Annotated in this window: 55 protein-coding genes and 1 pseudogene (1 of these 56 cut by a window edge); 24 read left to right on the forward strand and 32 right to left on the reverse strand. The window is 63.3% G+C overall.

Annotated elements, in window-relative coordinates; translation table 11 throughout:
* Nucleotides 1-59 precede the first annotated feature (59 nt).
* The 4 genes from KHO23_RS15800 to KHO23_RS15815 all read left to right on the forward strand — a co-directional run bounded on the left by KHO23_RS15800 (nt 60) and on the right by KHO23_RS15815 (nt 2,999).
* Nucleotides 60-755, forward strand: a complete 696-nt coding sequence (locus tag KHO23_RS15800; protein ID WP_211612142.1) for an alpha/beta fold hydrolase — start codon at nt 60-62, stop codon at nt 753-755.
* Nucleotides 756-835: 80 nt separating this feature from the next.
* Nucleotides 836-1,690 carry an alpha/beta fold hydrolase gene (locus KHO23_RS15805; RefSeq protein WP_211612143.1) on the forward strand — a complete coding sequence of 285 codons (855 nt, stop codon included), beginning with the start codon at nt 836-838 and terminating at the stop codon, nt 1,688-1,690.
* A gap of 75 nt (nt 1,691-1,765) precedes the next feature.
* The gene (locus tag KHO23_RS15810) at nt 1,766-2,536 is read left to right on the forward strand and encodes an SDR family oxidoreductase (protein WP_211612144.1); all 771 of its coding nucleotides are present in this window, start codon (nt 1,766-1,768) and stop codon (nt 2,534-2,536) included.
* A gap of 79 nt (nt 2,537-2,615) precedes the next feature.
* The gene (locus KHO23_RS15815) at nt 2,616-2,999 is read left to right on the forward strand and encodes a hypothetical protein (protein ID WP_211612145.1); all 384 of its coding nucleotides are present in this window, start codon (nt 2,616-2,618) and stop codon (nt 2,997-2,999) included.
* Nucleotides 3,000-3,047: 48 nt separating this feature from the next.
* On the opposite strand, the gene KHO23_RS15820 is transcribed toward KHO23_RS15815, so the two are convergent.
* A complete protein-coding gene (locus tag KHO23_RS15820) occupies nt 3,048-3,983 on the reverse strand; it encodes a LysR family transcriptional regulator (RefSeq protein ID WP_211612146.1) in 936 nt (311 codons plus the stop codon).
* A 116-nt stretch (nt 3,984-4,099) separates the two neighbouring features.
* On the opposite strand from KHO23_RS15820, the gene KHO23_RS15825 reads away from it, so the two are divergent.
* Nucleotides 4,100-4,957: an oxidoreductase gene (locus tag KHO23_RS15825; protein WP_211612147.1), complete on the forward strand. Its 858-nt coding sequence runs from the start codon at nt 4,100-4,102 to the stop codon at nt 4,955-4,957.
* A 336-nt stretch (nt 4,958-5,293) separates the two neighbouring features.
* On the opposite strand, the gene KHO23_RS15830 is transcribed toward KHO23_RS15825, so the two are convergent.
* Nucleotides 5,294-5,953: an NADPH-dependent F420 reductase gene (locus KHO23_RS15830; RefSeq protein ID WP_211612148.1), complete on the reverse strand. Its 660-nt coding sequence runs from the start codon at nt 5,951-5,953 to the stop codon at nt 5,294-5,296.
* A gap of 133 nt (nt 5,954-6,086) precedes the next feature.
* Here KHO23_RS15830 and KHO23_RS15835 point away from each other — a divergent pair, with 133 nt between their 5' ends.
* From KHO23_RS15835 to KHO23_RS15855, 5 genes are all read left to right on the forward strand, one after another.
* Complete coding sequence (locus tag KHO23_RS15835; protein ID WP_211612149.1) at nt 6,087-6,983, forward strand: LysR family transcriptional regulator; 897 nt, start codon at nt 6,087-6,089, stop codon at nt 6,981-6,983.
* A gap of 295 nt (nt 6,984-7,278) precedes the next feature.
* Nucleotides 7,279-7,866: a DUF2760 domain-containing protein gene (locus tag KHO23_RS15840; RefSeq protein WP_211612150.1), complete on the forward strand. Its 588-nt coding sequence runs from the start codon at nt 7,279-7,281 to the stop codon at nt 7,864-7,866.
* Nucleotides 7,863-9,713 (forward strand): Hsp70 family protein, encoded by a 1,851-nt coding sequence (locus KHO23_RS15845; RefSeq protein ID WP_211612151.1) that lies wholly within the window; start codon nt 7,863-7,865, stop codon nt 9,711-9,713. The genes KHO23_RS15840 and KHO23_RS15845 overlap by 4 nt, the downstream gene beginning before the upstream one ends.
* A complete protein-coding gene (locus KHO23_RS15850; protein ID WP_211612152.1) occupies nt 9,710-12,589 on the forward strand; it encodes an Hsp70 family protein in 2,880 nt (959 codons plus the stop codon). The genes KHO23_RS15845 and KHO23_RS15850 overlap by 4 nt, the downstream gene beginning before the upstream one ends.
* 52 nt (nt 12,590-12,641) lie before the next feature.
* On the forward strand, nt 12,642-13,853 hold the full coding sequence (locus tag KHO23_RS15855) for an amidohydrolase family protein (protein ID WP_211612153.1): 1,212 nt from the start codon (nt 12,642-12,644) through the stop codon (nt 13,851-13,853).
* A 460-nt stretch (nt 13,854-14,313) separates the two neighbouring features.
* On the opposite strand, the gene KHO23_RS15865 is transcribed toward KHO23_RS15855, so the two are convergent.
* A complete protein-coding gene (locus KHO23_RS15865) occupies nt 14,314-15,543 on the reverse strand; it encodes a 2-aminoethylphosphonate--pyruvate transaminase (protein ID WP_211612154.1) in 1,230 nt (409 codons plus the stop codon).
* 119 nt (nt 15,544-15,662) lie between these two features.
* On the opposite strand from KHO23_RS15865, the gene KHO23_RS15870 reads away from it, so the two are divergent.
* Nucleotides 15,663-16,544, forward strand: a complete 882-nt coding sequence (locus KHO23_RS15870) for a LysR substrate-binding domain-containing protein (protein ID WP_211612155.1) — start codon at nt 15,663-15,665, stop codon at nt 16,542-16,544.
* A 151-nt stretch (nt 16,545-16,695) separates the two neighbouring features.
* Here KHO23_RS15870 and KHO23_RS15875 read toward each other — a convergent pair whose 3' ends face one another.
* The 3 genes and pseudogenes from KHO23_RS15875 to KHO23_RS15880 all read right to left on the reverse strand — a co-directional run bounded on the left by KHO23_RS15875 (nt 16,696) and on the right by KHO23_RS15880 (nt 18,749).
* Nucleotides 16,696-17,442, reverse strand: a complete 747-nt coding sequence (locus KHO23_RS15875; protein WP_211612156.1) for a glucose 1-dehydrogenase — start codon at nt 17,440-17,442, stop codon at nt 16,696-16,698.
* Between the two features lie 208 nt (nt 17,443-17,650).
* Nucleotides 17,651-17,839: pseudogene (locus KHO23_RS35085) on the reverse strand (hypothetical protein); the annotation flags it as partial.
* A 160-nt stretch (nt 17,840-17,999) separates the two neighbouring features.
* Nucleotides 18,000-18,749: a sulfite exporter TauE/SafE family protein gene (locus KHO23_RS15880; protein WP_211612218.1), complete on the reverse strand. Its 750-nt coding sequence runs from the start codon at nt 18,747-18,749 to the stop codon at nt 18,000-18,002.
* Between the two features lie 155 nt (nt 18,750-18,904).
* Here KHO23_RS15880 and KHO23_RS15885 point away from each other — a divergent pair, with 155 nt between their 5' ends.
* Both KHO23_RS15885 and KHO23_RS15890 read left to right on the forward strand, forming a co-directional pair.
* Nucleotides 18,905-19,795, forward strand: coding sequence for a LysR family transcriptional regulator (locus KHO23_RS15885; protein ID WP_211612157.1), 891 nt, complete (start codon nt 18,905-18,907; stop codon nt 19,793-19,795).
* A 167-nt stretch (nt 19,796-19,962) separates the two neighbouring features.
* Nucleotides 19,963-20,940 (forward strand): PDR/VanB family oxidoreductase, encoded by a 978-nt coding sequence (locus tag KHO23_RS15890; RefSeq protein WP_211612158.1) that lies wholly within the window; start codon nt 19,963-19,965, stop codon nt 20,938-20,940.
* A 77-nt stretch (nt 20,941-21,017) separates the two neighbouring features.
* Here the strand turns inward: KHO23_RS15890 and catC are convergent, their stop codons facing one another.
* From catC to catB2, 3 genes are all read right to left on the reverse strand, one after another.
* Nucleotides 21,018-21,308, reverse strand: coding sequence for a muconolactone Delta-isomerase (gene catC, locus KHO23_RS15895; RefSeq protein WP_211612159.1), 291 nt, complete (start codon nt 21,306-21,308; stop codon nt 21,018-21,020).
* 124 nt (nt 21,309-21,432) lie between these two features.
* Nucleotides 21,433-22,341, reverse strand: coding sequence for a catechol 1,2-dioxygenase (gene catA, locus KHO23_RS15900; protein ID WP_211612160.1), 909 nt, complete (start codon nt 22,339-22,341; stop codon nt 21,433-21,435).
* A 51-nt stretch (nt 22,342-22,392) separates the two neighbouring features.
* The gene (gene catB2 / locus KHO23_RS15905; RefSeq protein ID WP_211612161.1) at nt 22,393-23,550 is read right to left on the reverse strand and encodes a muconate cycloisomerase CatB2; all 1,158 of its coding nucleotides are present in this window, start codon (nt 23,548-23,550) and stop codon (nt 22,393-22,395) included.
* Between the two features lie 103 nt (nt 23,551-23,653).
* Here catB2 and KHO23_RS15910 point away from each other — a divergent pair, with 103 nt between their 5' ends.
* Entirely contained in the window at nt 23,654-24,541 is an 888-nt protein-coding gene (locus tag KHO23_RS15910) for a LysR family transcriptional regulator (RefSeq protein ID WP_211612162.1), read from the forward strand.
* A gap of 14 nt (nt 24,542-24,555) precedes the next feature.
* On the opposite strand, the gene KHO23_RS15915 is transcribed toward KHO23_RS15910, so the two are convergent.
* Nucleotides 24,556-25,476: a LysR family transcriptional regulator gene (locus KHO23_RS15915; protein WP_211612163.1), complete on the reverse strand. Its 921-nt coding sequence runs from the start codon at nt 25,474-25,476 to the stop codon at nt 24,556-24,558.
* Nucleotides 25,477-25,580: 104 nt separating this feature from the next.
* On the opposite strand from KHO23_RS15915, the gene KHO23_RS15920 reads away from it, so the two are divergent.
* Genes KHO23_RS15920 through KHO23_RS15930 form a run of 3 tightly spaced genes read left to right on the forward strand, consistent with a single transcriptional unit; the run spans nt 25,581 to nt 28,705 of the window.
* Nucleotides 25,581-26,864 carry an aromatic ring-hydroxylating oxygenase subunit alpha gene (locus KHO23_RS15920; RefSeq protein WP_211612164.1) on the forward strand — a complete coding sequence of 428 codons (1,284 nt, stop codon included), beginning with the start codon at nt 25,581-25,583 and terminating at the stop codon, nt 26,862-26,864.
* Complete coding sequence (locus tag KHO23_RS15925) at nt 26,861-27,361, forward strand: aromatic-ring-hydroxylating dioxygenase subunit beta (RefSeq protein WP_211612165.1); 501 nt, start codon at nt 26,861-26,863, stop codon at nt 27,359-27,361. Before KHO23_RS15920 ends, KHO23_RS15925 begins: the two co-directional genes overlap by 4 nt.
* Before the next feature lie 27 nt (nt 27,362-27,388).
* Nucleotides 27,389-28,705: an MFS transporter gene (locus KHO23_RS15930; RefSeq protein ID WP_211612166.1), complete on the forward strand. Its 1,317-nt coding sequence runs from the start codon at nt 27,389-27,391 to the stop codon at nt 28,703-28,705.
* 7 nt (nt 28,706-28,712) lie between these two features.
* Here the strand turns inward: KHO23_RS15930 and KHO23_RS15935 are convergent, their stop codons facing one another.
* Nucleotides 28,713-30,215, reverse strand: coding sequence for a PAS domain-containing sensor histidine kinase (locus KHO23_RS15935; protein ID WP_211612167.1), 1,503 nt, complete (start codon nt 30,213-30,215; stop codon nt 28,713-28,715).
* A 273-nt stretch (nt 30,216-30,488) separates the two neighbouring features.
* Between KHO23_RS15935 and KHO23_RS15940 the strand changes: the two genes are divergently transcribed.
* From KHO23_RS15940 to KHO23_RS15960, 5 genes are read left to right on the forward strand one after another with little or no spacing between them, the layout of a single operon-like run.
* Complete coding sequence (locus KHO23_RS15940) at nt 30,489-31,679, forward strand: acyl-CoA dehydrogenase family protein (protein WP_211612168.1); 1,191 nt, start codon at nt 30,489-30,491, stop codon at nt 31,677-31,679.
* Nucleotides 31,680-31,726: 47 nt separating this feature from the next.
* Complete coding sequence (locus tag KHO23_RS15945; protein ID WP_211612169.1) at nt 31,727-32,104, forward strand: hypothetical protein; 378 nt, start codon at nt 31,727-31,729, stop codon at nt 32,102-32,104.
* Between the two features lie 20 nt (nt 32,105-32,124).
* Nucleotides 32,125-32,640, forward strand: coding sequence for a nuclear transport factor 2 family protein (locus KHO23_RS15950; RefSeq protein ID WP_211612170.1), 516 nt, complete (start codon nt 32,125-32,127; stop codon nt 32,638-32,640).
* Nucleotides 32,637-33,764 carry an amidase gene (locus tag KHO23_RS15955; RefSeq protein WP_211612171.1) on the forward strand — a complete coding sequence of 376 codons (1,128 nt, stop codon included), beginning with the start codon at nt 32,637-32,639 and terminating at the stop codon, nt 33,762-33,764. Before KHO23_RS15950 ends, KHO23_RS15955 begins: the two co-directional genes overlap by 4 nt.
* 52 nt (nt 33,765-33,816) lie before the next feature.
* Complete coding sequence (locus tag KHO23_RS15960) at nt 33,817-34,560, forward strand: SDR family NAD(P)-dependent oxidoreductase (protein ID WP_211612172.1); 744 nt, start codon at nt 33,817-33,819, stop codon at nt 34,558-34,560.
* Nucleotides 34,561-34,593: 33 nt separating this feature from the next.
* Here the strand turns inward: KHO23_RS15960 and KHO23_RS15965 are convergent, their stop codons facing one another.
* A complete protein-coding gene (locus KHO23_RS15965; RefSeq protein ID WP_211612219.1) occupies nt 34,594-35,247 on the reverse strand; it encodes a response regulator transcription factor in 654 nt (217 codons plus the stop codon).
* A gap of 282 nt (nt 35,248-35,529) precedes the next feature.
* Between KHO23_RS15965 and hpaC the strand changes: the two genes are divergently transcribed.
* Nucleotides 35,530-36,069 carry a 4-hydroxyphenylacetate 3-monooxygenase, reductase component gene (gene hpaC / locus KHO23_RS15970; protein ID WP_211612173.1) on the forward strand — a complete coding sequence of 180 codons (540 nt, stop codon included), beginning with the start codon at nt 35,530-35,532 and terminating at the stop codon, nt 36,067-36,069.
* 43 nt (nt 36,070-36,112) lie between these two features.
* Here the strand turns inward: hpaC and hypB are convergent, their stop codons facing one another.
* The 19 genes from hypB to KHO23_RS16060 form a co-directional block, all read right to left on the reverse strand.
* Complete coding sequence (gene hypB / locus KHO23_RS15975; RefSeq protein WP_211612174.1) at nt 36,113-37,102, reverse strand: hydrogenase nickel incorporation protein HypB; 990 nt, start codon at nt 37,100-37,102, stop codon at nt 36,113-36,115.
* Nucleotides 37,102-37,431 (reverse strand): hydrogenase maturation nickel metallochaperone HypA, encoded by a 330-nt coding sequence (gene hypA, locus KHO23_RS15980; protein ID WP_211612175.1) that lies wholly within the window; start codon nt 37,429-37,431, stop codon nt 37,102-37,104. The genes hypB and hypA overlap by 1 nt, the downstream gene beginning before the upstream one ends.
* A gap of 18 nt (nt 37,432-37,449) precedes the next feature.
* The gene (gene hypE, locus KHO23_RS15985) at nt 37,450-38,523 is read right to left on the reverse strand and encodes a hydrogenase expression/formation protein HypE (RefSeq protein ID WP_211612176.1); all 1,074 of its coding nucleotides are present in this window, start codon (nt 38,521-38,523) and stop codon (nt 37,450-37,452) included.
* Entirely contained in the window at nt 38,520-39,794 is a 1,275-nt protein-coding gene (hypD, locus tag KHO23_RS15990) for a hydrogenase formation protein HypD (protein WP_211612177.1), read from the reverse strand. Before hypD ends, hypE begins: the two co-directional genes overlap by 4 nt.
* Nucleotides 39,791-40,507 carry a D-sedoheptulose-7-phosphate isomerase gene (locus KHO23_RS15995; RefSeq protein ID WP_211612178.1) on the reverse strand — a complete coding sequence of 239 codons (717 nt, stop codon included), beginning with the start codon at nt 40,505-40,507 and terminating at the stop codon, nt 39,791-39,793. The genes hypD and KHO23_RS15995 overlap by 4 nt, the downstream gene beginning before the upstream one ends.
* Before the next feature lie 30 nt (nt 40,508-40,537).
* On the reverse strand, nt 40,538-40,834 hold the full coding sequence (locus KHO23_RS16000) for a HypC/HybG/HupF family hydrogenase formation chaperone (protein ID WP_211612179.1): 297 nt from the start codon (nt 40,832-40,834) through the stop codon (nt 40,538-40,540).
* Nucleotides 40,835-40,923: 89 nt separating this feature from the next.
* Nucleotides 40,924-43,335, reverse strand: a complete 2,412-nt coding sequence (gene hypF, locus KHO23_RS16005; RefSeq protein WP_211612180.1) for a carbamoyltransferase HypF — start codon at nt 43,333-43,335, stop codon at nt 40,924-40,926.
* 24 nt (nt 43,336-43,359) lie between these two features.
* Complete coding sequence (locus KHO23_RS35670; protein ID WP_407946057.1) at nt 43,360-43,461, reverse strand: DUF6893 family small protein; 102 nt, start codon at nt 43,459-43,461, stop codon at nt 43,360-43,362.
* A gap of 21 nt (nt 43,462-43,482) precedes the next feature.
* Nucleotides 43,483-44,034: a hydrogenase maturation protease gene (locus KHO23_RS16010; protein WP_211612181.1), complete on the reverse strand. Its 552-nt coding sequence runs from the start codon at nt 44,032-44,034 to the stop codon at nt 43,483-43,485.
* On the reverse strand, nt 44,031-45,479 hold the full coding sequence (locus KHO23_RS16015) for a hypothetical protein (protein WP_211612182.1): 1,449 nt from the start codon (nt 45,477-45,479) through the stop codon (nt 44,031-44,033). Before KHO23_RS16015 ends, KHO23_RS16010 begins: the two co-directional genes overlap by 4 nt.
* Nucleotides 45,476-46,123: a DUF6084 family protein gene (locus tag KHO23_RS16020; RefSeq protein WP_211612183.1), complete on the reverse strand. Its 648-nt coding sequence runs from the start codon at nt 46,121-46,123 to the stop codon at nt 45,476-45,478. Before KHO23_RS16020 ends, KHO23_RS16015 begins: the two co-directional genes overlap by 4 nt.
* Complete coding sequence (locus KHO23_RS16025; protein WP_211612184.1) at nt 46,116-46,754, reverse strand: DUF5947 family protein; 639 nt, start codon at nt 46,752-46,754, stop codon at nt 46,116-46,118. The genes KHO23_RS16020 and KHO23_RS16025 overlap by 8 nt, the downstream gene beginning before the upstream one ends.
* Nucleotides 46,751-47,341, reverse strand: coding sequence for a NifU family protein (locus tag KHO23_RS16030; RefSeq protein ID WP_211612185.1), 591 nt, complete (start codon nt 47,339-47,341; stop codon nt 46,751-46,753). Before KHO23_RS16030 ends, KHO23_RS16025 begins: the two co-directional genes overlap by 4 nt.
* Nucleotides 47,338-49,152: a nickel-dependent hydrogenase large subunit gene (locus tag KHO23_RS16035; RefSeq protein ID WP_211612186.1), complete on the reverse strand. Its 1,815-nt coding sequence runs from the start codon at nt 49,150-49,152 to the stop codon at nt 47,338-47,340. The genes KHO23_RS16030 and KHO23_RS16035 overlap by 4 nt, the downstream gene beginning before the upstream one ends.
* Nucleotides 49,153-49,212: 60 nt before the next feature.
* Complete coding sequence (locus KHO23_RS16040; RefSeq protein WP_211612187.1) at nt 49,213-50,271, reverse strand: NADH-quinone oxidoreductase subunit B family protein; 1,059 nt, start codon at nt 50,269-50,271, stop codon at nt 49,213-49,215.
* Between the two features lie 346 nt (nt 50,272-50,617).
* Nucleotides 50,618-51,694: a HoxN/HupN/NixA family nickel/cobalt transporter gene (locus KHO23_RS16045; protein ID WP_211612188.1), complete on the reverse strand. Its 1,077-nt coding sequence runs from the start codon at nt 51,692-51,694 to the stop codon at nt 50,618-50,620.
* Between the two features lie 158 nt (nt 51,695-51,852).
* A complete protein-coding gene (locus tag KHO23_RS16050) occupies nt 51,853-52,233 on the reverse strand; it encodes a copper resistance CopC family protein (RefSeq protein ID WP_211612189.1) in 381 nt (126 codons plus the stop codon).
* A gap of 30 nt (nt 52,234-52,263) precedes the next feature.
* A complete protein-coding gene (locus tag KHO23_RS16055) occupies nt 52,264-53,160 on the reverse strand; it encodes a hypothetical protein (RefSeq protein ID WP_211612190.1) in 897 nt (298 codons plus the stop codon).
* A 103-nt stretch (nt 53,161-53,263) separates the two neighbouring features.
* Nucleotides 53,264-53,707 (reverse strand): DUF2946 domain-containing protein, encoded by a 444-nt coding sequence (locus KHO23_RS16060; protein WP_407946058.1) that lies wholly within the window; start codon nt 53,705-53,707, stop codon nt 53,264-53,266.
* 153 nt (nt 53,708-53,860) lie between these two features.
* Here KHO23_RS16060 and KHO23_RS16065 point away from each other — a divergent pair, with 153 nt between their 5' ends.
* A complete protein-coding gene (locus KHO23_RS16065; protein ID WP_211612191.1) occupies nt 53,861-55,204 on the forward strand; it encodes a TAXI family TRAP transporter solute-binding subunit in 1,344 nt (447 codons plus the stop codon).
* Between the two features lie 20 nt (nt 55,205-55,224).
* Here KHO23_RS16065 and KHO23_RS16070 read toward each other — a convergent pair whose 3' ends face one another.
* Nucleotides 55,225-55,778 carry the 3' portion of a ProQ/FinO family protein gene (locus KHO23_RS16070; protein WP_211612192.1) on the reverse strand. It continues 211 nt past the right edge of the window, so the window shows 554 of its 765 coding nt (coding positions 212-765); its start codon lies beyond the right edge, outside the window; it ends in the stop codon at nt 55,225-55,227.

Consider the following 55,778-nt stretch of genomic DNA (forward strand, 5'->3'; position numbering starts at 1 on the left):
GGTCACCACGCGATGTGCATACATCGCACGCAGCGCCCAATCCTTCAAAGGAGCGAGAAATGTCTATTGGCAACGTGAGCGCGGTGCTTGTGCACGGCGCGTGGGCAGATGGTTCAAGCTGGAGCAAGGTCGTGGAGCGCCTGAAGGCATACGGCATTCATGCCGTTGCGGCGCCGTTGCCGCTCACCGGTTTGCATGAAGACGTGGCCGCTCTCAACAGAACGCTGGAACGCATTGACGGCCCGGTGGTTGTCGCGGGGCATGCGTACGCCGGCGCGGTGATCGGATCGACGCGCGCCGGGAACGTGAAGGCGCTGGTCTACGTCGCCGCGCTTGCGCCTGCCGAAGGAGAAGCTGTGAGCGACGTGTTCTACCGCGGCGAAACGCACCCGCTGGCACCCACGCTGTCGCCGGATCGGCATGGCCTGATATGGCTGCCCGAGGAGGCCTTCGCGGCGGCGTTCGCACAGCATGCGAGCGCGCAGGAACTGACGGTGCTCAGCGCGATTCAGCGCCCTATTTCAGTGTCGTGCATTGGCGAGGCGGTCGGGCGCCCGCTCTGGATGGACCGGCCGAGCTGGTTTCTGACCGCGGAGCAGGACCGGATGATCAATCCCGACACGCAACATTTCATGGCACAGCGCATGAACGCGCGCGTGCATTCACACGAGGTCGATCACACGCCGATCGTTACGGCGCCTGACGTCGTCACCAACGTCATCGTTGAAGCGGTCCAGGCCGTCGCGGCTCGTTAGTTTTGTCCGCGACGCCTGAAACCTGTCATGCAAACAGGCGCTCGTTGCCTGCTATTTCCTACCTCATCGGGAGTCAATCCATGTCCTCCATTGCCAATCGTTACGCTGACGTCAACGGCGTCAAGGTGTTCTATCGCGAAGCGGGTCGTTCGGACGCGCCGAAACTTTTACTCCTTCACGGCTTTCCGAGTTCGAGCCACATGTTCCGCGACCTGATCCCTCTGCTTGCCGAGCGCTTCCATATCGTCGCGCCCGACCTGCCAGGCTTTGGCAAATCGGATATGCCGGGCCGGGACACTTTTACGTACACGTTCGACAATATCGCCGACGTGATCGAACGCTTCACCGAGCAAATCGGTTTCGACCGCTTTGCCCTATACGTATTCGACTACGGCGCGCCGACCGGCTTTCGCCTTGCGCTGCGGCACCCCGAACGGATCGCGGCGATCATCTCGCAGAACGGTAACGCGTACGAGGAAGGCTTGAGCGATGGCTGGAATCCGATTCGCGCTTACTGGCAGGACCCTTCAGACGCCAATCGCGAGGCGCTTCGCGTCATGCTGACGCACGAGACGACCGTGTGGCAGTACACGCATGGTGTACAGGACAGCGCTTCCGTATCACCCGACGGCTACTCGCTTGACGCGTTCTATCTGAGCCGGCCAGGTGCCGACGAGATCCAGCTCGATCTGTTCGGGGATTACCGAAACAATGTCGCGTTGTACCCGGCATTCCAGCAGTACTTCCGCAGCCACCAGCCCCCTTTGCTCGCCGTGTGGGGAAAGAACGATCCGTTTTTCCTGCCCGCGGGCGCCGAGGCATTCAGGCGCGACATACCGAGCGCCGAGGTGCGTTTTCTCGACACCGGCCACTTCGCGCTAGAAACGCATGCGGCAGAAGTCGCCGCGGCTATCTCGGGATTTCTGGTTCGCTGATCGACAATCACCGCGTGGTGGCTGTCTATTGAATCGAGGTTCAGGCGGCCCATCCACGCGTCAAGGAGGAAGGACATGTCCAGCAAGGTAGCCATCGTGACGGGTGCGAGCCAGGGGATCGGCCGTTCAACGGCCATCAGGTTGGCGCGAGATTTTGCGTCGGTCGTGCTCGTTGCGCGCAATCGCGAGAACCTCACGCAGACCGCTGACGAAGTAAAAAAGGCCGGCGCCGAACCGCTTGCAATCGACCTCGATCTGTCTCACCCGGAGGCCGCACAGCAAGTCATCGACCAGACCCTGTCGACGTTCGGGCAGATCGATGCCTTGCTCAACATCGCGGGCGCGGTGCCGCAGATCGATGTATTCGACATGAGCGACGATCAATGGGACCGTGGCTTCGCGTTGAAGCTGCACGGCGCGCGGCGGCTGACGATCGCGGCATGGCCGTCGTTAAAGAAATCGTCAGGATCGGTGGTGCTGATGTCGGGCAACTCGGCGCAGTTTCCCAAGGCCGCGTACGCGGCCGTGGGCACGATCAACGCCGCGATCGTAGCGGTGGCGAAAGCCTTCTCGGACCGCGGGATTGCAGATGGCGTGCAGGTCAACAGCGTGCTGCCCGGGCCGGTGATGACCGGTCGGCGGCAATCCTATCTGGAGCATTGGGCGCCGCTGCACAACATGACGGTCGAAGAAGCGACGGCGCGCTTTCCTCTTGAAGCGGGGATCGCCCGGTATGGCACGCCCGAGGAGATTGCCGAACTGATGGCGTTCATCGTGTCACCCGCGGCGCACTGGATGACGGGCTCGACGTTGAGAATGGACGGTGGAGAGGTTAAGTCGATTTAAAGATGGGACTCGCCAGGTGCCAGGACCACCGAATTTGTGTAAGCTCATCTTCGCTTTTATCGCCACGGACTTCGCGTCAATGCCCTCCTCCATCCGCAACTCGCTCGTCTGGATTTTCGATGCATTCGAGCGCGATTCAACCTATATTCGCAAGCGGATGTTCGGCAGCGACGCCGCCTATATCGACGGCCTGTTGTGCCTGATTGCCGCCGATCGCGAGAAGCCGTGGAATGGCTTGCTGGTGTGCACATCGCATGAACGCCATGCCGCGCTCATTGAAGAAGTGCCCGCGTTGCGGCCGCATCCGGTGCTCGGAAAATGGCTTTACGTACCGCAGGACGATCCCGCCTTTGAAACCACCGCGGAAAAAATGACGGCGCTCGTGCTCGCGCGCGATCCGCGTGTGGGTGTCGAGCCCAAGCCGCGCAAACGGAGCGGCAAATCCACGTTGCCAGAGGCTTGAGCGTTCTGAAACGTTCAGGCGTCTGAGGACGCATTGCACAGAACGCGTTCAACGTGCGGCACGAAGCTCGGCTGATTCCAGAAAGAAATCCCTGTTTCCCGCGAGGCGCGCAATCATGAAATCGATGAACGTCCTCACTCGCAGCGGCTGCTCGGTTCGATGGCGATAGTAAATGTAGACGGCTTCACGCTGGGTGACATGCTTCACGAGCAGCGGAACGAGCTGGCCACGCCTGATAGGCAAGGCCGCCGAGAAACTCCCGAGTTGCCCGATTGCGAGTCCAGCCAGCACGGCCTGGGCCTCCGCTTCCGTGTCATTGACGCACAAGGTCGTCGCAACGTCGCGATAGACGATCTCGTCACCGATCAGGAACTCCCACGGTGCCTGCTTGCCGGTATTCGCCCTCCGATAGCCGGTGCAACGGTGCTCTTCGAGCTCGTCAATGGTCCGCGGCGCGCCATGCCGTTCGATATAGGCAGGCGATGCGCAGACGATCAGTTGAATCGGTAAGAGTTGTCGCGCGATCGTACCGCCCGACGGCGGAGAACCGCCACGAAAGCCTACGTCGGCGCGATCGCTGACGAGGTCGGTGAAGTGGTCGTCGAACTGCACATCCAGTTGCACATTCGGGTGCAATTCGGCGAATTCCAGAAAATATGGCCACAGCACAGTGTGGCCGACGGCTTTGGGCGCGCTTACCCGCAACGGCCCCGCAATCTCGTCTTTCGATCGCCGCGCATCGTCGAGGGCCGATGACAGGACGGCCAACGCCGGTCTCACGCTGTCCAGAAGACCCTGCCCCTCCTCAGTCAGGCTCAGCTTGCGTGTGGTTCGATGGAAAAGCCGAACCCCCAGCTCCTTTTCGAGCTGCATCACCGCGTGGCTCGCGGCCTGCGGCGAGATGCCCTGATCCACGGCTGCCTTGCGCAGGCTTCCCAGCGCCGCAGCCCGGACGAATATCGTGATCGCGCGAACTTCGTTCATGGCCACTCGGATTAGCAAATAAAAATTGATTATCAGTCTACCGGGTGGTGGCTAGTTTGTGCCAATCCCTCCCCCTATGATTCGTTCACTTTCACTCGAATCGTAGGAGAAACATCATGGTCAACCACACAAACAATGGCTTCAAGCGCGTCTGGTTCATCACCGGCGCGTCGCGCGGCCTCGGCGCCCTGATCGCTCAGGCGGCTCTCGCTGACGGCAATGCGGTCGTTGCCACCGGCCGCAATGCCGCGGCGATCGCCGAGCGTTTAGGGCAATCGCCGGCACTCCTCCCCGTGGCACTGGACGTGACAAACGAAGCCCAGGCGAAGGCCGCGGTTCAAGCCGCAGTGGAACGATTCGGCCGTATCGACGTTCTGGTCAACAACGCAGGCTTCGGTTTGCTTGGCGCGATCGAGGAGTCCAGCGATGCCGACGTGCGTCGCATGTACGACACGAACGTATTCGGCTTGCTGAATATCACACGCGCCGTTCTGCCGGTGATGCGCGCGCAACAGGCCGGCCACGTCATCAATATGTCGTCGATCGGCGGCTATCGGTCCGTCGCCGGGTTCGGCGCCTATTGTTCGACCAAGTTCGCTGTCGAAGGCTTGACCGAGGCGTTGCACGCCGAACTGAAGCCGCTCGGTATTCACGCAACGGTCGTGGAGCCTGGATATTTCCGTACGGACTTCCTGGATGCGTCATCGCTCGTTGTTGCCCGCAACGTGATCGCCGACTATGACGAGACGTCGGGAAATGTTCGCCGGCTCGCTACCAGCCTGAACCACAACCAGCCGGGCAACCCGGAGAAGCTTGCGGCAGCCATGGTCGAACTGGCCGACGCACAAACGCCGCCGCTGCGGTTGGCGCTTGGCACCGACACGTTGAAGGCCATCGCTGAGAAGAACGCCTACGTTACGCAGGAAACCGAAACGTGGAAGGCGTTGTCGGCATCGACTGATTTTTCTGTTTGATAGAGCGGGCTTGCGCGAGGCGATGATGGGGCGTCGCGCGCTCCGTAGCTGGGCGCCCCCAAGACCGGCCACGACCCTGCTCGCGGCCGGCACCGGGCGACAAGTCCTGATTCCCTGCTATGGACGTAACGAACCACGGCGCAACAGCATGCGACCGTGATGGTGATGAGATTTGAACAGTACGTTACGGGGTTCCATGACAGGCAAAGTCGCACATCGAATTAATTTTGGGAACACGTCGCTGCGGCCTCATTCCGTTGCTGTTTGGGCGCCACCAGTTTGCTCGGCACAGGCTTGCCGCGATTGCGTCCTCACGCAATCGCAGCCGCACCCCGCTCAGCGCCGCCACGACCCATGCGGCAATTCGACGTCCCGCTTCGCCGCGGCCAATCCTTCGACGATGCCCGTGCGATCCAGCGCAATGCAGTACACCGGTTTCGCACGCTCAAAGCGCCAACTGTCGGCCAGCGTCCCGGCGTCGACTGGATCGAAGCCGAACTGATCGAGCAGCCCGCTCACGACATGTTTGGCCTGCTGGTCGTCGCCGGCGAACGGCAGCGCCCGGCGATTCGGGGTGCCGGCCGGCTTGCCGTCTGTTTCCAGGTCCTTCGCCAGAATCGCGTTGAAGGCCTTGACCACCCGGGCGCCCGGCAACGCGGCGGCGAGCATCTGACTGGTGGTCGTCGAGCGACTGTCGAGCGCCTCGATGTGGCCATCGCGGTCGGGATAGTAGTTGCCCGTGTCGATCACGATCTTCCCGTCGAGCGCCGCAACCGGCAGCGCATCAATGTTCATGAACGGCACGGCCACCACCACCACGTCGCCGAACTTCGCCGCCTCTTCTGCCGTGCCGAGCGCGCAGTGGATCGCTGAGGCCGTGCTGGTCAAGGTCCGCGGATCACGGGAATTGCTGATCATAACTTCGTGACCACCGTTCTTCGCGAGTGTCGCCATCGCACGGCCGATAAAGCCGGCGCCAAGAATGCCTATCTTCATGTTTCACACTCCGTATCTATCTGAGGATCGCCCCGTTGAGCGCATGCCCTGCGGTGAGAAACACTATTATTCAAAACTCCTTTAAGATAAATATGCGTAATCTGACGACTGTCGAAACCAGGAGTGGGGAATAATGGACCGTTTGACCAGCATGGCCGTGTTCGTGAAAACGGCCGACAGCGGCTCGTTCGCCGCAGCCGCGCTCGCCTTCGGCATCTCCTCGCAGATGGCCGGCAAGCATGTCAGCACGCTGGAGGAACGCGTCGGCGCGCGGTTGCTCAACCGCACCACACGGCGCCAGAGCCTCACAGAGATCGGCCAGATTTTCTACGAACGCTGCAAGGCGCTGCTGGCGGATGCCGAGGCGGCCGAATCGGTCGCGCAGGAGCTGTCGGCCTCGCCGCGCGGGCGTCTGCGCATCAACGCGCCGGTTACCTTCGGCACCTGCTGTCTCGCGCCGATGATCACGCGCTATCTGAAGGCTCATCCCGAGGTGCGGGTCGAATTGACGCTGACCGACCGCTTCGTCGATCTGATCGACGAAGGGTATGAAGCCGCGATCCGTCTCGGCCCGCTGTCGGATTCCTCGTTGATCGCGCGGCCGTTGATGCCGTACCGGCTGATCGCCTGCGCGTCGCCTGGCTACCTGGCCGAGCGCGGCGAGCCGCCCACACCGCAAGCGCTGGCGGAGCACGAGTGTCTAAGCTTCGTCTATACAAGCGTGCCGGTTCCTACCGAATGGCGTTTCGCCGATGCACAAGGCGAACACGTGGTGCCGATCTCAGGCCGCTTTCAGGCCAACGACGTGAAAGCGCTGCTGGCCGCCGCCCTCAATGGCGGCGGCGTGATACTCGCGCCCGAAGAGGCGGTGAAAGACGAGATCGCTGCGGGCCGGCTGGTGCGCCTGCTTAACGGCTATCAAGCGCCCGTACGCCCCATGCATCTGGTGTTTCCGGCGAGCCGCGTGACCCCAAAGCTGCGCGCGTTCATCGACCAGGTGGTATCCGAATTCGGGCCGCACGCCGCGTGAAATGAGCCGTCTGGCCAACCCGCCAGGCGCCCTCCACCGCCCGCCAATCTCCCCCCATTGACCGCTAGAATTGCCGGCTTTGCCCGCTTCGGGCGCGCGACAAGGCAAAATACGGGTCTTGCGCGCGCGGAACGCACCGCAAGACCGGATGAATCAGACCTCGGCGGCATACTGGCCGCCGACCCTCGCAAAGACGCATGACGACGGCCCAGCAAGCCAATCTGGCACCTCGGGACCGTCGCGTGCGGCGCAGCCAGGACAGCTCGTCCTTTAACAGAGCCCCTCAGGAGCATTCATGACCGATTCGAACCCGTCTTTCCTCGGCAGGATTTCACTTGCCGTCAGTACGTTTTTCAGCATTCTCGGCGATGGCGAATTCGCCGCCGGGGTGCTGCGTCTGCGCAAGGGTGGGGCCGCTGCCGCGAGCGCCGCACCTGCTCCCGCACCCGCGCCTGCCGCTGCACCGGCCCCCGCGCCGCAGCCGGCGCCCACGCTGAAAGAAGCAAGCCCGGACGCGGCACTCCAGCTGCTCGGCCTGCTGCAACGCGACGCGCGTTTCATCGATTTCGTCGAAGAAGACATCAAGGGCTATAGCGACGCCGACATCGGCGCCGCCGCGCGCCTCGTGCACGACGGCTGCCGCGCAACCCTGCGCGAGCATTTCACGATCCGTCCGGTGCGCGACGAAGCCGAAGGCAGCCGCGTGACGCTGGCCGAAGGTTTCGACGCCACCTCGATTCGCCTGACCGGCAACGTCGTCGGCAAGGCGCCGTTTAACGGCAGCATCAGCCACCGCGGCTGGCGGGTCGACGAAGTCCGTCTGCCGAAGCTGAGCGGCAGCCACAACGCCCACGTGATCGCACCGGCCGAGGTGGAGCTATGAGCGACGCACGCTTCTCAATCGGCATCGACCTGGGCACGACGCACTGCGCGCTGTCCTACGTGGACACCACGGCCAGCGACGGCGAAAAGACCGCCCAGGGCGTGCTGCCCGTCGCGCAGCTCACGGGCCCCGGCGCGATCGACAATCTCGATCTGCTGCCCTCGTTCCTCTACCTGCCGCATCCGGACGAACTTGCCTCCGGCGACCTGTACCTGCCGTGGACCGGTCAACGCGAATTCGCGGTCGGCGAGTTCGCCCGCAGCCGCGGCGCGGCCACACCGATCCGGCTCGTGTCGAGCGCCAAGAGCTGGCTGTGCCATCCTGGCGTCGACCGTCGCGCGGCGATTCTGCCGAACGACGCACCGCCTGAAGTCGCCCGCGTGTCGCCGCTCGAAAGCTCGGTGCGCTATCTGACGCATCTGCGCGAAGCTTGGGACCACGCGCATCCGGACGCACCGTTCAGCCAGCAGGACATCACGGTGACGATCCCCGCATCGTTCGATCCGGCCGCGCGCGAATTGACCGCCGAAGCCGCCGAGGCCGCCGGTTACGGCCGCATGACGCTGCTCGAAGAACCGCAAGCCGCGCTGTATAGCTGGATTCAGAAGAGCGGCGGCCAGTGGCGCAAGCAGGTCAAGGTCGGCGACATCATTCTCGTGGTCGACGTGGGCGGCGGGACCACCGACCTCTCGCTGATCGCCGTGATCGAACGCGAAGGCAATCTCGAACTGCATCGCATCGCGGTCGGCGAACACATTCTGCTCGGCGGCGACAACATGGACCTCGCCCTCGCTCATGGGGTCGCGCGCAAGCTTGCAGCGCTTGGCACCCAGGCCGACGCGTGGCAACTGCGCGCCCTCACCTACGCGTGCCGCTCGGCCAAGGAAACGCTGCTCACCGACCCGTCGACCGATACCGTGCCGCTCGTCGTGCCGAGCCGCGGGTCGAAGCTGATCGGCGGTTCGATCCGCACCGAGCTCACGCGTGCGGAGTTGACCCAGACGATCCTCGAAGGGTTCTTCCCGCAGGTGGAGAGCGCGGCGCGTCCGGTGAGCCGTGCGCGGGCCGGTCTGACGCAACTCGGCCTGCCGTATGCGCAGGACGCGGGCATCACGCGGCATCTGGCGGCCTTCCTTGGCCGTCAGGTGGGTGCGCTCGCCGAACTCGAAGGCCTGCGCGATATCGCCACCGCAGAAGGCGCAAGCTTCCTGCATCCCACCGCTGTGCTTTTCAACGGCGGCGTGTTCAAGTCGCCGCTGCTGGTGGAGCGGATCATGGGCACGCTCAATGGCTGGCTCACCGCCGAAGGCGCGCCGCAAGCACGCCTGCTCGAAGGCGCGGATCTCGATCTCGCCGTCGCGCGCGGCGCGGCCTATTACGGCTATGTCCGGCGCGGCCAGGGCGTGCGCATTCGTGGCGGCACGGCACGCGCCTACTACATCGCAATCGAATCGGCGATGCCCGCCGTCCCCGGTCTCGAACCGCCCATACAGGCACTGTGCGTCGCTCCGTTCGGCATGGAGGAAGGCACGGACGCCGAACTGCCGGCGCAGGAATTCGGGCTGGTTGTCGGCGAGCCGGTGCATTTCCGCTTCTTCGGATCGTCGGTGCGCCGCCAGGATCAGGTCGGCACGCTGCTCGACTTCTGGGGTCCCGAGGAATTGCAGGAGCTGGAGGAAATCCAGGCGACGTTGCCGTCCGCTGGACGCACCGCCGGTGAAGTCGTGCCGGTGAAGCTGCATGCGCGTGTGACGGAAGCCGGCACGCTCGAACTCGAAGCCGTGCCGCGCGGCACCGACGAGCGCTGGAAGGTCGAGTTCGATGTGCGCGGCAGCGCCAATGCATGACTGCGATGAAGCGCTACAGCGTCGGCATTGATCTCGGCACCAGTAACACGGTGCTGGCATACGCCGAGACGGGCTCGCAGGACATTCGTGTCTTCGGGATCGATCAGCTGGTCAGTCCCGGCGAAGTTGCCGCGCGGCCGCTCCTGCCCTCGGTGCGATATCACGCGGCGCCGGGCGAGCTGAGCGCGGGCGATTTGCAGTTGCCCTGGCGCACCGCGGACAGTTCGGACGGTAGCGCGCCAGGCCAGACGGATCAGCCTGTCGTGATCGGCAGGCTCGCGCGTGCGCTCGGTGGCCAGGTGCCGGGGCGGCTGGTGGCGAGCGCGAAGAGCTGGCTGTCGCACGCGTCGGTGGACCGGGTCGCGCCGATCCTGCCGTGGGGCGCCGCGGACGATGTCCGCAAGGTCTCGCCCGTCGAAGCCAGCGCAAGCTACCTGGCGCACGTGCGGGCGGCCTGGAATCTGCACTTTCCGGACGCGCCGCTCGAAGCGCAGGACGTCGTGCTGACGGTGCCCGCTTCTTTCGACGAGGGTGCGCGAGCGCTGACCGTGGAAGCGGCACGCATGGCGGGCCTGCCCACGTTAAGGCTGCTGGAAGAGCCGCAGGCCGCGTTCTACGACTGGCTGTTCCATCATCGCGAGCGCCTTGCAACCGAACTGTCGGACACGCGGCTCGTGCTGATCTGCGACGTGGGCGGCGGCACCACCGACCTGACGCTGATCGAAGTCGGCATGCGCGACGGCGAGCCGGTGCTCACGCGGATCGGCGTGGGCAACCATCTGATGCTCGGCGGCGACAACATGGATCTCGCGCTCGCGCATCGGGTCGAGGCGCGCTTGCCTCAAGCGGGCAACGAACGCACGCGTTTGTCGGCGGCGAGTCTGTCGCAACTGGTCGAGCGGTGCCGTGGCGCGAAAGAACAACTGCTCGGCCCGCACGCGCCGGAGTCCGCTTCGATCACGCTGCTCGGCGCGGGCTCGAAGCTGATCGGCGGCGCGCGTACGGCGCAGCTCACGCGTGAGGAAGTCGAGCAGATCATCGTCGACGGATTCTTTCCCGCTGTGGCATCGCACGAACGGCCCGGCAGGCCGCGCGGCGCGATCGTCGAGTTCGGCCTGCCCTATGCCACCGATGCGGCCGTCACGCGTCATATCGCAGCGTTTCTGAGTCGCTTTGCGGCGCAGTCGCGTAAGGCGCTCGGTTCTTCCGCGCATGCTTCCGATACGGGTGAAGGTCAGGACGAACCTCTGCCAGTCCCCGACACGCTGCTGCTGAACGGCGGCGTGTTTCGCGCTGAAGCGCTCACACAGCGCCTGTCCAGCACCCTGGGCACATGGCGGGGCAAGCCGCTCAACGTTCTGCACAACGACAATCCTGACGTCGCCGTGGCGCGCGGCGCCGTCGCTTATGCCCTCGCCCGCGCGGGCAAGGCGCCGAAAATCGGTGGCGGCTCGGCGCGCAGTTATTTCCTTGTGCTGGACGAAACCGGTGACGGCGAACGCGACACCGCGGCGGCGCAGCGCGGCATCTGCCTGCTGCCGCGCGGCACCGAAGAAGGCCGCGAGATTCGCATCGAAGACCGTACGTTCGCGCTGCGCCTCGGGCACCCCGTGCGTTTTCACCTCGCCTCTTCAAGCGCGGACACGATCTATCAACCCGGCGAACTAACCGACCTTGCGCAAGGCGACTTCGTCCGGCTGCCTCCGATCGCGACGATCGTACAACCGCGCGGCACGAGTACGGCGCGCGGCGAAACCGCGGTACAGATCGTCACCTCCCTCACGGAAGTCGGCACGCTCGACGTGCACTGCATCGAACTCGACAATCCGGCCGAGCGCTGGCTGCTCGAATTCCAGTTGCGCCGCGCAGACGGCCAGGTGAGCGCCCAGGTGAACCTGTCAGCGGATCCGGCGCAAGCCCGGCACCCCGCACTCGACGAAGCGATCGACCACATCGACCGATGCTTCGGCTCACGCGCGCAAAACGTCGACCCCAAAGAAGTCAAACGCCTGCGCTCGCAACTCGAGCATCTGCTCGGGCCACGCGAAGCTTGGAACAGCGCGCTGCTGCGCGAACTGTTCGGTGCGCTGTGGGAGCGCGCACGCCGCCGGCGGCGTTCGGCGGATCACGAACGGTTGTGGCTGAATCTCGCCGGTTACTGTGTGCGGCCGGGCTTCGGCTATCCGCTCGACGAATGGCGCGTCGAGCAGCTCTGGTCGCTCTTCGACGACGGCATTCAATACGTCAACGAAAGCCAGGTCTGGTCGGAATGGTGGACGCTCTGGCGCCGCGCGGCGGGCGGCCTCGACGAAAGCGCGCAACTGCGCGTGCTCGACGCGATGGCCTATCTGCAAACCGCCGCGCAATCGCGCCATAAGCTGCCGTTCGATGTGTCGAAGACCGGCTTCACCGACATGGTCCGGCTGAGCGCCTCGCTCGAACGCATTCCGGTCGAACGCAAGATCGAGCTCGGCGAGTCGGTGCTTACGCGCCTGAAGAAACCCGCGGAAAACCATCAGAGCTGGTGGGCAGTCGGGCGCATCGGTGCGCGGCGGCCGTTCTATGGCAGCGCGCATAGCGTCGTGCCGCCGGACATCGCGGCACTTTGGCTGAACACGATCCTCGCGCTCGACTGGAAAAAGGTTGACCCTGCGGCGTTCGCCGCCGTGCAGATCGCTCGCATGACCGGCGACCGCTCGCGCGACCTGCCCGAAGCACTGCGCCAGACGGTGGTGCGCAGGCTCGACGCGGCCAATGCGCCGCGCGCGTGGATCACCATGGTCAGCGAGACCGTGGAACTCGACGATGCCGACGAAGGCCGCGTGTTCGGCGAATCGCTGCCCGCCGGGCTCAAGCTGATCGGGGCGGCACCATGAGCAACCCGTACCGGCGCAACCCTGATTCCCCGCCCCCTGGCTGAACGCTCTGATGACTTCGACAACCCTTCACGCCGTGACAAACGATCTGCTCATTACCGACGTCCGTCAGCCGGACGGCGCACGCGTCGACGTATCGATCGCCGACGGCCACATCGTGGCAATCGGCCCCGGCCTGCCGCGTGCGCCCGGCATCGCCCATGAGGACGGCGCGGGTGCGCTGCTGCTGCCTGGATTCGTCGAAGGCCATACGCACCTCGACAAGACCACCTGGGGCATGGACTGGTATCGCAATGAGGTCGGCCCGAAACTGACCGACCGCATCGAAAACGAGCGGCGCTGGCGCGCGCAAAGCGGCCATGACGCGGGTGCACAGTCGCTCGCGCTGGCTCGCGCATTCATGCAGGCGGGCACGACACGTCTGCGGACCCACGTCGATATCGATACCGACGCGGGACTGCGCCATCTGGAAGGCGTACTCGCCACGCGCGAGCGGTTGCGCGATGTGCTCGACATGCAGATCGTCGCGTTCCCGCAGTCGGGCGTACTCGGCCGTCCCGGCACGGACATGCTGCTCGATCGCGCCTTGAGCGAAGGCGCCGATGTGCTCGGCGCGCTCGATCCCGCGTTGATCGACGGCGATCCGGTTGCGTCGCTGAACCTGACCTTCGACATCGCAAACCGCCATCACAAACCGATCGATATTCATCTTCATGAACCCGGCGAAATCGGCGCGTTCACGCTGGGTCTTCTGCTCGACCGGGTCGCCGCACTCGGCATGCAAGGGCAAGTGGTCGTCAGCCATGCGTTCTGTCTGGGCGCATTGCCCGAGCGCGAACGCGATGCCTTGCTCACGCGGCTCGCCGACCTTCGCGTGGCCCTCCTGACGACGGCACCGCCTTCGACACCGGTGCCGCCGCTCAAGGCCTGCATCGAACGCGGCGTGACGCTGTTCGGCGGCAACGACGGCGTGCGCGACGCGTGGACACCGTATGGCTCGCCGGACATGCTCGAGCGCGCGATGCTGATCGGCATGCGCTACGGCCTGCGCCGCGACGACGATCTCGCGATTGCGTTCGATTGCGTCAGCACCACCACCGCCCAAGGCTGCGGATTCGCCGACTACGGCTTGCACGCCGGTGCGCGTGCCGATCTCGTCCTGCTGGACGCGGATACGATCGCCCACGCAATCGTCGCGCGGCCGCAGCGCAAGCTGGTGGTGGCCAATGGCCGGATTGTCGCGCGCAATGGCGCAGGTCGTTAAGATCCTCAACGAATAGGCCGTGCTCAACGGCGACGTTGCCGTCTCGCTGGTTTATCCAGGCCGTGAGTTCGTGCCGCGCAAGATCCGCGAATTCATCGATCTCGCTGTCGGTTATTTCAAGTGATGAAAAGCGGATGACCGGGCGCGGTGGCTTCGCTTGCCGTCAAGGGCATCGTGCCTCACAGCACCGGCGCCAGCGCCGTGATGAACCCCCTGATCCTACCCATGCCACATACTCCGCTTCGCCTCTGGAAGCGAATTTAGCCACGACACGCGCGATTCGAAGCGCACGCTGCGGTATGGCGGAAATCACGGCACCCGGGTCGTAAAACGTGTTAGCGGGTCATACCTCGGCGACGGCCACAACGCCCTGCCCCTTTCATGCAAGCGGCACGGGTTATTCGAACCAGCCGATATAACCCGGCCCGGAATGCGCCGCGTGCCGCGCAGGGCACGCTCTTCACGCGGCTTCTGCCAGCGCCTTGCGCTCTTCTATCGCCACCGCCGGCGGCGCGGCGTGGTCGACGCCCATCGCCTGCAACGACTGCGCGCAGGCCTCCACCACGCGGCGCATCACGCGCTCATCCACCTGGCCGATGCAGCCGATGCGGAAGCTGTCCACCACCGTCAGCTTGCCCGGATAGATGATGAAGCCCTGCGCCTTCATCAATTCATAGAAGCGTTCGAACTTGAACGACGGATGTGCCGGCGCGAAAAACGTGACGATGATCGGCGAGCGCCAACGCGCGCTGAGCAACGGCTCGAAGCCGAGTTCATGCATGCCCGCGACCAGCACGTCGCGATTGTTCGCATACCGTGCGAGACGCCCGGTCTGACCGCCTTCGAGCTTGTGCAGACGCAATGCCTCGATAAATGCGGCCACCGTGTGCGTCGGCGGCGTGAAGCGCCATTGACCGGTGCGATTCATCACGTCCCACTGATCGTAGACGTCGAGCGAGAGCGAATGGCTGCGGCCCTTGGCCTCCTGCAACGCGCGCTTGCGGGCAATCACGAAACCGAAGCCCGGCACACCCTCGATGCATTTGTTCGCCGACGACACGAAGGCCTCGCACGAAATCTGATTCACGTCGAGCGGCACCGCGCCGAATGCGCTCATCGAGTCGATCAGCAGCTTGCGGCCTTTTTTCGCGGTGGCGGCGGCGATTTCTTCGATCGGGTTGAGAATCCCGGAGCTGGTTTCGCAGTGCACGGCGACCACGTGCGTGATGCGCGGATCGGCGTCCAGCATGCTTTCGACTTCGGCGCCGCGCGGGGGCAGATAGTCGCCCTTATCGAGCACCGTGCAGGCACGGCCGAGATAGCCGAGCGTGGTCGCAATGCGCTTGCCGTAGGCGCCGTTGGCCAGCACCAGGGCATGGCCGTCGCGCGGAATCAGGCTGCCGAGCATCGCTTCGACGCAATAGCTGCCGCTGCCCTGAAGCGGCACGCAGTCGTACTCGCCCGCGGTGTCGCCGGCAATGTCCAGCAGGCTGCTGCGCAGTTGAGTGGTCATCGCGCGGAAGTCGCCGTCCCACGAGCCCCAGTCGCGCAGCATCGCTTCTTTGGTCGAGAATGCCGTAGTCAGCGGCCCCGGGGTCAACAGATACGGCTCGCCTTTCGCCGGCGCGGCACACGTCACGGTTGAAGGTAGGGCGGACACTGCCGGGGAGCTGTCGATCGCGCTGTCCATGTTCGGAATCTCCGATATCGCTGTTTCGATGCTTGACACAGTACAGAAAGGTCGATCATCGGTAAAATCGATATAATCGATGCAGGCATCGTAAAAACTTATCTCTCGACGAGGCGGACGTGCAATACGCGCAATTGCGGGCGTTTCATGCGGTCGCGGAACATGGCGGGTTTTCCAAAGCAGCGCAGGCGCTGTCGCTCACGCAGCCGGCGGTGTCGGATCACGTGAAGCGGCTCGAGCAGGACTACGGCGTCAAATTGTTCGAGCGTGGCCCGCGCGGCGTCGAAACCACGGAACTCGGCCTGCGTCTCTTCAGCGTGACGCGGCAGATGCTCGGTTGCGAGCGCGACGCACGGCAACTGCTCGAATCGGCGGGCGGGCTCGAGTCCGGCTCGCTCTCGCTGGTCGCGGACGCGCCCGATCTGGCGGTCGCGTTGATCGGCGCGTTTCGCAAGCTGCATCCGGGAATCGTCGTGACGCTCTCGATCGCCAATGCCGCGGACTGCATGCAGCGCGTGCTGTCGAGCGCGGTCGATGCCGCCATTACCGCCGCCCCGCAGGTGCACAGCCGGCTCGAGTCGCGCGTGCTGCGGCGCGATCCGCTGGTGGCGATGGTGCCGGCAAGCTATCCGGTGGCGAAGAAACGCAAGCTGAGCTACGCGGAACTCGTGCAGCAGCCCATGATCTTTCGCGAGCCGCAATCGGTCACACAGCAGTTGCTGGAGATCGAATTGGTGCGCGAATCGTTGCAGGTCGAACCGGTGATGTATGTGGACGGGCGTGAAGCGCTGGAGGAAGCGGTCGCGCAAGGCATGGGGGTGGGCGTGATCGCACGCGCGGAATTCAACGAGTCCCGGCGGATCAGAATGATTCCGCTCCAGGATTGCCAGGTTCAGATGATCGAATCGCTCACGCGGCTCGCCGGCCGGCCGGGGTCGAATCTGCTGGATGCGTTGTTTGCGGTGGAGTTGGCGGGCGCCGCTGCGGTAACGGCTCAATAAAACCGTAAGCCGCCGGGCAAGCGCTGCCCGGCGGCTTTTTATACGGTCCTGAATAGACGGTCCTGAAGCGGAAAGCGTGGGGTGACGCGAGGCCAGGCGAGGCGGCACATAGCCTCGCGACCACACGGCCCCACACTACGCGCCGATCCTGTTAGCGCGAACCGCCGCTGGCAATCAGGCTTTCGCCGGTCATCCAGCGCGAGTCGTCGGAGGCGAGGAATGCCACGACGTCCGCGATATCGTCGGGTTGACCGATGCGGCCAAGCGGCGTCGTGCTGACCGCCCACGCCTCGAAGTCCGAGCCGATGAAGCCAGCACTATGCGTGCCTTCAGTTTCCACCATGCCGGGATTCACGGAGTTGACGCGAATCTTGCGCGGGCCGAGTTCACGTGCGAGCACGCCGGTGATAGCGTCCACCGCGCCCTTGGTGGCCGTATAGACCGCGCTGCCCGGCGGCGTAATGCGGCTGACAACCGAGCTGACGTTCACAATGCTGCCACCTTCGCCCAGATGCTTCGCCGCCGCTTGCGTGACCAGCAGCAGGCCCAGCACGTTCACATTGAACTGCTTATGGAAGTGCTCTTCGGTGATCTCTTCGATCGGTGCCATCTCGTACACGCCGGAATTGTTGACGAGCACGTCGAGGCGGCCATACGTTTCGACTGCCGCATCGATGATGCCCTTCGCGTCGGCGGCCTTGGACACATCGCCTGCAATTGCCACTGCCTTGCCGCCCGCCGCGGTAATTGCTGCGACCACATCGTCCGCGCCTGCCTTGCTGGACGCATAGTTCACCACCACCGAGGCGCCCTGCGCCGCCAGTGCCTTCGCAATCGCGGCGCCGATGCCTTTCGATGCGCCCGTTACAACCGCAACCTTACCTGTGAGCTTGCTCATGATCGATTCCTTTAGACGAAGTTCGCGCCGACGTGCCATCGCGGAGAGTCGCGACGCTGACGCCGATGAAGCTGGAAATGCAGTGGCGCTGTCACTGGACACAATGTAGGCACACGGGCCGCAGGGATAAAGCGGCTGGAGACGAATAGATACGTCGGATGAGCCGAACAATCGGCAAGACGTTGGGGGCGGAACGCACGAGGGAAGGTCAAACAAAAGCACGGCGGGCACCGGCGTTGACGCCGGCGCGACACCCGCCTGCTTCATCGCCTGGACGCAAACCCGCAAAAAACGACTGCGCGTTCGCATCGAGCGTCTCGATGTGATACCCGCCTTCCTGCACGATCAACGTCGGCAGTTTTAGCGCACCGGGTTGGCCGCCGAGTTTGCCGAAGCCCAGCTAACCGGGGATGAACCTGACGGTTCACCGATTTCCGCATTTGCGGATGAACGCGATCTGCACCGCCACACTTGCCAGCACGGCCAACGCGCCTAACGTATCCAGAATAGTCGACCACACAATCCAGCCCTCCTGCTTCACGCTCCCCACTTCATGATCAAACGAATGCGCGCACCAGTAACTGAATACCCAGGCCGAGCAGACAAAGAAAAAACCAACGGCGGAAGGTCACCGGACTAATGTGCCCGCGCACCCGTTGGCCGATCCACATGCCGAGCAAGGCGGGCACCACGGCGCCAAGCGACTCGCCCAGGTCGTCGACCGCAAATACATGCTCCCGTGTCAGGCCGATAGCGAGCGCGATGGTGGAAACGGTGAACGACAGGCCGAGGGCCTGAACCAGGTCCTCCTTTTTTAACGTTAACCCCTGAAGATAAGGCACCGCCGGCACGACGAACACGCCGGTCCCTCCCGTGATCGCGCCGGTGACCACGCCGACCGCCGGCGACAGCCAGCGCTCGTGTCGTGCCGGCACCGAGAAGCGCCAGGCCATCAGCCCGGCCGCGGCATAGAGCGTCAACGCGGCGCCCAACCCGGCCACGGCCCATTCGCCACCGCCGCCCGCAATGAACGACGCAGCCGCGAGCGTGCCCGCGACGATGCCCACCATCATCGGCCACAAACGCTTGACCAACTCCCGCACGCCGGGCCCCGCGAACAGTTGCCAGACGTTCGTGACGAACGATGGCAGCAACAGCATCGCGGCAGCCTGCGCCGGCAGCATCAGCGTCCCGAGCACGCCCATGGCGACGGTCGGCAGGCCCATGCCGGTCACGCCCTTGACGAAGCCGGCCAGCACGAAAGTCGCGGCAATCACGCTCGCATGCAGCGCAAAAGAAGAGGTCATGGGGATGATGTTCTGGATGTCATGTGAGCGATTTTCGATTACCGCGGCGGCGCCCACAATGCGTAAGATACGTACTGTGACTTAGGCTAGGGCTAAGGCTGAAACCGCACCCGCAACTCCAGTCACGGTTGCGCCACCCACTCTAATCCGACTCCATGCGCTTCGATCTGATCGACCTCCGCCTTTTCCTGAACATCCTCGACACCGGCAGCATCACGCATGGCGCGGCGCGCGCGAACATGTCGCTGCCGTCGGCCAGCGCGCGTTTGCGCGGCATGGAAGATGCATTGGGCGTGCCGTTGCTGGAGCGCGGCCGGCGCGGCGTGGAGTCCACGGCGACAGGCGACACGCTTGCGCATCACGCGAGACTCGTGCTCGGCCAGATCGACCGGATGCAAGGCGAACTCGGCGAACATCAGGCCGGGAGCAAAGCCTGCATCCGTCTGTGGACCAATACCGCCGCGATCACCGAGTTTTTGCCCTCAGCGATTGGTCTCTTTTTGCGCGATCACCCCAACGTGCAGATCGATCTGAAGGAACGGCAAAGCAGCGAAACCGTGAAAGCGGTGCTGACCGGCGCGGCGGAGATCGGCATCATCTCGGATGCCGTCGAACACGGCGCGTTGCAGACGCTGCCCTTCGCCGTCGACAAACTCGTGCTGGTCACGAGCCGGGACGACCCGCTAGCCGCGCGGCGCCGCGTGACGCTTGCGGAAGTGGCTGACCGTGAATTCATCGGCCTGAGCACGAGCAGCGCGTTGCACGCATACCTGGGCGAACGCGCCCTGCTATCCGGACAGCCGCTCAGCGTCCGTGCGCATATGCGGACCTTCGACAGCATCTGCTGCATGGTCGAACAGGGCGCGGGCATCGCCATCGTGCCTGCCACCGCCGCGAAACGCTATCGCGGCACGCCGGGCATTCGCACGATCGAACTGACGGACAGTTGGGCGACGCGTCAGTTGCTGATCTGCATGCGCGACCTGAACGCGCTGAAACGGCCGGAAAAGGCGCTGGTCCGGCATCTGGCGGGTGTCGAAGGATGACGAAGGTGTAGGGCTGACACTCAATTATCAATACGGTTTATTTGACAACCTATTTTTAATCGATTTGCCTGATTGTCGGCTGTTTCTTATCCTTGAAGCACAACCGGCCACCGCGCATTGCATGCGGCGGCCGCTCTGCCCCTCTCTGTCCATTGGACGGCAAGATCATGGAAAGAACCACCTTCAGCGTACGCGTCGACAGCGTGCGCGACGAAGCGCACGGCGTGCGCTCGTTCAGCGTCTCGCGTCTGGACGGACAACCGTTCGACGGTTACGAACCCGGCGCGCATATCGACGTGACCGTGCCCTCGGGCGTCACGCGGCAATATTCCTTGTGCGGCGATCCGGATCATCGTGACGCGCACCTGTTTGCCGTCAAACGTGAAGACGCGTCGCGCGGCGGTTCGCGCTCGCTGCATGACGATGTGACGATAGGCAGCGAATTGACGGTCGGCGCGCCGCGCAATCTGTTCCAACTTGCGCCCGGTGCGAGCGAACACATACTGGTTGCAGCGGGCATTGGCGTGACACCGCTATTGAGCATGGCGTACCGGTTGCTCAAGCAGAAGCAGCCCTTCGTATTGCATTATTTCGCGCGCAGTGCGGAGCACGCGGCGTTCTTGCCGTTGCTCTCGCGCGCGCCGTTCAGCGATTACGTGCGGCTTCATTTCGGCGTCGAACGGGAACAGCTCGATACGGTGCTGGCCGACTGCGTGGCAAGCGCGCGTGAAGGCTCGCACCTCTATACCTGCGGCCCGGCGCCCTTCATGGAGCGTGTGGTGGCAATAGGCGAAAAGCGCCTTGCTGCCGAAGCGATTCACCTTGAACGCTTTGCGGCCGAGCCCGCTTCGGCGGCCAGCGGTGAATCGAACACGCTCGATTCATTCGAAGTGCGAATCGCCAGCAGCGGTGCAACGGTCCACGTGGACAAACACACGACGATCGTCGCCGCGCTGGCGTCGATCGGTATCGAAGTCGATACGTCATGTGGTGAAGGCGTATGCGGGACCTGCATGGTCGACGTGGTGAGCGGCACGCCCGAGCATCGCGACCACTGTCTGAGCAAAGCGGAAAGAGCCGGCGGCAAGGTGATCTGCTGCTGCGTGTCACGCGCGGCTTCGCCGTTGCTGGTACTCGATCTTTAAGACTCGATCTTCAGACCTTCAGCGCAACCAGGTGCTGCATTCGCAGCACCTTCTTTCTTGCGCCCCCTGTTGCAGCCTTACCGGTCGTCGTCGCGAATCGACGATGCATGCCGGCACAACGCGCGCACTTCGACATCCATATACGGAAACAGCGGCAACTGGCTCAGCACGTCGTGCAGATGCGCGGGGCTTTCCACGTCGAACACGCTGATATTCGCGTAGCGGCCGGCAATACGCCACAGGTGCCGCCACACGCCCTCCTGTTGCAGCCTCTGCGACATCGCCTTCTCTTCGGACTTCAGGCGCGCGGCGCGCTCCGCGTCCAGGTCATTCGGCAAATTGACGGTCATCTCAACGTGAAACAGCATGTTTGCGCTCCTTGGCTTTTCGGTAACGAAAAAACCTGGCTGCCCGGAAAACGATGCCGCGCAGCCAGGGTCGATCGATTCATGCGGTACATCCCTACCTTTCAGGCGTTACAGCGTTGCAGCCTCAGGCTTCCGCGCGCAAGCGCTCCACTTCCGCGCCCGGCACATTGTCGCGTTCCTTGAACAGCGTGAAGTCGAAATCGATCAGCGCGAACTTGCCTTCCACGCTATAGGGTTTGCCTTCCGCGCCTTCAGCCTGCTTGACGGCCGGCACGAGCCCGTCGCGCGTGGCGAACGCAAAGTCGTCCCACAGATACGGATCGCCGTCGATGTTGATCTGCGTGGTCAGCTTGCGGCAGCCCGGCGACGATACGAAGAAGTGGATATGCGCCGGACGATGCCCATGACGGCCCAACTGATCAAGAAGCAACTGCGTCTGTCCTTGCGGCGGCACCGAGTAACCCACCGGCACCACGCTGCGGAAGCTGTACTTGCCTTCGGCATCGGTGCGAATCGAGCGGCGCAGATTGAAGGCCGGCTGTGACTTGTCGAAGTACGAGTAGTTGCCGAGGTGATTCGCATGCCACACTTCGACCAGCGCATTCGCGAGCGGCTTGCTGTCTTCGCCGAACACGCGACCGCGCATCACCAGCGTCTGACCGGGATCGGTGCCGTCATCCAGTCGCGCATGACCTTCGAAAACCGGCGCGCCCGCCACATACAACGGTCCTTCAATCGTGCGCGGCGTGCCGCCTTCGATGCCGGCCTTCGCTTCGGCTTCGTCCATACGCAGATCAAGAAAGTGCTCGAAACCGAGGCCCGCGGCCAACAGACCGAGCTCGCCGCTCTTGCCCGCGTCGCCGAGATAATTCAGCGCGGTCCAGAATTCGGCGGGTTGGACGTCGAGGTCTTCGATCGTGTAGAACAGATCCTGCACGATACGGTTGACGATCTGCTTCGTGCGCGGATTGCCTTCACTAGTGGCGCTGTCGTTGATTTTCTGCAGCAGCGCGTCGATGGCTTGCTTGTTCATGGGGTATCTCCTTCGTTTAATGTTCGTGGCGGCTGGCGGATGACCCGTCAGTCAGTGGGTAATGACGCTTGCGCCCTTGCGTGAATCGCGCCGCAAGCGGTCGATCTTGTCCCAGTCGAGCGCGATGCCAAGACCCGGCCCTTGGGGAAGATGCAAAGCAAAGTTCTCGTAACGCAGCGGTTCCGTGAGAATCTCTTCGGTCAGCAGCAACGGCCCGAACAGTTCGGTACCCCACTTCAGGTCGCCAAAGGTGCTGAAGAGTTGCGCCGAGGCGATGGTGCCCACCGCGCCTTCGAGCATCGTGCCGCCATACAGGTCGATGTTTGCGGCGAGCGCAATTGCCGCCACGCTCGCCGCGCCCGTCAGGCCACCCGATTGCGCAATCTTCACGGCGAAGACGTCGGCCGCGCGCGCGCTGGCAAGCGCGAATGCATCGGCTGGGCCGTGCAAGGCTTCATCGGCCATGATCGGCACCTGAGCGAGATCGGTCAGACGTTTGAGGCCGGCCCGGTTCTCCGCGGCGATCGGTTGCTCGATCAGCGCAATACCCGCCTCGGCGAACCGCTTGCCGGCCCAGATCGCTTCCGATTCCGTCCATGCCTGGTTCACGTCGACACGCACTTCACCGCGTCCTTCCAGCGCTTTCTGAATGGCCACCACGTGCGCCACGTCGTCGGCCAGCGCGCGCGAGCCGATTTTCAGCTTGAATACGCGATGCCGCTTCGCTTCGAAAACACGCTCGGCTTCGTCGATATCGCGGGTCGTGTCGCCGCTTGCGAGCGTCCATGCAACGTCCACCGAATCGCGCACGCGCCCGCCGAACAGCTCCGACAAGGGCACGCCGAGGCGCTGCGCCTGGGCATCGAACAAGGCGGTTTCAACCGCCGATCGGGCAAAGCGGTTGCCCTGAAACAGCGCGCGCAGCTTCGCCATCGCAGCGCCCGGACGGGTCGCGTCCATCTGTTTGAGCAGCGGCGCGAAGTACGTATCGATGTTGACCTTGATACTTTCCGGGCTCTCCTCGCCGTAGGCGAGGCCGCCGATGGTCGTGCCCTCGCCCACGCCGACCACGCCGTCGGAAGAGCGGATGCGCACCAGCACGAGCGTCTGGCAGTTCATCGTTGCGACCGAAAGCCGGTGCGGACGAATCGTCGGTACGTCGACGAGAATCGTCTCCACGCTCTCGATCTTCACGGGTGTTGCTATCATTCGTTGCCCTCCTGAACTGCTTTACCGGGAGGACCATAGTAAAAACAAACCCACGAAGCAGTCCAACACCGATTCCGACTACTTCCATACCTTGGGGGTATGCATGGAACTTCGCCAACTCCGCTATTTCATTGCGGTCGCCGAAGAAATGAACATCACGCGGGCGGCTAACCGCCTGCATATGACGCAGCCGCCGCTCAGCCGCCAGATCCAGCAGATCGAGGAAAGCGTTGGCCTTGCGCTGTTCGAGCGCGGCTCGCGGCCGCTGCGCCTGACCGAAGCCGGCCGCATTTTCTATGCGCAGGCCAAGCGTCTGGTCGACGACGCCGACGAACTCGCCCCGCTCACGCGGCGCCTCGCGCAACTGGCCGAGCGGATCGTGATCGGCTTCGTGCCGTCCACGCTCTATGGCGCGCTGCCCGCGGTGATCCGCGCGTTTCGCGAGGCGGCGCCGCATATCGAGTTGTCGTTGATCGAAATGTTCACGATCGAGCAACTCGCCGCTCTCAAAGGCGGCCGTATCGACGTGGGTTTCGGCCGCCTGCGTTTCGACGATGCGCAACTGGCGCGCGAAGTGCTCGTCGAAGAACGGATGATTGCCGCACTGCCGCAAGACCACGCGCTCGCCCGCCAGAAGAAACCGCTGACGCTTGCCCAGCTCGCGCAGGAAACGCTGATCGTCTATCCGAGCACGCCGCGGCCGAGCTATGCGGACCAGCAGTTGTCAGCGATGCATGACCACGCGCTGGAGCCCAAGTCCATTCATGAAGTGAGGGAATTGCAGACCGCGCTGGGTCTGGTCGCGGCGCAAGTCGGCGTGTGTCTCGTGCCGGAAAGCGTGGAAGGCTTACGCGCGCATGGCGTGGTGTACCGGCCGGTTCCGGCCGCCAATATCGCGTCGCCGATCATCATGAGCCGCCGCCTGCAGGACGAGTCGCCAACCACGACGTTGCTATGTTCGCTGGCGCGGGAGTTGTTCAAACGGGTTTGAAGAGGCGTCCCGTCTCAACGCTCGTCGAACCGCCCCACGATATCGGCCATCAGATTGCGCAACCACACGTTGCCCTCGTCCTGGTCGAAATGCTCGTGCCAATGCATCGTCACTGCCGCCATCGGCAACGTGACAGGCAACGCGTAAAGCTGAAACCCGCCGTCCCGATTGAAAATCTGTGCGAGACGCCGCGGCAGCGTCGCGAACAGATCGGTCACGGCCAGCACACTCGGCAAGGCCACGAAATGCGGCAATTCGAGCGCGATATGCCGGCCTACACCTTGCGCGCGAAACGCATCGTCCAGCGCGTAGTGGCTGTGTTCGACCGAGGTGATCTGCACGTGCGATGCGTCCAGAAACGCCTTCATGCTCAGCTCTTTCGTACGCGGCAAGCCGCGCCGCTTGCGCGTCATGCAAACGTAAGTCTCCTCGAACAACGCCTGGTGACGCGTGCGCGCGGTCAGCGTCGGCAGATTGCCGATTGCAAAATCGAGCCGGCTCCCGCGCAACGCATCTTCGATTTCTTCCACCGGCAGCGGCTCGATGCGCAATTTCACGCGCGGCGCCTGCCGGTGCAACGCCTCGCAAATCGGCGGCAAATACGCCAACTCGCCCGCATCGGACAGCGATAACCTGAAGGTGCGCGTGCTCACTGCCGGATCGAAGTGCTCTGCGTAGCGCAACGCTTCACGCACGGTATCCAGCGCCCGCGCGACGATACTCGACAGTTCGAGCGCGATCGGCGTGGGCTGCATGCCGGCGCGCGTACGAATGAACAGCGGGTCGTCGAACAGGGTTCGCAACCGCCCCAACGAATAACTGATAGCCGGCTGCGAGAGCGCAAGCCGCTGGCCGGCCCGCGTGAGGCTGCGCTCCTCGACGATCGCCTGGAAAACGCGCAGCAGATTGAGGTCGACGTGGTCCAGTGAATTCATCGAGATATCCATGAGATTGATTTTATATTTTATTTTAGATCAATTTGACGCATATCAGGTACTCGGCGAGACTTGGCTTCATCGACCACCCACCTACGACTGCCATGAGCGAATCCTCATACCAGACCGTCGATGCGAGCGCCTTGTACCAGCGCGCGCAGTCCGACCGCGTCGCCCCGTCGCTGTACTACGACCCGGCGGTTTTCGAAACCGAACTCGAGCGTATTTTCTACAAGACGTGGATCTGGGTCGCGCACGAAAGCGAACTGCCGAATCCGGGCGACTTTCGCACCACAATGATCGGCCGCCAGCCGGTGATCGTGGTGCGCGACAAGAGCGGCGCCGTCAACGTGCTGCAAAACCGCTGCCGCCATCGCGGCGCAACGGTGTGCGAGCAGCACAAGGGCAACGCGAAAGGCTTCACATGCCCGTATCACAGCTGGACCTATGGCCTCGACGGCGCATTGCGCGCCCTGCCCTATGGCGACGGCTACGAAGGCGTGATCGACAAGACCGAGTTGCCGCTCGCGAGTCTGCGCGTGGGCATCTATCAAGGCCTGATCTTCGCGAGCTTCAATCAGGAGATCGAGCCGCTCGAGGATTTCCTTGGGGGCGCCAAACCGTGGATCGACCTGTTCATGAAGCAAGGCGCGGGCTATCCGATCAAGGCGAACGGCGAGCATCGCTTCCGCTTCAACGGCAACTGGAAGATCCAGCTCGAAAACACCACCGACCTGTATCACTTCCCGGTTGTCCACAAGTCGTGGATGAAATCGATCGACGACGAAACCGCCGCCGCGATTACGAGCTTCATGACGAGCGACCAGGCATTCTGCCGCTCGCTCGGCAACGGCCATAGCCTCGCCGTGCTGGTGCCGGAACTCGTCGACCTCGATCGCGACGACGGCGCGCCGATCCCCGAGCGCTTCGCGGGACTCGCCGCCACGCTTGCACAAAAACACACGCCTGACGAAGTGCGCCGCATCGTGCGTTCGCTGATGGGCGTCGGCTTCAACCTGAATCTGTTTCCGAATCTCGCGCTGTCGATGGCCTTTTTCCGCGTGCTGCGGCCCATCTCGGCGAATGAGACGGAAATCCGCCACGTCGCCCTCGCCATGGACGGCGGCCCCGAAGAAGCGAACCGTGTGCGCCTGCGCATTCACGAACACTTCCAGGGCCCGTTCGGTTTCGGCAGTCCGGACGACGCCGAAGCGTGGGAACGCGTGCAACGCGGCTCGCATGCCGGTCCCGATCTGCCGATCCTCGTGAACCGCGGCCTGAATCGCGAGCACACGGCGCCGAACGGCGAAAAGACCGCGCACGCCACCGACGAAACGGGCATGCGCGAAGCGTACGCGCAATGGCGCACGATGATGGAGCAAGCATGATGGACAACAGGAACACGCTGTTCTCGCAGCAGACTTTTGCCGGCGCGATCGAACTGATCTGGCGCGAAGCCGAGTTGCTGGACCGCAAGGACTATCGCGAGTGGCTTTCGCTGTGGGACCCGGCGGGCTTTTACGTGGTGCCGATCGATCCCGGCACCACCGACTTCGCCGCCACGCTGAACTACGCCTACGACGATCAGGACATGCGCGAGAAACGCGTACAACGCATGACGTCCGGCTATTCAGCCTCGGCGAGCGACGCCGCCCGCACCGTGCGCACGGTGTCGCGTTTCACTTTGACGAGCGATACGAGCGACGAGGTCGAGGTGAGCTCGGCGCAGATCATTGTCGCGTACAAACGCGGCAAGTCGACCTTATTCGCGGCGGACCTCACGCATCGCATCAGTTTCGCGAGCGGCGAGCCGCGTATCGTACAGAAGGTCATCCGCCTGATCGATTCGACCGAGACGCTCAGCGCCATCGGCTTCCTCCTGTAATTGACGACGATACCAGCGAGCACGACGATGCAAAACGACACGCTTTCTTCCACGGCCGGATCGCCCGCCACGCCCGCGGCGCCGGCGACCTCGCGGACCCTGCGGCGGATCATCGTCGCCTCCGTGCTCGGCAACGCGCTCGAATGGTATGACTTCTTTCTGTATGGCACGGCGGCGGCCCTGATCTTCGGGCCGCTGTTTTTTCCGCTGCACGGCGATCCGTTAATGGGCACCCTCGCCGCCTTCGCCGGCTTCGCGATCGGCTTTCTGGCGCGGCCATTGGGCGGCATCGTGTTCGGTCATATCGGCGACCGGCATGGCCGAAAACGTGCGCTCGTCGTCACGCTGATGATGATGGGCGTGGCGACCTTCGGCATTGGCCTGTTGCCGACGTTTTCGCAAATCGGTTTCCTCGCCCCCATCGCGCTCGTCTGTTTGCGGGTCGTACAAGGTATCGCGTCCGGCGGCGAATGGGGTGGCGGCGTGCTGCTGATCAGCGAGAGCGCGCCGGCCAATCGCCGCGGCTACTACGCATCGTTCAGTCAGTTGGGTGTGGCGGGCGGCTTCGTGTTGTCGGCGGCCGCGTTTTATCTGGTGCAGCGGCTGCCGGTGGAAAGCTTCATGTCGTGGGGTTGGCGCGTGCCCTTTCTCGCCAGCGTGCTGATCTTCGGCGTCGGTGTGTATATTCGCCGGCGCCTGCCCGAGAGCCGCGATTTCGCCACCGCCAAACCGAAGCACATGCCGGTGTTGACCGTGCTGCGCAATCACCCGAAACAGGTGTTGCAGGCCATGGGGCTGCGCGTCGCCGAAAACGGCGGCACGTATATCTTCCTGTCGTTCGTCCTGGTGTATGGCAAGACGATCGGCGTGCCGGTTCCAGTGATGCTCGGCGGCGTGATGCTTGCCATGCTGATCGAACTCGTCACGATCGTGCTGTGGGGCCGGTTATCCGATGTGATCGGACGGCGGCCGGTGTATATGATCGGCGCGCTCGGACTCGTCGTGATCGCGTTTCCCGCATTCTGGCTGATCGATACGCGTGAACCGATGCTGGTGTTCCTGTCGCTAGCATTGGGCTTGCCCTTCTGCCACGCTGCGATGATCGGCACGCAGCCCGCGCTGATGGGCGAGCTCTTTCCCACCGAGGTCCGCTATTCGGGCATGGCGCTGGGTCACGAAATCGCTTCGGTGTTTTCCGGCGGCCTCGCGCCGCTGGTCGCCATCGCGCTGTATTCGAAGGTCCATGCGGCATGGCCGGTCGCCTTGATGCTGATCGGCTTCGGTCTCATCACCGCGATCACGCTCGTGACCATTCCGAAGAACATCAACACCACGCAGGGCTGAGATGCGATCAGCGGCCAGGCGCGGCGATGAGCGGCAGCGTAAAACTGCATTGGAGCCCGCCTTGCCGCGCCGGTTTGGCCCAGATTTCGCCACCATGCCGCGTGACGATGTTCTTGCACAGCGACAAACCAATGCCATTGCCGCCTACCTTCGACGAAGAGAACCCGTCGAACAGCCGGCCATGCGCACCCGCGGGCACGCCTGGGCCGTTGTCGATCACCTGCACGAGCGCAAACTTGCCTCGCAGGCCGGTGACAAGGCGCACTTCTCCACGCCGTGCCGCGGCGTTCGTGCTTTCATGTGTGTCTTGCGTCAGCGCCTCGATCGCATTGAACGCCAGATTCAGCACCACCTGGCCGATCAGCACGCGTTCGCAATACACCGGCAAGGCTTCGGGCGCCTGCTCGATGGTGAGCGCAACACCTGCCTCTTTGGCGCGCAATTTGATGAAGTACGCAACGTCCGCGATGATGTCGCGCAGATCCGCATTCGTCTCGCTCGGCTCTCGTTTGACGACGTAATCGCGCACGCTCCTGATGATGACCGCCGCATGCTCGGCCTGACGATCGGCGCTGCGCAAACCCCACACCGCGTCCTCGACGGGGCCGGGTTGCGCGAGACGCCGGATCGCGCCTTCGATGAAATTGCGCACCGACGCGAGCGGCTGACTCAACTCGTGCGCAATGGCGGTCGCCATTTCGCCCATTGCGTTGTACCGCCCCGCGTATTCCAGCAGCCGCGCTTCATGACGACGCGCCTCTTCGACGGCGACTTCATCCGTGATATCGCGAAAGTGCAGCAGGCGGCCGTTGAGATCGTCTTCGATCTCGATTCTTCTACACGTGATGCGCAACCAGCCCGGCGTGCCATCGCGGCGCGTGATGCGATAACGCTGCGGTGCCGAGGGCTGGATGCGCGGTGCGGCGGCGAGCTGTTCGAGCAGCCGGTCGCGATCGGACTCGCTGCAATAGTCGAGCACGTCGCCCATCGGCGCGCCCTCGTCCAGACCCAGCACACGTCGTCCGGATTCGCTCACGAATTCCACTTCGCCCGCGGGCGTCAGTACGGCGACGCCTTCGCCGAGGTCCTGCATGAACTCGCGCAGCCGCGATTCGTAGCGCCGCAACGTCTGCTTGAGCGTGTCTTCGACGCTGATATCGCGGAACTGCACCATCACCACCGCGCGCTCGCGCAGCGGCACGTAGGTGGCAATGGCCTCGGACAGCATGTCGGCCCCGCTACGCGAGCGGTAACACCATTCGTAGACCTGCGGACCTTCGGTGATCGCGCGGTCCATGGCGCCCACGCCAATCTCGCGGCGGTACTTCGGCACCGGGCGGGTCATATCTTTCGCCTTGAGCGGCAGCAGTTCTTCGAGCGTAAAGCCGAGCGCCTCGCAAGCCGCGCGATTGGCCCACACGATTGCCTTCGTTTCGGCGTCGTGCAGCAGCACGCACAGTGTCAGCGCGTCCAGCAGGCGGTGGAAATCTTCTTCGGCGGGGAAATTCATCGGGCGAGACGGTGGAGAAATTCGATCGCGTTTTCGATCACGTATTCGATCGCGTAGATGAAGGAACATAACACCAGTCCGCATGATTCGCGTCTGAAGATTTCTTTAGCTACCCCCGGCGCGTTACCTAAAAACGCATCCCGCGCCCCAATTGAAGCGTTCTTTTTGCATTTCTAGACTGGCCTCACCCTGCACGCGCCGTCACCGGCCTCATCCCCCGCGACCCACGTGCTGCGAGTTTCAGCCGATAACGAATCAAGGAGATGCACTGCCATGTCAGACACCGCCACCGCCACTGTTGCCGCCATCACGGACGCGAGCCCCGCTGCAACGCCCCTGCCGCTCGCCGACGTCATCGCCGAAATCGCCGCGCGGCGCGAGGAGTTCGAGCGCCTGTCACATGTGCCGCGCGACGTCATTGCGAGCCTCAAGCGTGCGGGCGTGTATCGGGCGGCGACGCCGCGGCGTTTCGGCGGCGATGCGCTAGCGCCTGGCGCGTTTCTCGACATGATCGAACGCATTGCGGTAGCGGACGGTTCAGCGGCATGGGTCGCAAGTTTCGGCTCCGCAAACGTGTATCTGGCGGCCTTGCCGCTGGCAACGCAGGCGCACATCTACGCCGACGGTCCCGATCAGGTGTTTGCAGGCGGCCTCTTCCCCGTACAACCCGCGCAGCCCGCCGACGGCGGCTGGCGTGTGAACGGCACGTGGAAATTCGCGAGCGGCTGCAAGGGCGCCGATTGGCTCGGCGTGGGGATCGGTGTGACCGGCTTAGGTGCGACCGGCTCAGGCGCGGCCGGCAAGCCACGCACGGCCGTGTTCCGGCCGCATCAGGTCGAGATCGTCGAGAACTGGGATGTGGTCGGCATGCAAGGCACCGGCAGTCACGATCTGCGCGTGACCGATCAATTCGTCGCCGACGACTGGACCTTCGTGCGCGGCGGCGAACCGTGCGTGGACGAGCCGCTGTATCGCTACCCGACTATCGCTTATGCCGCGCAAGTGCTGGCCGTGGTCAACCTCGGTCTCGCCCGTGCCGCGCTCGATGTCGCCAACCAGATGGCCGGCGGCCGCAAGACCACCACCGGCGCGCCGCAGCTCGCCGACCGCGCGTACTACCGGATCGAACTGGCAAAAGCCGAGGCGCAATTGCGTTCGGCTCGTGCGTTCTTCTATGACACCACCGACACGGTCTGGCAATCGATCCTCGCCGGCAACCCGGTTACGCCGGAGCAGACCAGCCTGCTGCGCCTCGCTGCGACGCAGATCGCCCGCGAAGGCGCCGAGGTCGTGCAGCGCGCCTACCGGCTCGGCGGCACGATGGCGATCTACCGCACGCATCCGTTGCAGCGCCTCTTGCGTGACGCAATGGTGGTCACCCAGCACGCCTTTCTCGGCGAAGGCAACTTCGACGGCGCCGGTGCCGTGTTCGTCGGCGTGCCGCCGATTCCGGGCTACCTGTAAGCCACTACTGCATTTGACCTTCAAACGATTTCACGGAGAACCCCACCATGTCCGATACCCCGAAGCTGCCCCTGCGCGTTCTGTTCTGCTGCGGCGTGACGCAGAATTTCTTTGACTTGCCGCGCGAGAAGATCGGTGAAGTCTGGCAGGCCTACGGCAAGATGCTGGCCGCGGTCGAATCGATGGAGGGCGTCAGCGTGCTCGGCATCATGGACGACGACCGCCTCACTGTCGGCCAGGCCGACAACTCGCCGTGGACCTTCTACATCATGGCCGACGTGCGCGACTTCGATACCGCCGTGGCGGTGTGCAATCTGTATCGCACCACGCCGGTCGGCGAGTACAACCTGTGGCGCTACGGCAAGATCGAAGCGCGAGTGGGCCGTGCGCTCGAAGTGCCGCCGCAACATGCCAATGCGGCCTGAACATGCAGGAACGTGACGCGATGAACGAGACCCCGGATACGCTTTTCTTGTTGACTGAACGCCTCGCGGCACTCGAAGCCGAATCCGCGGTGCGCCGCACCATGGCGCGCTATATGACGTTATGCGATGTGCCCTCGGGTGCGCTCGAAGGCGAGACGCTCGCGGCCCTCTTCACGTCCGACGCGATCTGGGACGGCATCGGCCCGCAGTACACCAGCAAGTTCGGCCGCCTCACCGGCCATGCGCAAATTCTCGGGATGCTCACGCGCTACCTGCCGCCGTCGCCGCATTTCTCGGTGAACGTGCACTTCCTCACTTCGGAAACGATCGAGGTGCAGGGCGCAACCGCGAAAGGCCGCTGGATCATGCTGCAAGCGTCCGGCTACGTCGACATGCAAGCCGAGTTGATCTCGGCACGCCTCGAGGTGGATTTCGCGCCCGCCGACAATGGCCGCGACTGGCTCATCACCCACTTTCGCACCGAACGTCTTTTCGATGCGCCCTGGCAAGTCAATGCAAGGAAACCGAACCCATGAATGAGTTGATCCAGACCCTGTCACTGGGTGGCACGGGCCCCAGCATCGCGATCAAGGACACGATTGATATCGCCGGCTACGCAACCACGGCCGCGAGCCGCGCGTTGGCCGGCACACCGCCGGCTACCCAGCATGCGGAAGTCGTCGCGCGATTGATCGATGCAGGCTGGCACATCGTCGGCAAAGCGAATATGCACGAACTGGCGTTCGGCATGACCGGTATCAACGACTACACAGGCACGCCTGAAAATCCCCAGGACGCCTCGCGCATTCCTGGCGGCTCGTCGAGCGGTTCGGCGGCTGCCGTTGGTTTGAAACTCGCCGATGCCGCGCTTGGCACCGACACCGGCGGATCGATTCGCGGACCTGCTGCGTGTTGCGGCGTGATCGGTTTGAAGCCGACTTATGGGCGCGTATCCCGGCACGGCGTTGCGCCGCGTGAATCGACGCTCGATTGTGTCGGGCCGTTCGCGCGCGAGATGCAGATGATCGTCGCCGCGATGCAGGCGATCACCGCCGACTTCGACCTCCATGCCGCTAATGCGACGCAAACAGGTGCGTTGAACGTCGGTATCGTGCAAGTCGACGCAATGCCGGACATTCTCGACGCCGTTGCGCGCGCAGCAGACCAAACCGACTGTGGCGCTCGCACGGTGGCACTCGCGGGCTTTGCCGCCGCCTTCGAAGCGGGCCTCGCGATCATCAACGCCGAAACCTCGCATGCGTTCGGTCACCTCGTGGCAACCGGTAAGCTCGGTGCCGATCTCGACGCACGGCTGCGCGCCGCAGCAAAAACAACCGCGGCGCAGTGCAATGCGGCGGAGTCGGTACGCCGGCAATTCACCGCGGCCGTCGATCATGCGCTTGAAAGCGTGGACGTATTGATTCTCCCCACCCTGCCCGCGCTGCCCATCACGCTCGACGAGGCACGCGGTGGCGCCTCGGTTATCGCCATGTCGTCGTTGATCCGGCCGTTCAACCTGAGCGGCCATCCGGCTCTGAGCCTGCCCTTGCCTATCGACGGCTCAGCGCTCAAGGCGGGTTTGCAGATCGTTGGACGCAAAGGTTCGGACGAACAGGTGTGTGCAATCGCGGCACGCTTCGAAGCGGCCCTCGCCGTTTAAGCACAGCACGAAACCGCTATAAAAGCAGCGGTTTTCTTACGGAGTGGAAGCAATGCAGAACAGAGTCGTACTCGTCACTGGCGCCGCGCGCGGTCTCGGCGCGGCGATTGCCGCGCGTTTTCATGCAGCGGGCTACGCGGTTGCCATCGGCGACATTGCGTTCGACGCCGCACAAGCGCTTGCCCACGAACTGAGCGCCGACGGCTCGAGCGCCTTCGCGCTGAACCTCGACGTGACCTCGAAGGCCGCGTTCGAATCCGCACGCCATGCGATCCTGCAACGCTGGGGCCGCATCGACGCGTTGATCAACAATGCGGGCGCATCCAAAGTCGTCCCCGTGATGGAGATCACTGCCGAGCAGTTCGATCAGGTGATCAACGTGAATCTGCGCAGCGTGCTGTTCGGCTGTCAGGTGTTCGGCCAGCATTTCGCCGATGCCGGCGCAGGCCGCATCGTCAATATCGCCTCGCTGGCGGGACAGAACGGAGGATCGGCTACCGGTGCGCACTATGCAGCAGCCAAAGGCGGCGTGATCACGCTGACCAAGGTGTTCGCCCGCGATCTTGGCGCCGCGGGCGTGACCGTCAATGCGATTTCACCTGGGCCGATGGATCTGCCGATCGTGCACGAGAGCGTCGCGGCCGACAAACTGAAGGCGGTGATCGCCAACATTCCCGCAGGACGTCTAGGCTCAGCGGACTACGTCGCCGATGTCGCGGTCATGCTGGCGGCGGAAAACGCTTACTTCGCGAATGGCGCGTGTTGGGATGTGAACGGCGGCCTCTTCATGCGCTAATCCTCGCTCTGGGTTATGCGGCGGCGGTGTGCCTCAACGAAGCGCACTGCTCGCGCACGCATCCTGGTCCCACACCGCCATCACGTCGCGCACCAGCATCGCGATCGAGGCCGCGCCGAGCTTGTCCTTGATGCTCGCCCGATGCACGTCGACGGTCTTCACACTGATCGACAGATCGGAGGCGATACGCTTGCTGCCCTTGCCGTCGATCACGCCGCGCAGCACCTCTTTTTCGCGCGCCGTCAGCGACTCCAGGCGCCGCTTCAACTCGCGCTGTTTCTGATCGGAGGCGTGACGAAGCGCAGCCAGTTTCAACGCACGTTGCACGCGATCGAGCATCTGTTGCGAGTTATACGGCTTCTCGACGAAATCAATCGCGCCGTTCTGCAAAGCGCGCACCGACATTGGAATATCGCCGTGACCGCTGACGAAAATGATCGGCAGCGTCGCACCCCGGCGGTTCAGTTCCGCTTGCACATCGAAGCCGCTTTGCTCCGGCATGCGCACATCGAGAACGAGACATGCGGGCACGCCAGGATCAAAAGCGCTTAGAAATTCGTTTGCATTGGCGAAACCCGCCGACTTCACGCCGACCGATTCGAGCAGCCACGCAAGCGATGTACGCATGCCGTTGTCGTCGTCGACGATATAGACGACGGGTGCGGGGGACGGTGTGGACTGAGGCATGTGAGACATGGAGTAAGCCGGAACGGTTCGGGGAGTGTGCGATTCGAAGCGTCTTGCCGCCCCATGATAACCATTGAAAAAAGCACTGCAAAGCGATAGTTACCCTGTGGCGCGGATTAATATCCGGCACTGTGCGCCGCCGCCCAGACACGCATGGGGGAAAGCTTTAGATGGATTGGGAAAGACGCTCTCCTGCTCACCGCTCGCGCGGATTTCTTTCCGTACGTGGATTGATTACGCTTGAATCCAGATCCATACCGCGTCTCCCGAGGAACCCAGAACATGAAGCCGAACCCGCAATCGACTCCCGTTGCTGACGCCGATCTGGCAGTCAGGCAGCAATTCCGTCAGGCTATGGCTCATCTTTCCGCGGCCGTCAATGTCATCACGACTGCCGGCCCGCATGGACGCTGCGGCGTGACTGCGAGCGCCGTGTGTTCCGTCACCGATACGCCGCCCACGCTGCTCGTCTGCCTGAACCGATCGAGCGCAATGCACGCCACTTTCGAACGCAATCGGCATGTTTGCATCAACGTGCTGCCCGGCGAGCACGAATTGCTCGCGCGCCACTTCGCGGGCATGACACACGTACCGATGGAAGAACGCTTTGGCTGGCCGATCTGGGACGAAGGCACACACGGTGTGCCGGTATTGCGCGACGCACTCGCGAGTCTGCAGGGCGAAATCGTCGACCTGAAGGAAGTGGGCTCGCACTCGGTGATGTTCGTGAAAACCACAAGCATCAGCGTGCGCAGTGACGGCGATGGGTTGATCTATTTCGATCGCAATTTTCACCGCATCAAGCGTTCGGCGCGGCATTGAGCCGACGGGAGAATAGGCACGCAGCCGCGGCGCCGCAGTTCGCTCAAATCACGCCCGCGCTATCGATATCGACTTTGTCTTCGCGGCGGTGCCCCCCGAACGCACACCGCCCCCGAACCCACGCATACCAGGCCTCCATGCCCTCGCCGCTTTGCGCCGACACCTGCAGAATCTCAATCTGAGGATTGACGCTCCGTGCATAGCCGATGCACCGCTCGACATCAAACCGCAAATACGGCAACAGATCGATCTTGTTCAGCAACAACAGCGAACAAGCCCGAAACATATGCGGATATTTGATCGGCTTATCCTCACCTTCCGTCACGGAAAGGATCAGCACCTTGGCCCCCTCGCCAAGATCGAACAACGCGGGACACACAAGGTTTCCCACATTCTCGATCATCACAACCGAATGCATCGGCGGATCGAGCTGCGTCAGCGCGCGCGACGCCATCTCCGCATCCAGATGACAGCCCGTGCCCGTGTTGATCTGAACCACGCGCGCACCGGTAGCGCGAATGCGCTCGGCATCGTTCAGCGTCGCCTGGTCGCCTTCAATCACCGTCAGTGGCAACGTCTCACCCAGATCGTGAATCGTGCGTTCGAGCAAAGTTGTCTTGCCCGCGCCGGGCGAACTCATCAGGTTCAGCGCGAGAATCGAACGGCCCGCGAGCCAGCCGCGATTGCGCTCGGCAAGCAACTGGTTCTTCGCCAGAATGTCCCGCTCCAACGTGATTGAAGTGACGCGCTCGCTCCCGTGATCGTGATCGTGATCGTGCGGGTGCTCATGATCGTGCGGGTGATCATGTGCATGAGTATGAGCGTGCACATGCGAGTGATTGCGCGGATACGAGTGTGCATGGCCCTTCTCATATTCGCTCACTCGCCGATAGGCCGGTTCTTTCGCTCCGGGCACGGCACCCTCCTGCGCGGTTTGCGATTGCGATTGCGATTGAGATTGCGCCGCTTCCTGCGCATCCAGATCAGTCACTGTCGCGCCCTGCGTGTTCGAGCATCCGCATGTCGTACACATCACACCACCTCCATCTGCCGGATCTTCAACTGCTGCCCCGAAATCAGTTCGAGATTTGCACTCCCGCATTCGCACTGCCCGAACGGCACATCGATGTCGAGCGTCTCGCCACACGCGAGGCAACGTGCCTGCCCGGGCATCTCGATGATTTCCAGCTTTGCGCCCTCCACCGCCGTATCCTTCGCGCAAACGTCGAAGCAAAACCGGATCGCGTCGGGCATTACCGCCGACAACTTCCCAATCTCCAGCGTCACACGTCTTACGCGCGCGCCGTTGGCCTGCTCCGCGCAAATCTCGACGACGCTGTTGGCAATACTCAACTCATGCATGGCGCGCACCTCCAGCCGTCAGCAGATGCGCGGCAGTTGTTCGCCCACCAGCATATCGACGATGCGCTGCCCGCCGAACACTGTCTGCATCACGACGAGCCCATCGTCGCCTGCTTCCACCCTGCCGATTGCGGCCGCTTCGCGCCCCGCCGGATGCGCGCGCATAACCGCGAGCACCCGCTCGGCGGCATCGGCGGGCACGACGGCCACCAGTTTGCCCTCGTTGGCCAGATACAGCGGATCGAGGCCGAGAATCTCGCAGGCGCCCTTGACCTGCTCGCGTAACGGCAGGTCCGCTTCGCGCAGACGTATCGTCACGTTCGAACTCTGTGCAAACTCGTTCAACACGGTCGCGACACCGCCGCGAGTCGCGTCGCGCAAGCAATGAATTTCCGGACACGCATCAAGCATTGCCGCAATCAGGCTGCCGAGCGGACAACAATCGCTTTCTACGTCGGCTTCCAGTGCAAGTTGCTGACGTGCCATCAGAATCGCCGCGCCGTGATCGCCGAGATAACCGTTGACGATCACGACGTCGCCAGCACGCGCGTTGCGAGCCGAAATCGACACGTCGCGGCGCACCACGCCGATGCCGGCGGTGTTGATGAAAAGTTTGTCCGCACAACCGCGTTCCACCACTTTGGTATCGCCCGTCACGATCGCGACGCCCGCGTCAAGCGCGACCCGTTGCATGCTCGCAGCGACACGCCGCAAGATATCGACGGCAAGACCCTCTTCGATCACCACCGCGCAGGAGAGGTATAACGGCGTCGCGCCGCACACCGCCAGATCGTTGACCGTGCCCGATACGGCCAGCGTGCCGATGTCGCCACCAGGAAAGAACAGCGGATCGACCACGTAGCTATCGGTCGTGAAGGCGAGACGGTCCCCGTGCCTGGCGAGCTCGGCGAGCGCGAATACGGCCTGATCTTCCAGCGCGGCGAGCGTGGGATTGTCGAAGGTCGAAACGAAGACGTCTTCGATGAGATCGCGCATTGCACGGCCACCGCTCCCGTGCGCGAGATTGACGGTAGCGTCGCGTACCCGGCGATGGGCCGCCGGCTGCAAAGATTCGGACGCCCGGTCGTTCATGAATGGCCCCGCATGATGGGTGCAGAGGCTGCATCAGCCGCAGCCGCAGCCGCAGCCGCAACCGCCACGGCACCGGCACCGGCACCCAGGCATACGGGCGCCGATTCACCGGGAGATCGCACGCCTTGCCGCGCAACGCGCCGTTCGTCGATCCGTGACGTATCGATACGCCCATAGTTGTAGTAAGCCGCGCACGCGCCCTCGCTCGACACCATCAACGAGCCGAGCGGCGACTCCGGCGTGCAGGCGGTGCCGAACACCTTGCACTGATGCGGCTTGATCACGCCCTTCAGCACCTCGCCGCATTGGCACGCTTTCGGGTCGGCAATCTTGAGGTTCGGCACAGGGAACTTGCGCTCCGCGTCGAACGCGGCGAACGTCTCACGAACCCTCACACCCGAATGATCGATCGAACCCAGCCCACGCCATTCGAAGAACTCGCGCGTCTCGAACACGCGCGTCACCGCCGACAAAGCCTGCGCATTGCCATCTTCCGTCACGACGCGGCCATACTGGTTCTCCACCTCGCAGCGCCCTTCTTCGATCTGACGCAACACCATCCACATCGATTGCAAGATATCGAGCGGCTCGAATCCGGCCACGGTGATCGGCTTGCGATAGTGCCGCGCGATGAAATCATAGGGCCGCGTGCCGATCACCATACTGACGTGCCCAGGGCCGAGAAAACCGTCGAGGTGCAAGTCGGGCGAATCGAGAATCGCCTTGATGGTGGGAATGATCGTGATGTGATTGCAGAATAGCGAGAAGTTGTGGATCTTTTTCGCCTGCGCCTGCAGGACCGTCATCGCGGTGCTGGGCATGGTCGTCTCGAAGCCCAGTCCGAAGAAAATCACCTCCCGGTCGGGGTTGAGCTGCGCGATCTTCAATGCGTCGAGCGGCGAATAGACCATGCGCACGTCGGCGCCGTCGGCTTTTGCTTTCAGTAGACTCTTCTTCGAACCCGGTACACGCATCGCGTCGCCGAAGGTCGTGAAGATCACCTCCGGACGCTCGGCCAACGCAACGCAATCGTCGACACGCCCCATCGGCAGCACGCACACCGGGCAACCGGGACCATGCACGAACTCCACCGTGTCAGGCAGCAATTGCTGGATGCCATAGCGAAAAATCGTATGCGTGTGGCCGCCACACACTTCCATGATCTGCAGCGGCCGTTGTCTGGCACGTTCAATGCGGGACACCAGCGCACGAATTTCCTTCTCCAGCGTTTTTGCCTTGTGCGGGTCGCGAAACTCGTCGACATATTTCATGGCGCGCCTCCTTCCGCTGACCCTGCAAGGCCGGTCGAAGCCGCGAGGCCGCCGCGGTCGTCAGCAAGCAGCGTATGCACGAGGTCCCACAGAATGTGATAAATCGCGACGTGGGTCTCCTGCACGCGGTGAATGCTGTCGCTTCTCACCACGAGACAATGGTCGACAGCGGCGCTGCTCGCCATCCGTCCGCCATCGTGGCCAGACAGCCCGATGGTCAGGAGCCCGATCTCTTTCGCTTTTGTAAAGGCCATCAGCAGGTTTTCGGAATTTCCGCTGGTCGACACGCCGATCAGCGCATCGCCACGCCGCCCTTGCGCCACCAGTTGCCGCACGAAAATATGGCTGAAGCCGACATCGTTGCCGACCGCCGTCATCATGGCCACGTCGGCCACCAGATTGATCGCGGTCAGCGCCGGACGGCCCGTGGTCACCGGATGCAGAAACTCGACGGCGATATGCGAGGCATCGCAGCTCGAGCCCCCATTGCCCATGGTGAAAAGCCTGCCGTCGCGGCGGTACATGTCGGCGATCGCATGAGCAATCCGCACCATCGCCGGACCGTTTTCGTCGAAGAACTGCCGTTTGGTGTCGACGCTATCCTGTGCTTTCAGACGCACGGATTCGAGCAACGCGGCGTCGAGCCTGTCCGCATCCTGGTGCGCGCCGTGCAGGAACGGATATAACGCCTGCAGCGATTCATGTTCGGGCATGCCGGTCTCCGTTAGCTTCCGACCGCGTACTCATGGCGCACTGCGCAATTCTTCGCGCAGCTCGGCCATGTCTTCCATCTCACCCTGCGCGACGCCTAGTTCACGCAATAACGCGAGCGTGCGTGCGGCTTCCTGCTCGTCGAGCCGGCTCATCGCGAAGCCCACATGCACCAGCACCCATTCGCCAATGCACGCGCTCGCCGGCCGTCCTTCCTCGATCACGAAGGCGATATTGATCACGCGCCGCACGCCGCCGACGTTGACGAGCGCGAGATCGTTCGCCGCGTCGGTCACTTCGACGATTTGTCCTGGGATGCCTAAACACATGTTGCTCTCCCCTTGCACGCCCTTTGACCCGCTTTTTGCGGCGCTCCGGCTGTATTGCTACCTCTGCGCCACGACTCGAACACCCGCTTTCAAAGGCCGCTGCGGTGCCGCGCCGCCGCTACCACTGCCTGTCCTAGCGACAGACCGCCGTCGTTGGCCGGCACCTGCCGGTGCGTCAGCACACGAAAACCTGCTGCGCCAAGCCGCGCGGCCACCTGTTCAAACAGAATGCGATTCTGAAAAACACCGCCGGACAATGCAACACTGCGAGCATCGACGGGACCTGTCAGCAGGTCGGCCAGGCATTCGACCATGCGCACGATCGCGATGGCCAGCCCCTTGTGAAACCGCGCGGCGACGACGGGCACGGATGTGCCGCGCAACACATCGTCGAGCAAGGCTTCCCACATCGGCCTCGGCTCGATGCAACGCAAGCCGTCAGGCAGGGTGCTGACGATTTCAAACGGATATGCATGGGTATCGCCGTCGTCCTGCAGCGCGTGCGGATCGACCAGCGCCTCAAGCTCGATCGCCGCCTGCCCTTCGTAAAGCACGCGCTCCCGGCACACGCCGAGCGTCGCCGCCACGGCATCGAACAGACGGCCCACCGAGCTTGCCAGCGGACTATTGACGCGTTGCGCGATCATCGTATCGAGCGCGGCGCGGGGACGGCTGCTCAGGAACTGCTGCACGTCGAGCCCGACGTATTGCCGCGTGAAACCACGCCAATCGAATGCGGCCATCAAATGCGCGTAAGCGCTGCGCCACGGTTCGTCGATAGCGCGTGTGCCGCCGGGCATCGCAACCGGCTTGAAGGTGCCAAGGCGCGTAAAGCCGCGATAATCCGTCAGCATGAATTCGCCGCCCCACAGCGTGCCGTCGTCGCCGAAACCAAGACCGTCGAGCGCCACGCCGAGCATCGGCGGCGCATCGCGTGCGACGCCGTTTTCCGCCATGCACGCGGCGAGATGCGCGTGATGATGCTGCACCTCGACCACCGGAATCCGCCACGCTTGCGCGAGGTCGTAGCCGATCTTGCGCGACAGATACTCGGGGTGAAAATCGAGCGCCACCGCCTGCGGTTCATGTTCGAACAGACGCAGATACTGCGCCACCGAGCGGCGATAGTCCGCGTAGGTCAACGCGTCTTCCAGATCGCCGAGGTGGTGCGAGACGATTGCCTGAGCATTGCGCGCAAGGCAGAAGGTGTTTTTGAGCTCACCGCCCATTGCCAGCACCGCCGGCATGTCGGCGAAGCCGTCCGGCAACAGCAACGGCGCCGGCGCATAGCCCCGCGCGCGCCGCAACACGCGCGGTTCGCCCTGCACCACGCGGGCCACCGAATCGTCAACCCGGCGAGCGATATCGCGATCGTGCATCAGGAAGACATCGGCAATGCGGCCGAGACGCGCGCGGGCATCCGCGTTATCGATGCACGGCGGCTCGTCGCTGGTATTGCCGCTTGTCACCACGAGCGCCGAGTCGATCGACTCCATCAGCAGGCGATGCAACGGCGTGGAGGGCAGCATGAAACCCAGCGTGCCCACTCCCCGCGCCACGCTCGGCGCGACGCACTCCGCGCCGTCGGCCCCCATGATGACAATCGGTCCGGCCGCGCTTTGCAACAGCGCGAGTTCTGCGGGGCTCGGCGTGCAATAGCGGCGTACGGCCGGCAGATCGCGCGCCATTAACGCAAACGGTTTGCGCTCGCGGCGTTTCAGTTGACGCAAGCGCGCCACCGCGGCTTCATCGCAGGCGTCGCAGGCAAGCTGAAAACCGCCCAGCCCTTTGATCGCCACAATCGAGCCGTGACGCAACAGCAGGCTCGCCGCGCGGCAGGGATCGTCACCATCGGCACGTGCGCCGTGCCGGCCTTCCAGCCAGACGCGCGGGCCGCATACCGGACACGCGACTGGTTGCGCATGAAAGCGCCGGTCGGCGGGATCTTCATACTCGGCGCGGCACGCGTCGCACAGGTCGAACGCGGCCATGGTCGTATTGACACGATCGTAGGGAATGGCCTGAATGATCGAAAGACGCGGCCCGCAATGCGTGCAGTTCGTAAACGGATAACGGTAACGCCGGTTCGCCGGGACGGCGATCTCGGCGGCACAGTCGGCGCAGACCATGGCGTCAGGCGTGACGCCCGTCTGCACATGACCGGTCACGCTCGCCACAATGCGGAAATCGCTGGCCTCGGCCGCTTCGCTCAGTTGATGCCGCTCGATCGCGTCGATGCGCGCGAGCGGCGGACACTCGGTGCTCAGGCTCTCGATGAAACGTTGCAACGTCCACGCATCGCCCCAGGCATGAATCAGCACACCGTCGCTATCGTTGCGTACGTCGCCGACCACCCCGCATGCATGCGCGAGCCGCCACACGGTCGGCCGGAAACCGACGCCTTGCACGAGGCCACGAACACGAATTTCCTCGCCGACCGGCCCGGTGACCGCCGGGTGCTGGGCCGAAGATTGTCCGGCAGATTGTGCTTGCGTGCTCATCGCCACCTCCCTGGCTGCTACCGCCTACATGTTGCGGATGCGCAGATAGCGCTTGATGTCCTTTATATTCGCGAGCACGCCGACAACCAGTGCCGGCAACAAGAGGTACTTCAGTAAGCCTTTCATGACGCCTCCCACTTCAGTTTTTCAGGCCGCACGCGCGGACAACCGCTCCACTCTCGCCATCACCAACGTCACGGTCAGGTCAACCGCCTGATCGAGCGCCGCCGACACCGCGCCGCTCAAACCCATCCTTCCTTGCTCGCCTTTCTCGAACCCGAAGTCTTGCGGCTCGCAACCGAGCACGACGATATCCTCGCAACCGCCGCCGAGCATCCGCACCGTCTGCAGCACCTTGACCGGATCCATTTCGTGAGGCGACATCAGAATCGGCACCGCGTACGGATCGTCAGACCCGCCGCCAACGGATGCTTCCACAGACGGCTCGATCACATGCAACGTACCTGGCGCGGCGCCGCGCTGCATCGCGTCGATCAGAATCGCGCTGTCCACGCCGTCGAGCAGCGCATAGCAAAGATCGATGCCGCGAATCCCGAAGTCCGCGACGCTCACGTGGTGGGCAAATGCAGGCAACTCACCGGCCGCAAGTTTTTCCCGCAGACGGCGCACCACTTCGACGCCGAAACCATCGTCGCCGAAAAACACATTGCCGATGCCCGCCACCAGAATCGCACTCATGCGTGGCCCCCTTTGCGACTGGACGGCCGGGGTGAGGGAGATGGGGGAGATGGGCGGGACGCACCCACCAGGGGCTCGATCTCGTCCGGACCGAAGAAAAAGCGATGGCCAGGCATGCGCTGCATGCCGAAATCTTTGCCGGGGTCGTCGTCAACCGTCACGGCAACATGCACGTGATCGTCGAAATCGCGCTCGATCGATTCGATCGTGGCAATCATGCCGCTCAGCGCGATATCGAAGATGTCCGCGCGGCCACGTGGGTGCAAGCGCACCTGATCGCCGACCCGAATCTCGACGCCCGCCACCCGCACGCAGGCAAGATGCGGCCGCGCGTCGAGCTCCGCCCAGGGCGACACCGGCATGGCGGGTGTTTCCGGCGGCGAAAAAGCGCTGCCGCTTGCCGAATCGAGTACGCGTACCTGCCGCAAGGTGCCATGCAGTTTCGCCATCTGCTCGGCGCCAAGGCCTTCGGTGCGGGCAAGCAAGGCACGCGCGCGCTCGTCCGTGGCGATCATTTCGCGCTTTTCGTCGTCGGTCATGGTGAGAATGCGCAGCGTGAGAATCTCGTCGATCTCCGTGGAGTCGAATAGATCGCCGGCGCTTTCAGGCGCGATCTGCGGGAAATCGTAGAGAATGATCGGCGAGGCCAGCATCGTGTCGGGCTGTTGTTCGTCGCCTACCAATACCGGCCACACGCCGATATTGCGGCTCGCGGCAGCAACCTCGGCCAGTTCGGCGGGCGGATCGATCGACGAGATCCACGTGCCGCCCTCGACGCTCAGCACCGTATGGCAGGACACCAGCGCATACAGCGAAGCCGCATCGCGCTTCAGGCCCCGGGCATGGTCAAGCGGCGTCTCGTTGACGATGCGCACCGTCAAACGATAAACCCCGGCCGCCACGCTGGCGGCGCTCAATTCGACGCGGCCTTGCAGCGAAGCCCGGGTACGGTGCAGCGCACCGCGCAGCGTTCCTTGCCGGTCAGCGAGCGGTTCGAGCTCGCTCGTCGCCTCGAACGAAAACGCAATCTGCCGCGGCGCGTCGAGCAATTCGCCGACGACCAGAACCGGCACGGCGATATGCCGCTCGGACGCTTCCTGCCACGGGGTGTAGCGCCGTTCGTCGATATCGAGCGCGGGCACGGTGCGCCACGCCGGCTCACCCGACTCCGGCCGCGCCATGGACCCGTCAGCCGCCTCCAGCACCGTCCGCTCGATCACCTGCAGAAAGCCGGGCCGCACGGCCACGCGGGTCCGCTCAGAGCCGCTTAGCAGGCACTCGGTCTGGGTCACCCACGGATCGCTGCCGGACGCCTCGGCATAGGCGCGCGGATACACGCCGCCGAAGGTCCAGCGTTGCCGGTTCTTGACTGAGGTCGGCCGGTACGGATACAGCATGTAGCCTTCGTACAGCACCGCCTGGACGACACGTTCGACCGCGTTCACGATATGTCCTCCTCAACCCCGTCGAGCAGGCTTGCCACCGCCTGCTCCCAGCTTGTAAGGCCCCGTCTGCTTTTATAGCGCGAAAGGCGATCGAACACGTCCCGGTGCAAACACAGCCAGGCGCCGTTCGGGTAGTAACGGGTCATCATGTCATGCCATAGCGCAACGGGCAGCCGGTACGCCGCTTCCTTGTGCCACGGAATCGGCGCGGCCTGCAACGCGCCGCCGGCGTCGCGGTAGAACACCGTGCCGCTGAATTGCAGCATCAGCGGAATCTCGCCTTCTTCGAGGCCATGAAAATATTTGGTTGCGGCCACATTGAAATCGTAGCTGCACGGCACGGGCAATTCGAGCGCGCATTCGCCGCTGAACGGCGGCGTGATTGCCGTCGTGTGAGTCCATAGCAGCGTGCGCAGCGTTTCGCCCCAACGCGGCGGCGAGCCGAACAGGTCCTCGAGTCCGTATTGTTCAGCGGGCGTGTAGCGGCGTCTGGCCGCTTCGATCTGAATCTGGCATTGCAGGGTCACGCTGGCGATCTCTTCCTGCGCCGGCGTGTTCGTGACACGCAACCTGAACGTCAGCAGCGGCGCTGCGGCGAACGGCACGACTTCCGCCGACTCGACAGTGAACCCGAGATCAGGCATGGAGCAAGCCCTCCGGCACCCGGCCATGAGTCTTCAGCGCGGCGAAGAAACGATGAATCGAATCCCACGCTTCCCGGCCGCCGGACAGTCCGCGCCACCGTGCGCGAATCACGCCGGTCAGTGCATAACACTGGTCGATCGGCACGCGGTAATAATCGCGCGCGCCTTCGCTGCGGTTGACCAGCAGCGCTTCGACATCGGGTTGCAGTTGCGCGAGCAACGGATTCCCGGCGACCAGTTCGTCCCACGCCTGCAATTCCAGCAGCGATTGCGTGCCGCCGGCGGGGCCAGGATAAAGCGCGACGATACGCTGTGCCTCGCTGTCGTGGAAGAAGAACGCGATATCGATGGGAATCGCCAACGCGTCCCATTGCGCATCGCTCATGTGGAAACCCGCGAGATATTGCGCATCGCGCGGCACCGGACGATAGCGCGCATTCTGTTGACTGCCGAATAACAGCGCGCATGCACGGCAACAGCATAGGAGCTGCCGCCGGGCGGGTTCGAACAGATGGGGATGATCGGATAGAAGCGGCAGTCCGCACAACTCGCATTGCATGTCGTCGGCTTTGCGCACGAAATGACGCAGCCGCGCGACCCAGCCGCGTGTCAGGACGGCGGCGGGTGTCATTGCGCGCCGGCCTCGGTCCGGCTTGCCATCTCGCTCGTTGCGCCACCTGCAGCCTCAGCGCGATGCGGCACAAAGCGCAGTTCATGCACATTGACGTCCGGCAGGCCCTCGATCTCCACACGCATCGCTTCCGGGGCTGCTTCGAAAATCGAGCGCTCGATGTCCTGCTGCAGTTCGCCCACGGAGTTGTGCTTACCTTGCAGGCGGCCGGCCACGCGCACACGCACGGCTTCTTCCGCGGCGTCGAGCAGTTCGATCTGGATGCCCTGAGCGCCGAGCAACGGCCGCATCTTCTCGACCGCGCGCGACACGCGCGTGGGCAGATCCTGTGGATGCAGGCCGTGCAAAAGCAGCAACGCCGACACGCCGGCGTCGCGCTCGAATGCCGCGACCATGGCTTCGTCCATCGCGCCCGCGTCCGCCACGATCTCCATCAGCCGCGCGAGCCCGTTCGTATGCAGATCGAGGACGACCTGCAGCAGTTCTTTGGCAGGCTCCCGCGCGCGCGGATCGTCGAGCGCTTCCAGCGCCGCAATCAGTTCGTCAATGCGGCGTTGCTGCGCGGCGACCGCGCGGTCGTCGCTCACGTGTGCGCTCCCTGCATCACGCCGAAGGTCGGCGAGTGCGACGTGTCAATCGTCTTGCCATTGCCGACGTACATATGCACGCCGCACGGCAGACACGGGTCGAAGCTGCGCACGGCGCGCATGATGTCGATGCCCTTGAACTTGTCCGGCCCGTTCTCTTCGAAGATCGGCGTGTTCTGCACCGCGTCCTCATAGGGCCCAGGCGTGCCGTAGATATCGCGCGGATTCGCGTTCCACGGCGTAGGCGGATACGGGTGATAGTTGGCGATCTTGCCGTCGCGGATCACGAGGTGATGCGAAAGCACGCCACGCACCGCTTCATGGAAACCGCAGCCAATGCCCTCTTCCGGCACCGTAAAGGCGCTGAAGGTGCGAGTGCGGCCCGCATGCAATTCAGCCAGCGCCTGCTCGGCAAAGTACAAGGCGGCAGCCGCCGAATACGCCTGAAAATACGTGCGCGCGCGATCGCGTTCGATCGCATTGCTCCACTTCGGAATCTTCCATTCGAATTCGACTTCGGGCTTGAGCGCGGTCTTCGGCAAATAGATCTTCACGCTATGACCGGTCGCCTTGATGTAACCGATATCGACCAGCCCCGCCAACGCGGTGGCCCACAGGCGTGCGATCGGTCCGCCGCCGGTATCGAGTGCGAGGTGATCGCCGGTGCGCTTGTCGAGCCAGCGCGGCGACATCACCCACGTGTAGTTACCGTCGAATTTCCGCTTTTGCGGATGCGGCAACGTGGTCTGATTCCACGGATGCTTACGGTCCACTGGATTGCCTAGCGGATCGTTCTTCACGAAGGTCTCTTCGTGATCCCAGTCGTCGTAATAGGAACTGCCCAGCAGGATGCGGATGTTCAGGTTGATATCCACGAGATCGGTGGTCACCAGTTCGCCGTCCACCACCACGCCAGGCGTGACGAACATGCCGCGGCCCCATTGCGTCATCGTGTTGTAGCTGTAGTCGCACACGTTCGGGTCCTGGAACGAGCCCCAGCAACCGAGCAGAATGCGGCGCCGCCCGACTTCCTCGTAACCCGGTAGCGCGTCGTAGAAGAAGTCGAACAGATCGTCATGCAGCGGCACGACTTTCTTCATGAACTCCACGTACTTCATCAAGCGCGTGATGTAATCGGTGAACAACTGAATGGTCGGCACCGTGCCCACGCCACCGGGATAAAGCGTCGACGGATGCACGTGACGCCCCTCCATCAGGCAGAACATCTCGCGCGTATAGCGGCTGACCATCAAGGTCTCGCGATAGAACTCGCCGGTGAACGGATTGAGTGCGGTCATGATGTCCGCGATGGTCTTGTAACCATGCTTATCCGCGTGCGGTGCCGGTGTTTTCTGCGCCTTGTCCCATACGCCGGGATTGGTCTCCTTGACCATCCTTTCGCAGAAGTCCACACCCACCAGGTTGTCCTGGAAGATGTTGTGGTCGAACATGTATTCGGCCGCTTCGCCGAGGTTGACAATCCATTCGGCAATCGCCGGCGGCTTCACGCCGTACGCCATATTCTGCGCGTACACCGAACAGGTCGCGTGATTGTCGCCGCAGATCCCGCAGATACGGCTTGTGATGAAATGCGCGTCGCGCGGGTCTTTGCCCTTCATGAAAATGCTGTAGCCACGAAAGATCGATGACGTGCTGTAGCACTCCGCCACACGGCGGTTCGCAAAATCGATCTTGGTGTAAATCCCCAGACTGCCGACGATCCGCGTAATCGGATCCCAGTTCATTTCGACCAGCTTGCCCGGCGCTGCCTGGGTGCTTGCGGTCGCTTCAGGTGCGGTACTAACGGCCATGACCTTCTCCCTGCTGACAAGTCGAATTCCGTCAACTACATCGCCAACCAGGCCGCCTGATCAGCGACGGTAGCCGGTGGTGAGTTTCGAACCGTTGTGACGCCATTTCGGCTCGTCGTTGAGCGTGTTGTTGGTCAGCTTGCGCAGGCTGCGAATCAACGGACCATAGCTCTTGATCAGATTCGACGACAGCACCGATCCCGGTGGCTGATCCATGAATGGCATGAACTTGTCGGGAAAGCCCGGCATCGTGCAGCCGATGCAGATACCTCCCACGTTCGGACAGCCGCCAATGCCGCCCATCCAGCCGCGTTTGGGCACGTTGCATTGCACGACAGGCCCCCAGCAGCCCAGCTTGACGATGCAATTCGGGCTGCCGTATTCGCTGGCGAAGATCGCCTGTTCGTAGGAGCCCGCACGATCGCAACCGTCGTGAACGGTGCGGGTAAAAAGCCACTTCGGCCGCAACGCGTCGTCGAGCGGAATCATCGGCGCGAGACCCGCCAACTGGTAGAGCAGGTAGAGCAGCGTCTCCATGAAGTTATCCGGCTGCACCGGACAGCCCGGCACGTTGACGATCGGCAGACCCGCTTTCGACTTCCAGTCCCAGCCAAGATAATCGGCGAGGCCCATGCAGCCGGTCGGATTGCCTTCCATGGCATGAATGCCGCCGTAAGTCGCGCAGGTGCCCGCGCCGACTACCGCCAGCGCGCGCGGCGCGAGCCGGTCGAGCCATTGCGGAATCGTGATCGGTTCCTGCGTATCGGGGTCGGTGCCCAATGCGGCCCAATATCCTTCGCGATTAATACGTTCGTTTGGAATGGATCCTTCCATCACCAGCACGAAGTTCTCAAGCTCGCCACGCGCGGCCTGATGAAACGGCTTGAGAAACTCGTCGCCGTTTTCATACGCCAATACCGGGTTGTGCAAATGGACCTTAGGCAGACCGGGGATCGCACCGAGAATGACGTCCTCGATGCTCGGCTGGGTCGCCGCGGTAATCGATACCGAATCGCCGTCACAGCCGAGGCCCGCGGTAATCCAGATGATGTGCACTTCCTTGAGAGCCGGCGCGTGCTGAGTCTTGCGCCCATAGGGGACGTTGTCTGCTTCTGCCATGATGTGTGTCTCCACTGCGAACCACGTTCTTTTCAGGTCAGGCAAAGATACGTGGCGAGTGCCGCACGGCAGTCACGTGTCCAGCAATCGATCGGCAATAATTCCGCACGATGCGGTCAAAAGGATCGGATTTGCTGCATGTATTGTTGGGGATGGTGCCCACCGTGATGAGCCCGAAAAACTTTTTTGAGTATAGTTCAGCGATGCGAAATAACCCAGATTCCGGCCCTTATTGACGAGAGATGGCGCGGCCTATTGGCCCGATTGCTGTGACTACTGTGTGACTACTGTAATTCTCTGACAATAGCCCGTCAGGGTTCAGGCGGTTGAGTTCTTACAACCATCGTTAGCGAATCTCGAGTTCCTCGAACCGCATCCATTTGTAAAGCGCGACTGACAATAACCAGCTCGCCAGAAATACACCGATGATTGCGTAGCCGATCATGCCGAAGTGGTCGTTCAGACTGCCCACCGCCTGCCAGAATGCGCCACTCAGATGCAGCTTGTCAGCCAGTAATCCGAGGCCTTCTATGCCACCGACAAGGAGCGCCACGAGCACCGAGATCGCCGTCACGGTGATGTTGTAATAAAGCTTGCGGACCGGCTTCACGAACGCCCAACCATAGGCGCCCAGCATCAGGATGCTGTCGGTGGTGTCGACGAGCGTCATGCCGGCCATGAACAGCACCGGAAACACCAGAATCGACCAGATCGACATGCCTTGCGCGGCGCCGGCGGCGGATATGCCGAGCAGCCCGACTTCCGTTGCGGTATCGAAACCCAGCCCGAACAGGAGGCCGAGTGGGTACATGTGCCAGCTCCGGCTGATCAGCCGGAATAGCGGCCGGAAAACACGCGCGAGAAAGCCGCGATTGGCGAGCAGCATGTCGAGATCTTCGTCGACGCAAGGCTCGCCTCGGCGCACGAGCCGAAAAGCGCGCAGCACCGAGCGCAGCACGATCAGATTCAGGAGCGCGATGGCAAACAGGAAGAACGTCGACACAAGCGTGCCGATCACGGCGCCGGCTTCCTTGAATCCGCTCATCCGGCTTTGTAGTGCCATGGCGGTCGCCGCTATGCCGATCGTTGCCAGGACGACGATCGTGGCGTGTCCCAGCGAGAACATTAGCCCCACCGTCAGGGGACGCTGGCCGGACTGCATCAGCTTGCGCGTGACGTTGTCGATCGCCGCGATATGATCCGCGTCCACCGCATGCCGCAGGCCAAACGAGTAAGCAAGCAGGCACGAGCCCATCAGCAGCGGGTAGCCGCGAAACGCCACGAAGGCCGCCACCCATGCCGCGAGATTGAAAGTAAGTAATAACGCGTAGAGCCACGCGATCTGCCGGCGCTGATGGCCACGCTGCTGGACGCGCGGTGGGCCATTTTCCTCGCCGAGGAGCGCCTTCACAAACTCCGACATGGGTTCTCTCCCGGGAGGCAAAGGCCTGCTGCATTGCACAGACAAGCGCTCAATACCTGCAATCGATGATAGTACTTTTAACGTGCATACGATCCCCGGCGAGATCGGACACGCTGCGCCATCGTTGCTTCGATGACGCAGCGCATCACTGTTTCGACCTACTTCACGTCGAACGCATAGTCGCCGTGCGTGCGATGCCCGTCGGATGCCACAGCCACCCAGTGCACGGTGTAATGCCCGGCCGCGAGCGGCGGCAACGGCACGGTCATCGTCGCCGTCTGATGGGTGTCGACGGCGGATTTCTCCGTGTTGACCTGCTTGCCGCTTGCGTCGGTCACGGTCAGCGAGCTGAACGACGGCTCGAGCGGCCCGTCGAACATCACGCGCACCTGTGCGGGCGAGGCCACTGTCGCACCCGCGCCCGGCTCCTGCTTCTGCGGAAATACATGGGCGAAAGCGGCACTCGCGAAGGCGAGCCCGGCAATCAGCAACGGCACCTTCACCGCGGCGCGCAGCCGGTCAATCCGATCGTTTTTCATTGCTTGCTCCTGCGTGACGGGCTTGCTGCATTACTGGAAGAGAGGCTTGCCGATCGTGGTCGGCGCGACATCGTCGAAAAAGATGTGGGCCTGGACCAGAATGCCCACGTGCGAACCGCTTGCGTGGTTGATCGGGATTTGCGCCTCGACGCCGAACTGGCCATAACGGTTGATCCAGATGAAGCCCGGATTGACCGTGCCGGTTGTCTGCCCCTGGCTTCTCGAGAGCGGGACCTCCACCAGCGCAATGACGTTCGCCAACGGCTGAGGCAGGCCGGCGTCGTGCACGTGCTGCTGCAGATACGGCAAGCTGTACTGCACCGTGAATCCGTAGTTAAACGCGTTCGGCTGCCCCGCTCCCGTTGTCAGCGCCGGACCGGCCTCACCCGTGATCGCGATCGGCCGCAGATAGGCCAGTGACGCGGGAAGGTCGCCCATGCCCTTGCCGGCGTAAATCGTCGGCGAGATCGTCGAAAAGTTGCTCGCAATCGCACGGCTTCCTGTCCCGCCGAGTTCCGCGTTCACACCGACGGAAGTCATGAACTCGTGTTCGTCATTGACATACAGCAGGTACTTCACACCGACGCCAAAGTTGTCGAAGCCGCGCGCCTTCGGATTGTTTTGCATCGCGTAGCCGCCGTCTACCGAGACTGCCAGGCGCGGCGTGATCAACTTATCGTACTCGAAGTCGAAGGTATTGATGCTTTGATCGCCGTTGTCGCCCGGCACGCGCTGGTGCCCGTACTCGAGGTTGGCTTCGTCGCCGACGCCGGGATCGTCGACAGCCATCGTCGACGGAAAGACGCGATTGCCCGCGATAGCGTGAGCACTGGCGATTGAAGGTGCGAGGAGCAATACGCCGGTGGCGGCCGCAACGAGCGACGCCGCGCGCAGCGGTATGGCGCTGCGCGTTATTTGGGTTTGCATGATTCATCCTGTTCATGGGTCGTGACAAGACCGGCGCGCATCGACAATCGGACCCGCGGCGGCATCGCGATGCACTCATGGCATCGCGCCGGTGTGACTCGAATCAGGATGCGAACGGCGGTGCGCGAGGCTGCGCGAAGGTGAGCGGTTCGACGCGGCGAACGCTCTCGAAGCGGGTGGCGACGGTATGCTGAAACACGCGGACGGTGACGGAGAACAGCGTCTCGACGCTGGGCACCATGGGCATGTGAGCAAGCAGGCTGCAATAGCCGCAGGCGTCGCCGTCGGACGTGGCAGTGTGCTCAGTATGTTTGCCGTCGGGGTCGTCCAATGCCTGATCCGGCATCGAAGACATGGAGGACATGGAGGAAATGGCATCCCTCTCCGGCATGGAGGCCATCGACGGCATCGAGCAATGCTCGCCTTCCATTCCGGGTTCACCGCCGTTGTGTGCAGCGAGCGAATGGGAGATCGTTGGCGCGAGCGTGGCCATCAGGATCGCAAACAATCCCAGCCAACTGCCGATCTTCCGATAGAAACGACTCAAGATGCGCCCGGTGACAAGACTGGAAGCTGCAGTCGATTATGACATGGGGCACCGCGCATGCACGCGCGCAAACCGTCGCTTATGCCGCACATTTCACGTTTTCGCCGCGGACAGTGGACAATGCCTCATCCCGGTTATCGGCACGGAGTGTCCATGAAAGCGCATCGCCCGCGTCCCCCGCATTTACCCGGCGATCATTCGCATGCGGAGTGGCGCGATCACACCGTGCCTTACGTCATCGTGGCCGCGATTATCGTGCTGATGGTCACGCTGATCGTCTGGGTGGTCGATCCGGCGCCGCCGAAAACCATCACGATCAGCGCGGGCCCGCACGATAGTTCGGTCTTCGTCACCGCGGGTCTGTACAAGAGGATCCTCGCCCGCAACGGCATCACGTTGAAGGTGCTGGAGTCCGATGGCTCGGTGGAGAACCTGCACCGTCTGCTGGACCCCAAACAGCATGTCGAGCTCGCACTCGTGCAAGGCGGCGCGGCCGATGGGCTCGACACGTCATCGCTGATGTCGCTCGGCAGCGTGTTCTACATCCCGGTGGTGGTGTTCTATCGCGGCACGGGTATCAGCGAGCTTTCAGAACTGGAAGGCAAACGGATTGCCATCGGCCGCGAAGGCAGCGGCACGCGCCTCCTCGCGCTCAAACTGCTCGAAGCAAACGGCATCGAGCCGGGCGGCGACACGGTGCTGGTGCCGAGCGACGGCTTGCAGGCCGCCACGCAACTCGTGGCGGGCGAAGTCGACGCGGCGATCCTGAACGGCGACTCGGCCACGCGCGGCTTGATGCTGCGGCTCCTGAAGGTGCCCGGCATCTCCGTGATGGATTTCGACGAAGCCAACGCTTATACGCGTCTCTTTCCCTATCTCGACGAAATCGATCTGCCACCTGGCGTGCTGGATCTCAAGCATAGAATTCCGCCCGACACCGTCCACCTGATCAGCCCGACGGTTGAACTCGTGGCACGGACCAATCTGCATCCGGCCATTTCCGATTTATTGATCGAGGCCGCGCAGGAGGTGCACGGCCTGCCTGGGCTCCTGCAGCACGCGGGGCAATTCCCGAGTCCGGTCGCCCATGAATATCAGATCAGCGAAGACGCGCAGCGCTACTACAGGACAGGCAAGAGTTTCCTGTACCGCACGCTGCCGTTCTGGCTCGCGAGCATAGGCGACCGCACGCTTGTTCTGCTGCTGCCAATGGCGGTGCTGCTGATTCCGGCAATGCGGCTAATCCCGGCGCTCTACGGGTGGCGCGTACGCTCGCGCATCTATCGCTATTACGGGGCGTTGATTGCGATCGAGCGCGGCGCACTCGCCGACTCGACCGAAGAGGAGCGCAAGCAGCTTTTCGCGGAACTCGATCAGATCGAGGCGTCGCTTAACCGCTTGCGTATGCCGCTTGCATATGCCGACGCGTTCTACGTGTTGCGCGAGCACGTCGGCTTTGTGCGCAGCCGGCTGGCCGCGCAAGGCAGCCACCCCTAGACGGGGCGGCGGGCCTCTTTTTACGCTTCGGCGGTAACCGACGGTGCCGCCGGCGGCGTTGTGGATTCAGCGGCCGGGGCGTCCGCCGAGACAGCTTGTGGCTGGCTCTGCGCGTCACCTTGCGGGGCGGCCGCTGCTTGCGCTGCTTGCGGTGCTTGTGCCAATGGATCGGCCGAGACAGCCGGCAGGTCCGACGCCGCTGCAGCGTTGGCGGACGTTTCAGCCGACGGAGCCGACGGAGCCGCCGCTTTCGCCGCGCCCCTGCCCGCACGATGCGCCTGCAGACGCTGCGCGCCGGCCGCTTCCTGTGCCGTGACCTTGCCTGCTTCGCCACCCGTCAGATCGACGCGCGTGGCGCCTTCGACCAGGCACTTCCAGTAGCGGCTGCCACGGCACCAGGTCTTGATCGCGTCGCGCAGCTCGGCTTCGCTCAGGGACAGTTCCTTCGCATGGGCCACGAGGTCCTCAAAGATGCCGACCTTCAGCGGGAGCTTGGGCGCCGGATTCTTCGGGAATACATTCGGGAAGCGTTTTTGCAGTCTCCCGATCGACTTCACCACCGGGTCCACGGGCC

This window comes from Paraburkholderia haematera (assembly GCF_905220975.1).
Taxonomy (GTDB): Bacteria; Pseudomonadota; Gammaproteobacteria; order Burkholderiales; family Burkholderiaceae; genus Paraburkholderia; species Paraburkholderia haematera.

Excerpts from the sequence above, each read along its gene's own strand:
- KHO23_RS15820 (WP_211612146.1), bottom strand. The coding sequence starts at position 3,983 with ATGAACGAAGTTCGCGCGATCACGATATTCGTCCGGGCTGCGGCGCTG.
- KHO23_RS15960 (WP_211612172.1), top strand. The coding sequence starts at position 33,817 with ATGCAGAACAGAGTCGTACTCGTCACTGGCGCCGCGCGCGGTCTCGGC.
- KHO23_RS15920 (WP_211612164.1), top strand. The coding sequence starts at position 25,581 with ATGAGCGAATCCTCATACCAGACCGTCGATGCGAGCGCCTTGTACCAG.
- KHO23_RS16010 (WP_211612181.1), bottom strand. The coding sequence starts at position 44,034 with ATGAGTGCGATTCTGGTGGCGGGCATCGGCAATGTGTTTTTCGGCGAC.
- KHO23_RS15915 (WP_211612163.1), bottom strand. The coding sequence starts at position 25,476 with ATGAATTCACTGGACCACGTCGACCTCAATCTGCTGCGCGTTTTCCAG.
- catA (WP_211612160.1), bottom strand. The coding sequence starts at position 22,341 with ATGAACAAGCAAGCCATCGACGCGCTGCTGCAGAAAATCAACGACAGC.
- KHO23_RS16035 (WP_211612186.1), bottom strand. The coding sequence starts at position 49,152 with ATGGCCGTTAGTACCGCACCTGAAGCGACCGCAAGCACCCAGGCAGCG.
- hpaC (WP_211612173.1), top strand. The coding sequence starts at position 35,530 with ATGAAGCCGAACCCGCAATCGACTCCCGTTGCTGACGCCGATCTGGCA.
- KHO23_RS16040 (WP_211612187.1), bottom strand. The coding sequence starts at position 50,271 with ATGGCAGAAGCAGACAACGTCCCCTATGGGCGCAAGACTCAGCACGCG.
- KHO23_RS16065 (WP_211612191.1), top strand. The coding sequence starts at position 53,861 with ATGAAAGCGCATCGCCCGCGTCCCCCGCATTTACCCGGCGATCATTCG.
- KHO23_RS15830 (WP_211612148.1), bottom strand. The coding sequence starts at position 5,953 with ATGAAGATAGGCATTCTTGGCGCCGGCTTTATCGGCCGTGCGATGGCG.
- KHO23_RS15945 (WP_211612169.1), top strand. The coding sequence starts at position 31,727 with ATGTCCGATACCCCGAAGCTGCCCCTGCGCGTTCTGTTCTGCTGCGGC.
- KHO23_RS35670 (WP_407946057.1), bottom strand. The coding sequence starts at position 43,461 with ATGAAAGGCTTACTGAAGTACCTCTTGTTGCCGGCACTGGTTGTCGGC.
- hypE (WP_211612176.1), bottom strand. The coding sequence starts at position 38,523 with ATGAACGACCGGGCGTCCGAATCTTTGCAGCCGGCGGCCCATCGCCGG.
- KHO23_RS15845 (WP_211612151.1), top strand. The coding sequence starts at position 7,863 with ATGAGCGACGCACGCTTCTCAATCGGCATCGACCTGGGCACGACGCAC.
- KHO23_RS15800 (WP_211612142.1), top strand. The coding sequence starts at position 60 with ATGTCTATTGGCAACGTGAGCGCGGTGCTTGTGCACGGCGCGTGGGCA.
- KHO23_RS15880 (WP_211612218.1), bottom strand. The coding sequence starts at position 18,749 with ATGACCTCTTCTTTTGCGCTGCATGCGAGCGTGATTGCCGCGACTTTC.
- KHO23_RS16025 (WP_211612184.1), bottom strand. The coding sequence starts at position 46,754 with ATGACACCCGCCGCCGTCCTGACACGCGGCTGGGTCGCGCGGCTGCGT.
- KHO23_RS15850 (WP_211612152.1), top strand. The coding sequence starts at position 9,710 with ATGACTGCGATGAAGCGCTACAGCGTCGGCATTGATCTCGGCACCAGT.
- KHO23_RS15875 (WP_211612156.1), bottom strand. The coding sequence starts at position 17,442 with ATGAGCAAGCTCACAGGTAAGGTTGCGGTTGTAACGGGCGCATCGAAA.
- KHO23_RS15965 (WP_211612219.1), bottom strand. The coding sequence starts at position 35,247 with ATGCCTCAGTCCACACCGTCCCCCGCACCCGTCGTCTATATCGTCGAC.
- hypD (WP_211612177.1), bottom strand. The coding sequence starts at position 39,794 with ATGAAATATGTCGACGAGTTTCGCGACCCGCACAAGGCAAAAACGCTG.
- KHO23_RS16050 (WP_211612189.1), bottom strand. The coding sequence starts at position 52,233 with ATGAAAAACGATCGGATTGACCGGCTGCGCGCCGCGGTGAAGGTGCCG.
- hypA (WP_211612175.1), bottom strand. The coding sequence starts at position 37,431 with ATGCATGAGTTGAGTATTGCCAACAGCGTCGTCGAGATTTGCGCGGAG.
- hypF (WP_211612180.1), bottom strand. The coding sequence starts at position 43,335 with ATGAGCACGCAAGCACAATCTGCCGGACAATCTTCGGCCCAGCACCCG.
- KHO23_RS16020 (WP_211612183.1), bottom strand. The coding sequence starts at position 46,123 with ATGCCTGATCTCGGGTTCACTGTCGAGTCGGCGGAAGTCGTGCCGTTC.
- KHO23_RS15890 (WP_211612158.1), top strand. The coding sequence starts at position 19,963 with ATGGAAAGAACCACCTTCAGCGTACGCGTCGACAGCGTGCGCGACGAA.
- KHO23_RS16000 (WP_211612179.1), bottom strand. The coding sequence starts at position 40,834 with ATGTGTTTAGGCATCCCAGGACAAATCGTCGAAGTGACCGACGCGGCG.
- catC (WP_211612159.1), bottom strand. The coding sequence starts at position 21,308 with ATGCTGTTTCACGTTGAGATGACCGTCAATTTGCCGAATGACCTGGAC.
- KHO23_RS15955 (WP_211612171.1), top strand. The coding sequence starts at position 32,637 with ATGAATGAGTTGATCCAGACCCTGTCACTGGGTGGCACGGGCCCCAGC.
- KHO23_RS15865 (WP_211612154.1), bottom strand. The coding sequence starts at position 15,543 with ATGGACAGCGCGATCGACAGCTCCCCGGCAGTGTCCGCCCTACCTTCA.
- KHO23_RS15995 (WP_211612178.1), bottom strand. The coding sequence starts at position 40,507 with ATGCCCGAACATGAATCGCTGCAGGCGTTATATCCGTTCCTGCACGGC.
- hypB (WP_211612174.1), bottom strand. The coding sequence starts at position 37,102 with ATGTGTACGACATGCGGATGCTCGAACACGCAGGGCGCGACAGTGACT.
- KHO23_RS15910 (WP_211612162.1), top strand. The coding sequence starts at position 23,654 with ATGGAACTTCGCCAACTCCGCTATTTCATTGCGGTCGCCGAAGAAATG.
- KHO23_RS15930 (WP_211612166.1), top strand. The coding sequence starts at position 27,389 with ATGCAAAACGACACGCTTTCTTCCACGGCCGGATCGCCCGCCACGCCC.
- KHO23_RS15815 (WP_211612145.1), top strand. The coding sequence starts at position 2,616 with ATGCCCTCCTCCATCCGCAACTCGCTCGTCTGGATTTTCGATGCATTC.
- KHO23_RS15840 (WP_211612150.1), top strand. The coding sequence starts at position 7,279 with ATGACCGATTCGAACCCGTCTTTCCTCGGCAGGATTTCACTTGCCGTC.
- KHO23_RS15925 (WP_211612165.1), top strand. The coding sequence starts at position 26,861 with ATGATGGACAACAGGAACACGCTGTTCTCGCAGCAGACTTTTGCCGGC.
- KHO23_RS15940 (WP_211612168.1), top strand. The coding sequence starts at position 30,489 with ATGTCAGACACCGCCACCGCCACTGTTGCCGCCATCACGGACGCGAGC.
- KHO23_RS15805 (WP_211612143.1), top strand. The coding sequence starts at position 836 with ATGTCCTCCATTGCCAATCGTTACGCTGACGTCAACGGCGTCAAGGTG.
- KHO23_RS15885 (WP_211612157.1), top strand. The coding sequence starts at position 18,905 with ATGCGCTTCGATCTGATCGACCTCCGCCTTTTCCTGAACATCCTCGAC.
- KHO23_RS15935 (WP_211612167.1), bottom strand. The coding sequence starts at position 30,215 with ATGAATTTCCCCGCCGAAGAAGATTTCCACCGCCTGCTGGACGCGCTG.
- catB2 (WP_211612161.1), bottom strand. The coding sequence starts at position 23,550 with ATGATAGCAACACCCGTGAAGATCGAGAGCGTGGAGACGATTCTCGTC.
- KHO23_RS15835 (WP_211612149.1), top strand. The coding sequence starts at position 6,087 with ATGGACCGTTTGACCAGCATGGCCGTGTTCGTGAAAACGGCCGACAGC.
- KHO23_RS16045 (WP_211612188.1), bottom strand. The coding sequence starts at position 51,694 with ATGTCGGAGTTTGTGAAGGCGCTCCTCGGCGAGGAAAATGGCCCACCG.
- KHO23_RS16055 (WP_211612190.1), bottom strand. The coding sequence starts at position 53,160 with ATGCAAACCCAAATAACGCGCAGCGCCATACCGCTGCGCGCGGCGTCG.
- KHO23_RS15810 (WP_211612144.1), top strand. The coding sequence starts at position 1,766 with ATGTCCAGCAAGGTAGCCATCGTGACGGGTGCGAGCCAGGGGATCGGC.
- KHO23_RS15950 (WP_211612170.1), top strand. The coding sequence starts at position 32,125 with ATGAACGAGACCCCGGATACGCTTTTCTTGTTGACTGAACGCCTCGCG.
- KHO23_RS15825 (WP_211612147.1), top strand. The coding sequence starts at position 4,100 with ATGGTCAACCACACAAACAATGGCTTCAAGCGCGTCTGGTTCATCACC.
- KHO23_RS15855 (WP_211612153.1), top strand. The coding sequence starts at position 12,642 with ATGACTTCGACAACCCTTCACGCCGTGACAAACGATCTGCTCATTACC.